The 56526-nt window shown below is 75.3% G+C and carries 51 protein-coding genes (2 of these 51 running past the window's edge); 31 read left to right on the top strand and 20 right to left on the bottom strand.

Translation table 11 applies throughout. The features are described from left to right. Together LPA42_RS08180 and LPA42_RS08175 are read right to left on the bottom strand one after the other, a co-directional pair. Positions 1–351: the start of an aldo/keto reductase gene (locus tag LPA42_RS08180; protein WP_077936463.1), read on the bottom strand. It extends 501 nt beyond the left edge of the window; the window shows 351 of its 852 coding nt (coding positions 1–351); it begins with the start codon at positions 349–351; its stop codon lies beyond the left edge, outside the window. A 146-nt stretch (positions 352–497) separates the two neighbouring features. Continuing rightward, positions 498–1700 (bottom strand): endonuclease, encoded by a 1203-nt coding sequence (locus LPA42_RS08175; protein WP_077936464.1) that lies wholly within the window; start codon positions 1698–1700, stop codon positions 498–500. Positions 1701–1968: 268 nt separating this feature from the next. Here LPA42_RS08175 and LPA42_RS08170 point away from each other — a divergent pair, with 268 nt between their 5' ends. The 4 genes from LPA42_RS08170 to LPA42_RS08155 all read left to right on the top strand — a co-directional run bounded on the left by LPA42_RS08170 (position 1969) and on the right by LPA42_RS08155 (position 5537). After that, entirely contained in the window at positions 1969–3393 is a 1425-nt protein-coding gene (locus LPA42_RS08170) for a DUF234 domain-containing protein (RefSeq protein ID WP_144082566.1), read from the top strand. Between the two features lie 87 nt (positions 3394–3480). Further along, positions 3481–4143, top strand: a complete 663-nt coding sequence (locus LPA42_RS08165; RefSeq protein WP_043962149.1) for a hypothetical protein — start codon at positions 3481–3483, stop codon at positions 4141–4143. Between the two features lie 264 nt (positions 4144–4407). Next, positions 4408–5049, top strand: a complete 642-nt coding sequence (locus LPA42_RS08160; protein ID WP_043962150.1) for a hypothetical protein — start codon at positions 4408–4410, stop codon at positions 5047–5049. A 23-nt stretch (positions 5050–5072) separates the two neighbouring features. Then, positions 5073–5537, top strand: a complete 465-nt coding sequence (locus LPA42_RS08155; RefSeq protein WP_077936465.1) for a PPOX class F420-dependent oxidoreductase — start codon at positions 5073–5075, stop codon at positions 5535–5537. A 106-nt stretch (positions 5538–5643) separates the two neighbouring features. On the opposite strand, the gene LPA42_RS08150 is transcribed toward LPA42_RS08155, so the two are convergent. Continuing rightward, positions 5644–6288, bottom strand: coding sequence for an NAD(P)-dependent oxidoreductase (locus LPA42_RS08150; RefSeq protein WP_077936466.1), 645 nt, complete (start codon positions 6286–6288; stop codon positions 5644–5646). Between the two features lie 106 nt (positions 6289–6394). Further along, complete coding sequence (locus LPA42_RS08145) at positions 6395–7627, bottom strand: serine hydrolase (protein WP_077936467.1); 1233 nt, start codon at positions 7625–7627, stop codon at positions 6395–6397. Positions 7628–7693: 66 nt separating this feature from the next. Between LPA42_RS08145 and LPA42_RS08140 the strand changes: the two genes are divergently transcribed. The 3 genes from LPA42_RS08140 to LPA42_RS08130 all read left to right on the top strand — a co-directional run bounded on the left by LPA42_RS08140 (position 7694) and on the right by LPA42_RS08130 (position 10077). After that, positions 7694–8287 carry a pentapeptide repeat-containing protein gene (locus LPA42_RS08140; RefSeq protein WP_077936468.1) on the top strand — a complete coding sequence of 198 codons (594 nt, stop codon included), beginning with the start codon at positions 7694–7696 and terminating at the stop codon, positions 8285–8287. A 388-nt stretch (positions 8288–8675) separates the two neighbouring features. Then, positions 8676–9617: a hypothetical protein gene (locus LPA42_RS08135; RefSeq protein WP_228986454.1), complete on the top strand. Its 942-nt coding sequence runs from the start codon at positions 8676–8678 to the stop codon at positions 9615–9617. Positions 9618–9738: 121 nt separating this feature from the next. Beyond that, positions 9739–10077 carry a hypothetical protein gene (locus LPA42_RS08130; protein WP_077936469.1) on the top strand — a complete coding sequence of 113 codons (339 nt, stop codon included), beginning with the start codon at positions 9739–9741 and terminating at the stop codon, positions 10075–10077. Positions 10078–10333: 256 nt separating this feature from the next. Here LPA42_RS08130 and LPA42_RS08125 read toward each other — a convergent pair whose 3' ends face one another. Next, entirely contained in the window at positions 10334–11059 is a 726-nt protein-coding gene (locus LPA42_RS08125; RefSeq protein ID WP_077936470.1) for an MIP/aquaporin family protein, read from the bottom strand. Positions 11060–11297: 238 nt separating this feature from the next. On the opposite strand from LPA42_RS08125, the gene LPA42_RS08120 reads away from it, so the two are divergent. Then, positions 11298–11576: an iron-sulfur cluster biosynthesis family protein gene (locus tag LPA42_RS08120; RefSeq protein WP_077936471.1), complete on the top strand. Its 279-nt coding sequence runs from the start codon at positions 11298–11300 to the stop codon at positions 11574–11576. Here the strand turns inward: LPA42_RS08120 and LPA42_RS08115 are convergent. Continuing rightward, a complete protein-coding gene (locus tag LPA42_RS08115; protein ID WP_198956471.1) occupies positions 11563–12636 on the bottom strand; it encodes a beta family protein in 1074 nt (357 codons plus the stop codon). The two genes, LPA42_RS08120 and LPA42_RS08115, sit on opposite strands and share 14 nt — an antisense overlap. An 87-nt stretch (positions 12637–12723) precedes the next feature. On the opposite strand from LPA42_RS08115, the gene LPA42_RS08110 reads away from it, so the two are divergent. The 3 genes from LPA42_RS08110 to LPA42_RS08100 all read left to right on the top strand — a co-directional run bounded on the left by LPA42_RS08110 (position 12724) and on the right by LPA42_RS08100 (position 16272). Then, entirely contained in the window at positions 12724–13617 is an 894-nt protein-coding gene (locus tag LPA42_RS08110; protein WP_077936472.1) for a sulfotransferase domain-containing protein, read from the top strand. A 302-nt stretch (positions 13618–13919) separates the two neighbouring features. Beyond that, positions 13920–14312: a cupin domain-containing protein gene (locus tag LPA42_RS08105; RefSeq protein WP_077936473.1), complete on the top strand. Its 393-nt coding sequence runs from the start codon at positions 13920–13922 to the stop codon at positions 14310–14312. 175 nt (positions 14313–14487) lie between these two features. Continuing rightward, on the top strand, positions 14488–16272 hold the full coding sequence (locus LPA42_RS08100) for a glycoside hydrolase family 15 protein (protein ID WP_077936474.1): 1785 nt from the start codon (positions 14488–14490) through the stop codon (positions 16270–16272). 25 nt (positions 16273–16297) lie between these two features. On the opposite strand, the gene LPA42_RS08095 is transcribed toward LPA42_RS08100, so the two are convergent. Beyond that, positions 16298–17488: a threonine synthase gene (locus tag LPA42_RS08095; RefSeq protein WP_077936484.1), complete on the bottom strand. Its 1191-nt coding sequence runs from the start codon at positions 17486–17488 to the stop codon at positions 16298–16300. A gap of 161 nt (positions 17489–17649) precedes the next feature. On the opposite strand from LPA42_RS08095, the gene LPA42_RS08090 reads away from it, so the two are divergent. Further along, positions 17650–18435, top strand: coding sequence for an aldo/keto reductase (locus tag LPA42_RS08090; protein ID WP_077936475.1), 786 nt, complete (start codon positions 17650–17652; stop codon positions 18433–18435). Positions 18436–18511: 76 nt separating this feature from the next. Here the strand turns inward: LPA42_RS08090 and LPA42_RS08085 are convergent, their stop codons facing one another. After that, a complete protein-coding gene (locus LPA42_RS08085) occupies positions 18512–19630 on the bottom strand; it encodes a cellulose binding domain-containing protein (protein ID WP_077936476.1) in 1119 nt (372 codons plus the stop codon). 130 nt (positions 19631–19760) lie between these two features. Further along, positions 19761–20582, bottom strand: coding sequence for an IclR family transcriptional regulator (locus tag LPA42_RS08080; RefSeq protein WP_228986453.1), 822 nt, complete (start codon positions 20580–20582; stop codon positions 19761–19763). Between the two features lie 229 nt (positions 20583–20811). On the opposite strand from LPA42_RS08080, the gene LPA42_RS08075 reads away from it, so the two are divergent. Next, positions 20812–21918: an FAD-dependent monooxygenase gene (locus tag LPA42_RS08075; protein ID WP_077936478.1), complete on the top strand. Its 1107-nt coding sequence runs from the start codon at positions 20812–20814 to the stop codon at positions 21916–21918. 203 nt (positions 21919–22121) lie between these two features. Next, on the top strand, positions 22122–23879 hold the full coding sequence (gene ctaD / locus LPA42_RS08070; RefSeq protein WP_077936479.1) for a cytochrome c oxidase subunit I: 1758 nt from the start codon (positions 22122–22124) through the stop codon (positions 23877–23879). Between the two features lie 282 nt (positions 23880–24161). Here the strand turns inward: ctaD and LPA42_RS08065 are convergent, their stop codons facing one another. The 4 genes from LPA42_RS08065 to LPA42_RS08050 all read right to left on the bottom strand — a co-directional run bounded on the left by LPA42_RS08065 (position 24162) and on the right by LPA42_RS08050 (position 30233). After that, complete coding sequence (locus LPA42_RS08065) at positions 24162–25475, bottom strand: MFS transporter (RefSeq protein ID WP_228986469.1); 1314 nt, start codon at positions 25473–25475, stop codon at positions 24162–24164. A 72-nt stretch (positions 25476–25547) separates the two neighbouring features. Next, on the bottom strand, positions 25548–26129 hold the full coding sequence (locus LPA42_RS08060; RefSeq protein ID WP_077936486.1) for an isochorismatase family protein: 582 nt from the start codon (positions 26127–26129) through the stop codon (positions 25548–25550). A gap of 44 nt (positions 26130–26173) precedes the next feature. Beyond that, a complete protein-coding gene (locus tag LPA42_RS08055; RefSeq protein ID WP_043962169.1) occupies positions 26174–27460 on the bottom strand; it encodes a nicotinate phosphoribosyltransferase in 1287 nt (428 codons plus the stop codon). Positions 27461–27476: 16 nt separating this feature from the next. Further along, positions 27477–30233, bottom strand: coding sequence for a LuxR C-terminal-related transcriptional regulator (locus tag LPA42_RS08050; RefSeq protein WP_077936487.1), 2757 nt, complete (start codon positions 30231–30233; stop codon positions 27477–27479). 198 nt (positions 30234–30431) lie between these two features. On the opposite strand from LPA42_RS08050, the gene LPA42_RS08045 reads away from it, so the two are divergent. The 11 genes from LPA42_RS08045 (at position 30432) to LPA42_RS07995 (ending at position 39600) form a co-directional block, all read left to right on the top strand. Further along, the gene (locus LPA42_RS08045; RefSeq protein WP_077936498.1) at positions 30432–31991 is read left to right on the top strand and encodes a hypothetical protein; all 1560 of its coding nucleotides are present in this window, start codon (positions 30432–30434) and stop codon (positions 31989–31991) included. 127 nt (positions 31992–32118) lie between these two features. Next, a complete protein-coding gene (gene clpS / locus LPA42_RS08040; RefSeq protein ID WP_043962170.1) occupies positions 32119–32409 on the top strand; it encodes an ATP-dependent Clp protease adapter ClpS in 291 nt (96 codons plus the stop codon). Positions 32410–32411: 2 nt separating this feature from the next. After that, complete coding sequence (locus LPA42_RS08035; RefSeq protein WP_198956472.1) at positions 32412–32906, top strand: DUF2017 domain-containing protein; 495 nt, start codon at positions 32412–32414, stop codon at positions 32904–32906. A gap of 54 nt (positions 32907–32960) precedes the next feature. Then, positions 32961–33449, top strand: coding sequence for a Mov34/MPN/PAD-1 family protein (locus LPA42_RS08030; protein WP_074473645.1), 489 nt, complete (start codon positions 32961–32963; stop codon positions 33447–33449). A 76-nt stretch (positions 33450–33525) separates the two neighbouring features. Next, positions 33526–33894: a MoaD family protein gene (locus LPA42_RS08025; RefSeq protein ID WP_077936488.1), complete on the top strand. Its 369-nt coding sequence runs from the start codon at positions 33526–33528 to the stop codon at positions 33892–33894. Positions 33895–33905: 11 nt separating this feature from the next. Further along, positions 33906–34871, top strand: coding sequence for a PLP-dependent cysteine synthase family protein (locus LPA42_RS08020; RefSeq protein ID WP_043962174.1), 966 nt, complete (start codon positions 33906–33908; stop codon positions 34869–34871). 265 nt (positions 34872–35136) lie between these two features. Further along, complete coding sequence (locus LPA42_RS08015; RefSeq protein ID WP_077936489.1) at positions 35137–35883, top strand: MBL fold metallo-hydrolase; 747 nt, start codon at positions 35137–35139, stop codon at positions 35881–35883. 98 nt (positions 35884–35981) lie between these two features. Continuing rightward, positions 35982–37130 (top strand): glycosyltransferase family 1 protein, encoded by a 1149-nt coding sequence (locus tag LPA42_RS08010; RefSeq protein ID WP_077936490.1) that lies wholly within the window; start codon positions 35982–35984, stop codon positions 37128–37130. Positions 37131–37305: 175 nt separating this feature from the next. Continuing rightward, complete coding sequence (rph, locus tag LPA42_RS08005; protein ID WP_077936491.1) at positions 37306–38031, top strand: ribonuclease PH; 726 nt, start codon at positions 37306–37308, stop codon at positions 38029–38031. After that, positions 38028–38645, top strand: coding sequence for an RdgB/HAM1 family non-canonical purine NTP pyrophosphatase (rdgB, locus tag LPA42_RS08000; protein ID WP_043962179.1), 618 nt, complete (start codon positions 38028–38030; stop codon positions 38643–38645). Before rph ends, rdgB begins: the two co-directional genes overlap by 4 nt. Positions 38646–38679: 34 nt before the next feature. Next, positions 38680–39600: an AEC family transporter gene (locus tag LPA42_RS07995; protein WP_077936492.1), complete on the top strand. Its 921-nt coding sequence runs from the start codon at positions 38680–38682 to the stop codon at positions 39598–39600. Positions 39601–39695: 95 nt separating this feature from the next. Here LPA42_RS07995 and hutH read toward each other — a convergent pair whose 3' ends face one another. From hutH to LPA42_RS07965, 6 genes are read right to left on the bottom strand one after another with little or no spacing between them, the layout of a single operon-like run. Then, positions 39696–41234: a histidine ammonia-lyase gene (gene hutH / locus LPA42_RS07990; protein WP_077936493.1), complete on the bottom strand. Its 1539-nt coding sequence runs from the start codon at positions 41232–41234 to the stop codon at positions 39696–39698. Beyond that, a complete protein-coding gene (gene hutI, locus LPA42_RS07985; RefSeq protein ID WP_077936499.1) occupies positions 41222–42400 on the bottom strand; it encodes an imidazolonepropionase in 1179 nt (392 codons plus the stop codon). The genes hutH and hutI overlap by 13 nt, the downstream gene beginning before the upstream one ends. Further along, positions 42400–43779, bottom strand: coding sequence for a formimidoylglutamate deiminase (locus LPA42_RS07980; RefSeq protein ID WP_077936494.1), 1380 nt, complete (start codon positions 43777–43779; stop codon positions 42400–42402). The genes hutI and LPA42_RS07980 overlap by 1 nt, the downstream gene beginning before the upstream one ends. A gap of 16 nt (positions 43780–43795) precedes the next feature. Then, on the bottom strand, positions 43796–45037 hold the full coding sequence (locus LPA42_RS07975; protein WP_077936495.1) for an allantoate amidohydrolase: 1242 nt from the start codon (positions 45035–45037) through the stop codon (positions 43796–43798). Further along, positions 45031–46728 (bottom strand): urocanate hydratase, encoded by a 1698-nt coding sequence (hutU, locus tag LPA42_RS07970; protein ID WP_077936496.1) that lies wholly within the window; start codon positions 46726–46728, stop codon positions 45031–45033. The genes LPA42_RS07975 and hutU overlap by 7 nt, the downstream gene beginning before the upstream one ends. 13 nt (positions 46729–46741) lie before the next feature. Further along, positions 46742–47599 (bottom strand): MurR/RpiR family transcriptional regulator, encoded by an 858-nt coding sequence (locus LPA42_RS07965; RefSeq protein ID WP_077936497.1) that lies wholly within the window; start codon positions 47597–47599, stop codon positions 46742–46744. 105 nt (positions 47600–47704) lie between these two features. On the opposite strand from LPA42_RS07965, the gene LPA42_RS07960 reads away from it, so the two are divergent. Continuing rightward, complete coding sequence (locus tag LPA42_RS07960; RefSeq protein ID WP_228986452.1) at positions 47705–49816, top strand: trypsin-like peptidase domain-containing protein; 2112 nt, start codon at positions 47705–47707, stop codon at positions 49814–49816. A gap of 78 nt (positions 49817–49894) precedes the next feature. Here the strand turns inward: LPA42_RS07960 and LPA42_RS07955 are convergent, their stop codons facing one another. Next, entirely contained in the window at positions 49895–50752 is an 858-nt protein-coding gene (locus tag LPA42_RS07955; protein WP_228986451.1) for a glycosyltransferase, read from the bottom strand. Positions 50753–50899: 147 nt separating this feature from the next. Here LPA42_RS07955 and LPA42_RS07950 point away from each other — a divergent pair, with 147 nt between their 5' ends. The 5 genes from LPA42_RS07950 to LPA42_RS07930 form a co-directional block, all read left to right on the top strand. Continuing rightward, complete coding sequence (locus LPA42_RS07950) at positions 50900–52387, top strand: hypothetical protein (RefSeq protein ID WP_158229384.1); 1488 nt, start codon at positions 50900–50902, stop codon at positions 52385–52387. Then, a complete protein-coding gene (locus tag LPA42_RS07945) occupies positions 52353–53213 on the top strand; it encodes a glycosyltransferase (RefSeq protein WP_158229385.1) in 861 nt (286 codons plus the stop codon). The genes LPA42_RS07950 and LPA42_RS07945 overlap by 35 nt, the downstream gene beginning before the upstream one ends. Positions 53214–53304: 91 nt before the next feature. After that, positions 53305–54705 carry a lipopolysaccharide biosynthesis protein gene (locus LPA42_RS07940; protein WP_228986450.1) on the top strand — a complete coding sequence of 467 codons (1401 nt, stop codon included), beginning with the start codon at positions 53305–53307 and terminating at the stop codon, positions 54703–54705. Further along, a complete protein-coding gene (locus tag LPA42_RS07935; protein WP_144082568.1) occupies positions 54695–55864 on the top strand; it encodes a polysaccharide pyruvyl transferase family protein in 1170 nt (389 codons plus the stop codon). Before LPA42_RS07940 ends, LPA42_RS07935 begins: the two co-directional genes overlap by 11 nt. Continuing rightward, a protein-coding gene (locus tag LPA42_RS07930) for an endo-1,4-beta-xylanase (protein WP_198956473.1) crosses the window boundary here: on the top strand, positions 55857–56526 show its 5' portion. The gene runs 566 nt beyond the window's last position; 670 of the gene's 1236 nt are visible here — the first part of the coding sequence; its start codon is at positions 55857–55859; its stop codon lies off the right edge, out of view. The genes LPA42_RS07935 and LPA42_RS07930 overlap by 8 nt, the downstream gene beginning before the upstream one ends.

The raw sequence follows: 56526 nt of genomic DNA, 5'->3' as shown, positions 1-56526 counted from the left end.
GTAGAGGGTCGGCAGCGGCCAGTGGATCAGGAACAGGTCGATGTGGTCCATCTTCAGCGCGGCGAGGGTGGAGTCGAACGCGCGGCGGGCGTCGTCGGGGCGGTGGAAGCCGTTGTTCAGCTTGCTGGTGACGAAGACCTCGTCCCGGTCCAGGCCGGAGGCGCGCACCGCCTGGCCCACCTCGGCCTCGTTGCCGTACATCTCGGCGGTGTCGATGTGCCGGTAGCCGATCTCCAGGGCCCGCCCGACGGCCTCGGCGGTGTCCTCCGGCGCGATCTGGTAGACCCCGAAGCCGAGCTGGGGGATGGTGTTGCCGTCGTTGAGCGCGATGTCGGGAACCGTGTTCGCCATGTCGGCCGTCTCTCCCATCGTCAGGGGCCCGGGGCGCGCGGAGGTCGCGCGGCCGGGCCGTGCCACCCGGTTGTCCTACCCCGCCCCGGCCGCCATCTCACGACCGGGCGGGGTGATCCGCGACAACCGGGTGGCCCCGGGCGGGGTCAGCCCCAGATGGCGGTGGCCCACTCCGGGTGGTCGACGAACGGGTTGCGGTTGCCCTGCCAGCGATCGTAGATGACCTGGTTGCGGCGCTTCTCGAAGGCGTCCGGCGGGTCGGCCAGGTTCCAGGCGAGCAGCACCGACAGCTTCCCGTGGTACGGGGACGTGCCGTTGGACACCGAGTTGTTGATCTCCAGGTTCGGCCAGCCGTCGTCGCCCTCGTACCGGATCGCCATATACATGATCATCCGGGCGACGTCGCCCTTGACCGCGTTGCGCGGCTCGAACGAGTCGGCGTCGGAGTAGCAGCCGGTGCACTCGGACACCCCGCTGCCCCCGGCGTCGAAGTCCTTGTTGCCGCGCGTCGAGTTGACCGAGACGTCCTCGGGGCGCAGGTGGTGCACGTCGGTGCCGGGGCCGGTGGCGGTGCCGAAGTCGCCGTGCGACTTGGCCCAGACGTGCTCGCGGTTCCAGTCGTTGGCGTCGCCGCCGTTGCTGGTCTTGCTCTGCGAGCGGCCGCTGTAGAGCAGCAGCACGTTGTTGGCGTTGGCCGGGTCCTGGTCGGTGTCCTTCAACGCCTCCCACACCTGGTCGTAGTTGAGCTTCGTCTGCGTCCTGATGATGGCGTGCAGGGAGCTGCGCAGCGCGGTGCCGGTCTTGCCGATCGCGCTGGCGTAGTACGTCGAGTCGTACGGGCCACCGCCGCCGGTGGGGCTGGGCGACGGGTTGGGCGACGCGGTGGGCGTCGGCGTCGGGCCCGGGGTGGCGCCGCCGAGGCTCATCGCGGTCGGGTTCTTCAGCCCGCCGTGGCTGAAGTACGCGGTCAGCGTCCCGGTGGCGGTGACCTGCCGGCCGCGCAGCCCCGGGTTGGTCAGCAGCCCGAAGGCGCTGCGGTAGGCGGCCGTCACCTGGACGTAGAGCATCCTGCCCGTGCCGGTCTCGGCGGCGCTGTCGGCGAGGGCGATCGCCGTGTCCGCCGTGTAGCCGGAGGTGATCACCGTGGTCGTGGCCGTCGGCTGCCCGACGACGTACCCGGTGACGGTGGCCGTGCGGCCGTCCTGAGCGGCCAGCGCCTGTGCCACGGTCAGCGTGGTCGCTGCCGACGCGGAGGTGCTCGCCACGACGGGTGTCAGCACCGTGACGGCCAGTGCGAACGCCGTGATCAGCCGCCCGGATCGCGAGCGGGTGACGCTCCTTGTATTCATGGTCAGCGATGCTATCGGCGTCGGCGTGAACAGCGGGAGAGCGCCGGGAAACTTTTACGGGGGTGAAACCGCTGCCCACGGCCGCGTGCCTGGGGCCCGCCCTCCGCGCCCCGCTCTGGCGCCGCCGCGCGCCCTTGATCGACTCCATGTCGACGACATCGCGTGATCATCCGCCCCGGATGCCGCCACCTGACCGTCATGGCCTTGGTATCGCCCCTGATACCCTCAAACTTGGTTGTTTCACAGATGAGGGTCTTGGGGGTGCGGGGTGCACGGATTCGTCGGCAGGCAGCGGGAGCTCACCGCGCTCGACGGGATGTTGGGACGGGTCAGCCGAGGTGGTCGCGCGGGTCGGCCCGGCCGGGCACTGCTGATGCGGGGGCGTCGCCGGGTCGGCAAGTCGCGCTTGGTGGAGGAGTTCGTCGAACGTGCCGGCGTCCCTCACCTGTTCTTCACCGCCTCGGCTCAACCCACTGTCGCCGCAGACCTGGCCCTGTTCGTCGAGGCCGCCCGAGCCTCTTCCCTGCCCGGCGCAGGTCTGTTCACCGCGCAACAACCCGCCACCTGGGACGCCGCTCTCACCCTCCTGGCCGCAGCTCTGCCCGCCGACCGACCCGCTGTGGTCGTCCTGGACGAGATGCCCTACCTGATCGGGACGGACCCGGGCTTCGAGGGGACGTTGCAGAAGGTGTTCGACCGGGAGCTTTCCCGGCGGCCGGTCCTGCTGATCTGCGTCGGCTCCGACCTCGCGATGATGGAGGCGCTCAACGACTACGGCCGGCCGTTCCACCAGCGGGCCACCGAGATGGTCGTGCCACCGCTGAACCCGGCGGACGTCGCCGAGATGCTCGATCTGCCGGCGCCGGAGGCGTTCGACGCCTATCTCGTCTCCGGTGGCCTGCCGCTGATCCTGGACGAATGGCCCGCCGGGGCCTCTCCGACGGAGTACCTCGCCGACGCGGTCGTCGACCCGACGTCCGCGTTGCTGGTGAGCGCGGAACGAGCCCTGGCCGCCGAGTTTCCGCCCCAGTCCCAGGCGAATCTGGTGCTCCGGGCGATCGGTTCCGGTGAGCGGACCTTCTCGTTGATCGCCCGGGCGTCGGGTGACCTTCCGCAGGCCTCCCTGACCCGCGCGCTCCGGCTGCTCACGGGCAAGCGGATCGTCGAGGCACTCGTTCCGCTGTCGACCCAGCCGTCGCGGGAGACCCGGTACGTCGTCGCCGAACCGTACCTGCGGTTCTGGCTGTCCTTCCTCGGGCCCTACCTGCCCGAGATCGAACGGGGGCGGGGCGACCTGACGCTGGCCCGGATCACCACCTCCTGGACGACCTGGCGGGGGCGGGCGATCGAACCCGCCGTCCGGGAGGCGTTGCGCCGGCTGCCCGCCGACCGGTTGCCGGCGGGAACATCGGCCGTCGGCGGGTTCTGGACCCGGACGAACAACCCCGAGATCGACCTCGTCGGCGCGGACCGGGAGCCGGTGGCCCGGCGGGTGACCTTCGTGGGCTCGATCAAGTGGCTGGAGCGGCGTGCGTTCGACGGTCACGACCTCGGGCGGCTGCTGCTGCATCGGTCGCTGCTGCCCGGCGCGGACGAGCGGACGGAACTGGTCGCGGTGTCGCGCGCCGGGGTCGACGTGGACGGGGTGCGGGCGCTGTCGGCGGAGGATCTGCTGACCGCCTACCGCGATTGAACTCCTCGCCCCCGCGCGCCGTACCACTGCGCGAGGATGTGGTGCGGCGGGTCGGCCGCACCGCTGCCGAGCTGCGGGAGGCCTGCCGTGCGAGTTGGTGAGCAGTCGACGGATCCCATCGACCAAGTGCTGGGTGAGGTGCCGGTCCCGGCGTCCCTGACACCCGAGGACGTCCGGCTCGCGGTCCGGGCGGTGGTGGTGCACACCGCGGAGGAGTGGCCGTCGGGGGCGTTGTGCCGCAACGACGGAGCGTCGTACCCCTGCCGGTTGCACCGGTGGGGCCGGCGGGTGCTGGAGGCCCACGGCCTCAACGGGCGTCAGATCGACGCCCTGATCCGGCACGGGAACCCGTTCGTGCACGTGCCGTTCCCGTTCACGGCGACCGGTCCGTCGCGCGCCGACCGGCCCGCCGCCCACCCGGCGGCCACGCAGTCCGGGCGGGGCGCGACGCCCCCGGGCCGCGCCGCCAACCCGGGCGGTCGTACGCCCATGCCGCCGGGCCGGGTCTCCGCGTCCGGCGGACGGATGCCGACACCGCCGGGGCGGATGCCGACGCCCCCGGGACGCATGCCGACACCGCCCGGGCGGGTGCCCACTCCGCCGGGGCGGGTGCCGACACCCCCTGGACGGGTGCCCCCTGCGCCTGGGCGGGTCTCCGTGCCCACCGGGCGGCCCGTGGTCCGGCCCGGCCTGCCCAGCCGGCCGGTGCCCCCCAACGCCGCCGCGCCGCGCTGGCCTCGGGCGAGCTGACGGCGAACGCGTCGCGTCGGCCCGGTCGTGGGTGCACCCCGCGACCGGCCCGACGCCGTGCGGGCAGGGGCCTGCTCGATCACGGATCGAGTGGCCTCCTGCGCCCCGCGAGGCCACTCGTTCCCCGATCGAGCGCGATCTTGGGCTGCGACGACGCGACGACGCGACGGGGGGCGGCGAGCTCGCAGCCGACTCCTACGGAGGGTGATCCCCGAGGTGGCGGCGGCTGGCGGTAACGTCAGCGGGGGCTCGGGGAGGTGGCTGGTGGCGCGCGGTGGTGTCTTCTGTGTCGAGGGGCAGTGGCACCGTGACCTCAACGAGCGCGGTTCGGTCCTGCCGACCCTGGAACTCCTCGAACGGCTGGGCAAGATCCGCTTCATCCACAAGGACGCGGCGACCCGCGACGAGCTGTTCTACTTCCTCGACCGCTGGCTGCTCAAGCAGTATGCCGACTACCGGGTGGGCTTCTTCGCCATGCACGGCGAGCCGAGCCGCCTCTGCCTCACCGACTGGGACTCGGTCGACCTCTCCGACGTCGCCGAGCGGATGGCCGGCCGCTGCGACGGCCGTCGGCTTTACTTCGGCAGCTGCTCGGTGCTGCGGGCGTCCGACGCCGCGCTGCGCGACTTCCTCGACGAGACCGGCGCGGCGCTGATCTGCGGGTTCACCCGGGAGGTCGACTGGGTGGAGTCGGCGGCGTTCGAGACCGTGCTGCTCGACGTGCTGGCCAACGGGCAGCGGCACAACGCCGCCGAGCTGCGGATGGGCTCGGCGCACTGGGCGCCGCTGGCGGCGTACCTGGGCTTCCGGGTGATCTACGCCAACGGCCGGGCCTGGCGGCCCACGGTGCGTCCCCGGGTGCCCGCCCAGCCGGCGGCCGGGCGGAGCACCGCCCGGCCCAGCTGACGGCGCTGCTGGTAGAAACGGGTATGGCACGCAGCATCGCGAGCAACACCCGGGTCGACCGGGCCGCCCTGATCGACTTCATCCGTCCCCGGCACCGGGTCCTGCTGATGACCACCCGGTCCGACGGCCGGCCCCAGTCCTCCCCGGTGGCGTGCGGGGTGGACCCCGAGGGCCGGCTGGTGATCTCGACCTACCCCGAGCGGGCGAAGGCCCGCAACGTCCGGCGGGACCCGCGCGTCTCGGCCTGCGTGCTCTCCGACGACTGGGACGGGCCGTGGGTGCAGGTGGACGGCACCGCCGAGGTGCTCGACCTGCCCGAGGCGTTGGAGCCGCTGGTCGCGTACTTCCGCAGCATCTCCGGCGAGCACCCCGACTGGGACGAGTACCGGGCGGCGATGGTCCGGCAGGGCAAGTCGCTGATCCGGGTCACCATCGACGGCTGGGGCCCGATCGCCACCGGCGGCTTCCCGGCCCGCCTCGCCGACTGAACGCCGGCCGGCCGGACGCGAGGCTGCCCGACGTGAGGCCGGCCGGACGCGAGGCTGCCCGAAATGAGGTCGACCGACCCGCGGCCGGCCCGACGCGCGGTCCGGCTCAGTAGCCGGCGGTGAAGCGCATGTTCTCGAAGCGCGGGTTCTCGATCTCGTCCACGACGGCGACGGCCAGGTCCTCGTAGCTCAGGGCCGCGCGGCCCCGCTCGTCGGTCACCGGCTCGTCGAGGCCGGTGCGGTAGTGGCCGGTGCGCTCACCGGGGTGGAACTCCAGCGGCGGCGGGGAGACGTACGTCCAGGTGACCCCGTCGGCAGCCGAGCGGTACCAGGCCAGGGCGTCGGCCTGGCCCAGGGCGGGCTCCCGGTACTCCTCCGGGAAGTCCGGTTCCTCCAGGTACGGGGTGCCGCGGGGCGTCAGCAGGGTCGCCCCGCCGCCGACGTGGATGATCCGGGGCGGGTTCGGCACCTCCCGCAGCACGGTGACGAGGTTCTCGGCCGCGTCCCGCCACAGCGCCCGGCCCTCGTCGCCGCCCACGGCGACCACCATCACGTCGGCGGCCGGGGCCAGCTCCCGCACGCTGTGCGCCGAGGTGACGTCCCCGGTCACCAGGTCGACCCCGGCCGGCAGGTAGCTGGTCGCCTCGGGGCGGCGTACGGCTGCGGTCACCCGGTGGCCCCGGGCGACCGCCTCGGCGGTGATCCGCGACCCCGCCGTGCCCCCGGCGCCGAACACCACGACGTTGCTCATGGCCCCAGGCTAGGAGCCGGCCGGGCCCGGCGGTGCCGTTCCGGCGATCCCGGCCGCGCTTCCCCGGCGCCGGCGACGGGGCGGGCGGCGGGCCCACCGGCCCGGCTCAGTCGACCAGGGCGGAGTAGACGAGCTGGCGCAGCTGGGGCCGCAGCGGATGGGTGCTCGACGGCATGAGCTGGGTGAACAGCATGGCGGTGACCTCCTCCGCCGGGTCGACCCAGAACGCGGTGCTGGCCATCCCGCCCCAGTAGTATTCGCCGGCGCTGCTCGGCACCCGGGACGGGACCGGGTCCTGCACCACGGCGAAGCCGAGGCCGAAGCCGATGCCGTCGAGGACCGTCTCGGCGAAGCCGGTCGGCGAGTATGAGGCCAGGTCGCGGCCGTCGGGCAGGTGGTTGCGGGTCATGAAGCGCACCGTGCGGGGCCCGAGCAGGCGTACGCCGTCCAGTTCCCCGCCGCGCAGCAGGAACTGGGTGAACCGGTGGTAGTCGGCGGCGGTGGAGACCAGCCCGCCGCCACCGGAGAGGAAGTCGGGCGCGGTCAGCGCGAGCCGGCCGAGCGCGTCGGCGCGGATGGCCTGCCCGGTGGCGGGGTGCGGGAAGTAGAGCGCGGCGAGCCGCTTGGCGTCGGCCTCGTCGACCCACCAGCCGGTGTCGGTCATGCCCAGCGGCCGGAAGATGCGTGCGGCGAGGAACTCGTCGAGGCGCTGCCCGGAGACGACCTCGATCAGCCGGCCGAGCACGTCGGTGGAGACCCCGTAGTTCCAGCCGGTGGCGGGCTGGAACAGCAGCGGCAGCCGGGCCAGCCCCTGGCTGGCGGCGGCCAGGTCGGCCCCGACGGGCACGCCGAGGTCGAAGCCGGCCGCCCGGTAGAGGCCGTCGACGACGGAGACCTGGGCGAAGCCGTACGTCAGGCCGGACATGTGGGTCAGCAGGTGCCAGATCCGGATCGGCTCGACCGCCGGCACCGTGTGCGGCTTGGTCACCGGCCCCTTGTCGTAGACCCGGACGTCGGCGAACTCGGGCAGCCAGCGGCCGATCGGGTCGGTGAGCTCGAAGCGGCCCTCCTCCCACAGCATCATCGCCGCGACGGAGGTGATCGGCTTGGTCATCGAGTAGATGCGCCAGATGGTGTCCGGTTCGACCGGCAGCCCGGCCTCCCGGTCGCGCATGCCGTAGGTGGCGGAGTGGGCGATCTCGCCCCGGCGGGTGACGACGATCTGCCAGCCGGCGAGCCGGCCGTCGTCGACGTACCTGCCGAAGTGTTCGTCGATCCGCGCCAGCCGGGCGGGGTCGAAGCCGATGCGGTCGGGGTCGGTGCGCAGGGCCAGGCTCACCCACCGAACCTACTAGCCGGTACGCGCCGCGCGGAAGACGTCGGTGGCCGCCGTTAGGCTGGCCGGGTGCCGGAGCCCACCGAGGACGCGACCTTCCGCCACGACGACTGGTACGCCGAGGATCTGGCCGACCGGCACTTCGTGCGCTGCGAGTTCTTCCACGTCGACCTGACCGAGGCGGTCAGCCGGGGTGCGGTCTTCACCGAGTGCGTCTTCGGCAACGTGGCGTTCAACGCCTCCCGCCACGTCGACTCGGCCTTCACCCGCTGCGTGTTCAAGCGGTGCAACCTGTTCGAGGCCGAGTTCACGGGCTGCAAGCTGGTCGGCAGCAGCTTCGAGCAGTGTGACCTGCGGCCGTTGCGGGTCGACGGCGGCGACTGGTCGTTCGTGGCGCTGCCCGGCGCCGACCTGCGCGGGGTGCGCCTGACCGACGTCCGGATGCGCGAGGCGGACCTGGCCGGCGCCGATCTGACCGACGCCACGGTGACCGGCGTCGACCTCTCCGGCGCCCAGTTGCACGGCTCCCGCCTGCTGCGCGCCGACCTGCGGGGCAGCGACCTGTCGGCGCTGGATCCGACGACGGTGCAGCGGGCCGGCGCGCTGATCGACGCCGAGCAGGCGGTGCTGCTGGCGCGGGCCCTCGGCTTCCAGGTGGGCTGACCGGCGGCTCAACCGGGGCCCGCCCCGGTTCGTGGACTTCGCCGCTTTCGCGCTTAACGTGACCTCCAGTACGCTCAGCGCAGCCGGCGGCGCCACCACCGCCTCGGCGCGTCGCGGTGCGCCCTGCCTGTCTCGCCGCGACGTCGGCGCCTGTCCGGCTGACCCCCGCCGACGTTCCCGCGCCCGTCCGGTGAACCGGCACCGTGGCGCAGTCCGCCCGGTCGCCGGTGACCCGGTCGTGCGCCGGTCCCTACCGGACGGTAACGAAGTGGAAACGCCCGGCGGGACACCCCTGGCGTCCGGGCGGGGGTGGTGCCAACGTGATACGGCTCACGCCGGTGTGCGGCGGTCGCCGGGACCGGGACACCGGGTGGGGAGTGGAGGCCAGGTGGCGCAGGAAGACCTCACGCGGGGCGTCGGCCCTGGTGGGCGCGGGGTGACCGACCCGCCGCACCGGGTCGGGGAGCTGGCCGACGGCCGGACGCGCTCGGAGCAGCGCCGGCTGGCCCGGGCCCGGCAGCGCCGACGGTGGGCGGTCGAGGGCCTGGTGGTGCTCGCCTGTCTCGTCGCCCTCGGGGTGTACGCCGCCGCGCCGGGCGGCCCCGCCACCGGGCCGGACGACGAGGCCGTGCTGCCGGCCCCCGCGGGTCGGCCCAGCGGCGGGTTCCCGGTGGTGGACCGCCCGGGCTCGCCGGCCGATGCGGCCACGCCCGGCCTGCGTCCCCGGCAGCGGACCCCGACCGCCCCGCCGCCGTCGCCGTCGAGCCCGGTGGCGCCGCAGCCGGCGGCGGTCCACCTCGACGTCGCCCAGGCCGACGTGCCGGCCGACGTCGACCTGACCGCGGCGGGCACCCGGGACTGGGTCCACTGGGGACTGCGGGGGGCCGACTCGACGGTCCGCAAACGCGACGGCTCGGGGGAGATCGCCGACGAGGGCGGCCGTGGTGACCGGGTCGGCCACGACGTCAGCCCGGAGACGTTCAGCTGGCGCGACGGTTCGCCGGTGACGTCGTCCACGGCGACCACGACCGGCGTCTCCGCCTGCGGCGTCGGCAGCGGCTTCGCGCTCGCCGTGGACGGCGGGGGCGAGGCCCGCACCGTGCGCCTCTACGCCGGCCTGTGGATGGCGCGCGGCCGGCTGGAGGCGCGGCTGTCCAGCGGCGGCGAAACGACCGTCCGCCGGCTGGAGGATCCGCACACCACGCACACCGCCGAGTTCACCGTGCGGTTCCGGGCCCCGAAGGGGGCGAAGCTGCTGCTCACCTGGACCGTCGAGGCCACCTTCGGCGGTTGCGGCAACGTCAACCTGCAGGCGGTGGCGCTGCGCTGAGCCGGTTCCGGGTGGTCGGCGCCTACCCGGCGGTCGGGACAGTTTGTCCGTCATGCCGCCTCTGGACGGTCGTAGGTTTTCCGCTGACCTGGTCCGTCCGTCCTCTGTGGAGGCTTGCCCGATGAGCAGCACCGCCACCCCCACCCGTGCCGTCCGTTCCGCCGCCGTCCCCGGCGCCCGCGAGGAGTCGGGGGAGGGGCTGTGGGACATTCCGCTGCCGCCGTACGTGACGGGGGAGGACGCCCAGTTCGCGGTGCGGGCGGTCGTGGTGCACGCCCCCCGGCGCTGGTCCGGCGGGACGGTCTGCCGCAACGACGCCAGCCCGCACCCCTGCCGGCTGCACCGCTGGGGCCGGCGGGTGCTCGCCCTGCGCGGCCTGCGGGCCGCCGAGATAGACCTGCTGATCGAGCGGGGCGACCCGGCCGCCACGGTGCGCCCGCCGGACCGCCCCGGCGCCTGACGCGCCCGTCGATCCGTGGGACGCCCGTGGGCCCGGGCCCCTTCCTCCGCACCCGGAAGGGGCCCGGGCCGGTCTGACAGGTGACGCCTGCACGCGTTCGGGCCTGCGGCGTAACGCTGCATGCGCTGATGCTGCCATGGAGAATTCTGCCGGCCAACCCCATCGGGCGAAGGTTAGTGCCGAATCGGGAGGTGCCGGGGGTTCCCGGCGGCGCAGGCGGGCGTCTTTCGTCCCGGTCCTGCACCCGTCGGCCGGGTCAGGCGGTCCTCGGTGCGGGGCCGGTGGGCTCCTCCGGGTCGGCGCGGTAGTGCGGGTTGCGCCGCACCACGAGCGGCGCCGCGAGGGCGGCCAGCGCGCCGCCGAGCAGCGGGAAGACGACGAACACCCAGAGCTGCCGCAGGGCCGTGCCACCCTCGAACACCGCCGGGCCGAACGACCGGGCCGGGTTGACCGAGGCGCCGTCGAGGGTCAGGCCGACGGCGATGCAGGCCGCGAGGGCCAGCCCGATCGCCAGCCCCGCGAACCCGGCATGCTCGGCCCGACTGGTCACCACCAGCACGACGAGGACGAACAGGAAGCTCAGCACCGTCTCCAGCACCGCCGTGCCGCCCAGGTTGATGTGCGCGCCGTAGCCGTTGGTGCCGAGCGCGCCGGTCTGGTCCACCACGCCGCCCCACCGGGTCAGCCCCCAGATGATCAGGCCGGACACCGTGGCACCGGCGAACTGCGTGATCCAGTACGCCACCGCGCCGACCGGGGAGATCTTTCCCGACAGCAGCACCCCCAGGGTCACCGCCGGGTTGACGTGGCAGCCCGAGAGCGGGCCGATGGTGTAGACCAGCGCCAGCACGATGAAGCCGAAGGTCAGGGCGACCACCACCACGCCGCCCTGGACCTGGGCGAAGACCGCGCTGCCCACGCCGAAGAAGACCAGCAACAGGGTGCCGACGAACTCGGCCGCGTACCGCCTCGCGTCGTCCATGGCTTCAGCGTAGGGAGCATCCGGGCAGCTCGGAGCCGGTTCCGCCGCAAGGGGTGATTGAACTCGTTCCATTTGACGGATGCGGCCGCAGCGGGCACGGTGGGTGCAGGGGCGCGCTCCGAGCAGCCCCGTTCCGCCCGGTGACGGCACTGCCGTCACCCGAGCTCCCCCGTGTGATCGTCCGCGGGCTGAGCCCGGTCTGCACCGACCGCGACCGAGAATCCACGAGGAGTGCCCCATGCTGACCATGACCGACAACGCCGTGCTGGTGATCCGCGACCTGACCGCTCAGGAGGACGTCGCCGAGGGCGGCGGCCTGCGCATCGCCGCCGACACCGACGCGGGCTCGCTCACCATCGAACTGGTGCCCGAGCCCGTCCAGGGCGACCAGGTGGTCGACCACCAGGGCGCCCGGATCTTCCTCGACTCCGACGCCGCCGACCTGCTCACCGACACCTCGGTCGACGCCACCGTCGACGACGAGGGGGTCGTGCAGTTCGGCTTCACCGAGAAATAGCCGGCCCCTCGCCGCGCCGGCCCGCCGCGCGCGCGGGTCGTACGGTGGGGCGGCGTTCGCCGCCGTCCCGGAGCTGGTGCAGCACGTGGGCTAGGTGGTGCGAGGTGCTCCAGGCCGCCCAGTTCGTCGTCGAGCCGGCCCCGGCCACCCGCCGGGCCCGACGCAGGATCTCGTGGTCACCCCACGAGAAGGCCGCCCCGGCCGCCGGCCAGTGCGCCGCCGACACCAGCGTCCGGCACAGGTCGGCCACCCGCTCGTCGCCCCGGCCGCCCCGCCGCGACCAGCGGTAGAGCCACCACTCCCGGTCGGTGGTGTAGCGGACGGTCGGCAGCCGGTCGGACAGCGGCTCGCCGCCGGGCACCGCGCAGCCGACCGCGTAGTCGCCGTACCGGACGCCGAGGTCGGCCAGCCGACGCCAGAGCAGCCAGTCCCAGCGTTCCAGGCGGACCGGCTCGTCGGTGGGAAACCCGGACCCGGTCGGCGGCAGCCCACCGGCCGCCACCGTCACCGACCGCCAGGCGTGCCGCCGTGCCCAGTCCACCAGCCGCCGGACGCGCGGCTCGGCCAGCCGGACGTCCGCCGGGCAGCAGACGTCCCCGGAGTCGACGAGGAGTTCGCACTGCTCGGGCACGAGCCGGGTGAGCCGCCAGATCCGTTCCACCGAGGCCGTCGCGGCGTCCGGACCGTGCCGGTCGCTGCGGGCCCGCAGCCGCACCACCAACCGCCCGGCGTACGCCCGGGCCGCCACGCCGTGCGCGGCCAGCCGCGCGTCGCTGTCCGCGAGCCCGGCCACCGGCACCAGCGGTACGTTCCACCGGGCCAGCTCGGCGTCGGGCCCGTCGGGCAGGGCGGTGACGTCGACCGCCGGCAGCAGCCCGGCCGGGAGCCGGGTGAACGCCTCCGCGAGGGCGCGGTCCAGGATGGACACGTCGAGGACCGGGGCGATCAGGGCGGCCGTGGCGCTGTCGAGGTGGCGGAGCGCCTCCAGTTCGCCGCGGTGGCAGGCGAGGATGGGATGGTAGACCGGTTCCGCCGCCCGGCTCCCGTGGGCGGGCACCATACTTCAATGTAGCGACACATCGGCGCTCGTCACAGGGTCAACGGCAAATGCCGGGCGTCCGGCCAGGGGCGATCGTACGATCCCCGGATGCCCGACCAGCCCTTTCGTTACCGATCGTCCGAAGAAGACAGCGCCCGCTGGGCCGGATTCCCGTTCCGCGACGGCGACATCGTCATCAGCACTCGGTCCAAGAGCGGCACCACCTGGATGCAGATGATCTGCGCCCTGCTGGTGTTCGGCACGCCCGACCTGCCGGCCCCGCTGTCGCAGCTCTCGCCCTGGCTGGACTGGCTGGCCGAACCCCGCGACGAGGTGTACGCCCGGCTCGCCGCCCAGCGGCACCGCCGGTTCGTCAAGACCCACACCCCGCTCGACGGGGTGCCCCTGGACGACCGGGCGCACTACGTGGTGGTGGCCCGGCACCCGCTGGACATGGCGGTCTCGCTCTGGCACCAGAGCGGCAACCTCGACCGGGCGCGGCTGGCGGAGCTGACCGGCCGGCCCGCCCCGGCGGGGCCGTCCGCCCCGCGTACCCCGTTGGTGGAGTCGTTGCGACGGTGGGTGGACCGCGAGGTCGACCCGCGCGCGGAGCTGGACTCGCTCCAGGGGGTGTTGTGGCACCTGGGCGACGCCTGGGGCCGTCGCGACCGGCCCAACGTGACCCTCGTGCACTACGACGACCTGGTGGCCGACCTGGCGGGGCAGATGCGCGCCCTGGCCGGGCGGCTCGGCGTCGAGGTGGCGCAGCCGCGCTGGCCGGAGCTGGTCGAGGCGGCCACCTTCGACCGGATGCGCGAGCGGGCGGACCTGCTGGTCCCGGATCCGGCGGGGGTGCTGAAGGACCGGAACGCCTTCTTCCGGCGCGGCCGTTCGGGGCAGGGCCGGGAACTGCTGGACGCGGCGACGCTGGCCCGCTACCGGGCGCGGACCGCCACTCTCGCCCCACCGGACCTGCTGGCCTGGCTGCACCGCGACCGCTGAAGCGCGCCGGGTGGCCGCGCGGGCGGCCCGAGTCCGTGATCGGCGGGCGCTCGGTGGCCGGCTCCGGACAGGAGCGCACGGCGCCGCCGCGACCCGGGGGTCGTAACGTCGCCGCGCTCCGGCCGTCTCCCACCACCGCAGCCGTACGGCGGTACGCCGGCGGGGACCTGGCTCGACCGAACGGGTGCGTCGGTCGAGACGTCGATGCCCGGTCCGGGCGGGTCCAAACCTCGGATCAGTGGGAAATTCCACCATCCGTCGTTCCCGGCGTGACGCGGGGCGGGACGGGGTATGTGCGGACCATGGAGCATTTCACGATCGCGACCGTCGCCGAGAAGAGCCCGGACTTCCGGCGGGTGCTGTGGACCGGCGACCACACCCAACTGGTGATCATGACGATCCCGCCGGGCGGCGAGATCGGCGAGGAGGTCCACGAGGGCATCGACCAGATCCTCACCTTCGTCAGCGGCACCGGCGAGGCCCGGGTCGCCGGGGAGAAGAAGGAGGTCGCTCAGGGCGACCTCGTGGTGGTGCCGGCCGGCACGAAGCACAACTTCGTCAACACCGGCCCCAACCCGCTGGTGCTCTACACCGTCTACGGGCCGCCCGAGCACGCCGACCAGGCCGTCCACCACACCAAGGAGGAGGCCGACGCGGCGGAGGCGGCCGGCGAGGACGAGCCGCCCACCTCCTGAGCCGACGGCCGGAGCCGGCCCGCCCGCCCGCGCGCCGGGCCGGCCCCGCCGCCGGTCCGCGCCGTGCTGCCTGACCGGTGCGCCGCCCGGGTCGCGGGTCCCGCTGCCTGATCGGTGCGCCGCCGGGTTGCGGGTCCCGCTGCCTGATCCGGGCCGGCGCGGGTACCCCGGCCGGGTGGAACAGCCGCCCATCTCCGACTACGCGTTCCTGTCCGACTGCCGCTCCGGCGCACTGGTGGGCCGGGACGGCTCGGTCGACTGGTGGTGCCCGGACCGGTTCGACGGGTCCGCCGTCCTCGCCCGGGTGCTGGACCCGGCGGCCGGGCACTGGCGGCTCGCCCCGCTCGCACCGTCGCGCGTCGAGCGGGCGTACCGGCCGGACACGCTGGTGCTGCGCACCGTCCACCACACCCCCTCCGGCAGCGTCGCGGTCACCGACGCGCTTGCCGCCGAGGCCGGCGCGCGCGGCCACGAGCTGGGCATGAACTCCCCGGCCGTGCTGCTGCGGGTCGTCGAGGGGCTCACCGGCCGGGTCCGGATGGGCCTGGACCTCGCGCCCCGGCCGGAGCACGGTCTGCTCACGCCGTACCTGCACGAGCAGGCCGACGGCAGCGTGCTGGCCGCCGCCGGCCCGGCGGTGCTGGTGCTGGCCGGGACCGGGCCCGCCCTGCGCGCGGACCGCGACCGGGTCCGGCAGGAGTTCGCGGTCGCGGCCGGTGAGACCGTCGGCTTCACCCTCGCGTACGCCCCGGCGTACGGCGACCCGCCGGTGCGCCTCGACCCGGTCGCCGCGCTCACCGACACGACCCGGGCGTGGCAGGCGTTCCGCGAGTCCCACCACTACGAGGGCGAGTACGTCCCGCAGGTGCGGCACAGCGCGGTGGTGCTCACCGGCCTCACGTACGCCCGCAGCGGCGCGGTCGCCGCGGCCCTGACCACGTCGCTGCCGGAACGCCTCGGCGGCGACCGCAACTACGACTACCGGTTCTCCTGGCTGCGCGACTTCGCGGCGACGATGCGCGCCCTGTGGGTGGCGGCCTGCCCGGAGGAGGCGTCGCGCCTGTTCGCCTGGGCGGCCCGCTCGATCGGCCGCATCGGCGACGCGCCGGTGCCCGTGCTGTTCGGGCTGGAGGGGGAGCGGGACCTCTCCGAGCACGACTGCCTCCACCTGCGGGGATACGCCGACAGCCGGCCCGTCCGCCTCGGCAACGACGCCTGGCGGCAGCGGCAGCTCGACGTGCCGGGCGAGGTCATCTCGGCGGTCTGGCGGCTGCACGAGCAGCTCGGCGACACGCTCGCCGACGAGCTGGCGGAGATGGTGGTCGGCCTCGCCGACCAGGTGGCCGCGACGTGGCGGCTGCCGGACCGGGGGATGTGGGAGACCCGGGACGCCGACCGGCACTACCTGTCGTCCAAGGTGCTCTGCTGGGTGGCGCTGAACCGGGCGGTGGCGCTGGCCCCGCAGCTCGGCGGGCGGGCCGACCCGCGCCGCTGGGCGGCGACCCGCGACGAGATCCGCGCGACCGTGCTCCGGGAGGGCTGGAACGAGCGGGTCGGCGCGTACACGGGGGCCTTCGGCTCGCCGGAGCTGGACGCCTCGGCGCTGCTGCTGCCCCTGGTGCGCTTCGCCGACGCGACCGATCCCCGGATGCGCGCCACCATCGAGGCGGTCGAGCGCGAGCTGGGCGCCGGCAACGGCCTGGTGCGGCGCTGGTCCACCGACCCCGCCGGCTTCCTGCTGTGCTCGTTCTGGCTGGTGGAGTGCCTGGTGCTGACCGGCGAACGGGACCGGGCCCGGCGGCTGTTCGAGCAGCTCCTCGGGCACGCCAACGACGTGGGGCTGCTGCCCGAGCAGATCGACCCGGGCACCGGCGCCCACCTGGGCAACACGCCGCAGGCGCTGTCGCACATCGGGCTGGTCAACGCCGCGTGGCGACTGACCGACCCGACCACGAGCTGACCCGGCCCGCCCTGCGGGTCGGCCGTCAGGCCACGACCGGGGCCGCCGAGACGTCCACCGTCTCCGGATACTTCAGCCCGGCGCCGGTGTTGAGCACCACCACCCGCTCGCCGGCCCGGATCCAGCCGCCCTCGCGCAGGTGCCGGGCGGCGGTCAGGCAGGCCGCACCCTCCGGGCAGAGCAGCAGCCCCTCGTCCGCGCCGAAGTGCCGCAGGTCGGCCAGGAGTTCCGCGTCGTCCACCGCGATCGCGGTTCCGGCGCTGGCCCGCAGCGCGGCCAGGATCAGCTCGTCGCCGAGGGGCGCCGGCACGGTGATCCCGTACGCGACGGTGCGCGCGTCGGCCCACGGCCGCGCCCGGTCCTCCCCGGCGGCGAAGGCGCGCACGATCGGCGCGCAGCCGGTCGACTGCACGGCGACCAGCCGGGGCGGCCGGTCGGTGATCCAGCCCAGCCCGTGCAGCTCCTGCATCGCCTTGTGGATGCCGATCAGCCCCACCCCGCCGCCCGTCGGGTAGACGATCACGTCGGGCACCTGCCAGCCGAGCTGCTCGACGATCTCGTACCCCATGGTCTTCTTGCCCTCCAGCCGGTAGGGCTCGCGCAGCGTGCCGGCGTCGAAGACCGCGCCGCCGGCCGACGCCACGAGCGCGGCCACGTGCCGGCCGGCGTCGCTGATCAGCCCGTCGACCAGGCGCAGGTCACCCCCGGCGGCCAGCACCTCCCGCCGGCAGATGGCCGGCGCGTCCAGCGGCATCACGATGGTCGACGCGAGGCCGGCGCGGGCCGCGTACGTCGCCCAGGCCGCGCCCGCGTTGCCGTTGGTCGGCATGGCGATCCGCCGTACGCCCAGCTCCCGGGCCCGGCTCACGCCGACCGCGGCGCCCCGCGCCTTGAACGACCCCGTCGGGGTGAGCCCCTCGTCCTTGACGATCAGGTCGGGAATGCCGATCCGGGCCCCGTACGCCGGGGCGCGCAGCAGCGGCGTCCAGCCCTCGCCCAGCGTGGTGACGTGCCGGGGGTCGGCCACGGGCAGCAGCTCCCGGTAGCGCCACAGGTCGGCCGGGCGCAGCGCGAACCGCTCCGGGGTGACCGCGGCGGCCACGGCCGCGAGGTCGTAGCGGGCCAGCAGGGGCGACCCGCAGGCGCACAGGTTCTGCGGCTCCGTGGCCGGGTACGCCCGCCCGCAGCGCGGGCACTCCAGGTGCGTCAGGTACACGGTGCGCTCTCCCGCTGTCGGCTCGCGGCGCGAGCGGTAGTCCTCCAGGCGGTCGGCCACCCCCGCATTCTCCGCCGAACCGGGCGGTCGCGCAGCCGGTGCGCCGCGCCGCGCGGGCCGCGGCGGGCATGGGCGGCGCGATCAGGGGTAGGACAGCGGCCATGGACACCCTCGACCAGCCCACCGTTCTGCTTTCCGGCGACGTGCGGATGCCGCTGCTCGGCTTCGGCACCTGGCAGGCCACCGGCGAGGCCGGGCACGCGGCGGTGCTCGCGGCCCTCGACGCCGGCTACCGGCACGTCGACACCGCCACCATGTACGGCAACGAGGCGGAGGTGGGCCGGGCGGTCCGCGACAGCGGCCTGCGCCGGGAGGACGTCTTCGTCACCACGAAGCTGCCGCCCGACCGGGTGGGTCGGGAGCGCGAGACGATCGAGGCCAGCCTGCGCGCCCTGGGCCTCGACCACGTCGACCTCTGGCTGATCCACTGGCCGCCGTCGGCGGCGTCGGACAGCATCCCGGTGTGGCGGGAACTGCTCGCCGCGCGGGACGAGGGCCTGACCCGCGCCGTCGGGGTGAGCAACTACGGCACCGCGCAGCTCGACGAGCTGATCCAGGCCACCGGGGAGGTCCCGGCGGTCAACCAGATCCGCTGGGGTCCCGCGCTGTACGACCGGCGGCGGCACGCCGAGCACCGGGACCGGGGCGTGGTGCTGGAGGGGTACAGCCCGTTCAAGACCACCGACCTGTCCGACCCGGTGCTGACCCGGATCGCCGCCGCGCACGACGTGTCGCCGGCCCAGGTGGTGCTGCGCTGGCACGTCGACCACGGGATCGTGGTGATCCCGAAGTCGGTCACCCCGGAGCGGATCCGCACCAACGCCGACATCTGGGGCTTCTCGCTGACCGCCGAGGAGATGCGCGACATCGACGCCCTCGGCGGCTGACGTCCACCGGGGGTGGGGGCGGCACACGGCGCGGGGGCGGCCCGAGACCGGGCCGCCCCCGTCGTGCGGTGGCTGGTCAGGAGCGGGTGCAGGTCATGCCGTTGAGGGTGAAGCTGCTCGGCGACGAGTACGCGCCGCTCAGCGTGCCCTGGTAGCCGAAGGTGGCCGTGCCGCCCGGGGCGAGCGTGCCGTTGTGGCTGATGTTGCGGGCCGTCACGGCCGAGCCGCTCTGGGACACGGTGGCGTTCCACGAGCCGGTGATCTGCTGCCCGCCCGGCAGGTTGTAGTTGAGCGTCCAGCCGTTGAGCGTCGCCGTGCCCGTGTTGGTGATCTGCACGTCGGCGGTGAAGCCGTTGTTCCACGAGTTGGCCGTGTACTTCACCGCGCAGGCGCCGGTGCCCGGGGGAGGCGTCGGGTTGGTGGTGGGCGGGGTGCCGCCGGTGTTGACGCTCTGCGAGAAGTTCGTCACGGCCAGTCCGGCGCCGCCCTGCCAGGGCTCGAAGCCGGCCTGGATGCTGGTCAGATACCAGGAGTTGGTGATCGCGCCGCGGTTGCGGGTGTCGTTGATGAAGTGCAGCACGTCGAAGCTCAGGCTGGGGATCGCCGACGACGCGACGTAGGAGATCACGTTGTTGCCGCCGTTGTTGCCGCGCCAGACCTCCCAGTTGCGGCCGGCGATGTTGGCGTTGCCCACCGGGGAGCCGATCGGCTGGATCGGGCCCTGCCGGTTGAGCCAGATCATGATCTCCATCTGGTTCACCCCGTCCCGCTTGGGGCTCGGGTCCAGCCAGATGTCGTACGAGGCGTTGTAGATGGCCCCGCTGACGTAGCGGTAGTTGATGCTGCCGGGGGCGCTGCTGATCTGGCTGACCTGCACCGGCAGGTTGGTCCCCGGCGAGCAGTTCGTGTAGTGGCAGCCGACGAAGATCGACGGGTACGCGGTCGGCGCGCCGTTGGTCGGGCTGCTGCCGTTGAGGGTGGTGATCTCGAAGCCCGTGCTGGTGGCGTTGATGCACTGCTGGGCGGTGGTGCCCCAGCGGTTGTTCTGCACGACGTACTTGCCGCCGATGACCGTCGAGCCGAACTGCTCGCAGATCTGGGTGTCGGCGGAGGCGGTGCCGCCGACGGCGACGGCGACGATCGAGGCGGCCGCGAGGAGGCCGGCGGCCGCGAGTGCGCGGAGTGGACGCTTCATGATGCTCCTTGCTGCGACGGCGAAAGGCTCGGGACAGGTCGGGACGGGACGGGTCGGTGTGCGGTGCGGGAGCGCTCCCACGCTCCGCCGACACATTTACATGTTTGAAACCGTTGCGCAAATGAAACGGTTAAGCTAGCGGAGGATCGCCGTTCGGCCCGTCGAACGGCGGCCACGAATCCCCGGCCAGCAGGGGTCGCCCCGCGCCCACCCGCGCGGCCGCCTCGACCAGCGCGGCGGCCATCCGCGCCCGGGTCTGCGGCCCCAGCCGCGCGACCGGCGCGCAGAGCGCGATCGCCTCCGTCGCCGGCTGCCGCAGCGGCACCGCCACCGCGACGGCCGCCAGCCCCGGGTCGCACTCCTGCGCCTCCGCCGCCCAGCCCCGCTCGCGCACCGCCGCCAGCTCGGCGCGCAGCCACGCCGGCCCCGTCGCCGTGCTCGCCGTCCGGGCCGGCAGCGGCCAGCTCAGCAGCCGGTCCACCGCGTCGTCCGGCCGCTGCGCGAGCAGCGCCCGGCCCGCCGCCGTGGCGTGCGCCGGCAGCCGGCAGCCGATCGGGTGGTACGCGCGCAGCGCGTGCGGCGACTCCCGCCGGGCCAGCAGCACCACCGACCCGCCGTCGAGCCGGAACAGCTGCGCGGTCTCGCCGAACCGGGCCGTCAGCCGGTCGAGCACGCCGCCCAGCAGGCCCGTCGCGCCGTCGCGCCCCAGGTACGCCGCGCCGACCTCCAGGGCCCGCAGGCCGAGCGCGAACCGGCCGCCGCCGTCGTCGGTCTCCACCCAGCCCCGCGACAGCAGGGTGCGCAGGAGCGCGTGCAGGCTGCTCTTGGGGATGCCGAGCGTCCGGCTCAGCTCGCTCAGCGGGCGCGGGCCGCCGGCCGCCGCCAGCGCCTCCAGCACGTCCAGCGTGCGACCGGCCGACTTCACCGCCCGGTGCGCGTCGTCCGCCGTCACCCTCGACACTTTAGTGGTCGTCGATGGATCGGCGCACCGACGGAACAGCGTTCACCTCGCGGAACAACTTTTTCGCCCAGCCGGCCGGTCCGTGGGCCGTCCCCCGGCAATCGACGCAACCCGTCGAGGGTCGACCCGCCCGAGACGAACGGCCCTGGCGTGCGTCGATCGCACCGAGTAGTGTCTTGCCTCCAACGCGTGCCGCTACCCCCCGGAGGCGTACACCACGATGGGTGGCTCCCCCCTGCGCATCCTCGTCGTCGGTGCGGGCATCGCCGGTCTGGCCGTGGCCCGGGCACTGCGGAGGGTGGGCCTCCGGCCCGACGTCACCGAGCGCCTGCCGGCCTCGGCCCTCGTCGACACCGGTCTCTACCTGCCCGGCAACGCGGCCCGCGCCCTGCGCGGGCTCGACCTCGACGGCCCCGTGCGTCCCCTCGGGCAGGTCATCCGCCGGCAGTGCTTCCTCGACGCCGCCGGCGACCCGCTCTGCGAGGTCGACCTGGGCTCGCTCTGGGCGGACGTCGGCGAATGCCGCGCCCTGCCCTGGTCGGAGCTGCACCGGGTGCTGCTCACCGGGGCCGGCGGCGAGGTCCGCCACGGCGTCGAGGTGCGGGAGGTCGAGCCGCTGCCGGCCGCCGTCGGTATCACCTTCGCCGACGGCACCACCGCCGAGTACGACCTGGTGATCGGCGCCGACGGCCCCCGCTCGGCCGTGCGCGCCCTCGCCGCGCTCGGCGGGCCGCCCCGCCCGGCCGGGCACGTCGTCTACCGCGGCGTCGTCCGGGGCGGCCCGCGCGTCGACGAGTGGACCGCCCTGCTCGGCCAACAGGCCGGCTTCCTCGTCGTGCCGCTCGGGGCCGGCCGGCTCTACTGCTACGCCGACGAGGTGGGCACCGCCGCCCCCGCCGACCCCATCACGCGGCTGACCGAGCTGTTCGGCGCGTACGCCGGCCCGGTGCCCGAGGTGCTCGACGCCCTGGAGCAGGTGCACGTCGGCATCACCGAGGAGGTCGAGCTGGGCCGGTGGTCCCGGGGGCGGGTGCTGCTCGTCGGCGACGCCGCGCACGCCACCGCGCCCACCCTGTCGCAGGGCACCGCCATGGCCCTGGAGGACGCCGTCGTGCTGGCCGAGTCGCTGACCACCACCGACACGGTCGAGGAGGCGCTGGTCGCGTACGAGAGCCGCCGTCGGCCGCGTACCCAGTGGGTGCGGGACCGGACCCGGGACCGCAACCGCACCCGCGACGTGCCGCCGGCCCTGCGCGACCCGTTCCTGCGCCGGCGCGGGGCGGAGATCTTCGGCGCGCACTACGGGTTGCTGGTCAAGCCGGTGTGAGCGGGGCCGTGGGTCGCCCCGGCGCGCGGGGGCGGTCGGTCGCGCCTCGGTCGCGCCGGCGCGAGCGCGCGCGAACGGGGCGTGATCGTAGCCGGCCACCCCACGCGGCACCCCCACCTGCCGGGGACTATCCTCCTTGCGGATGACGGCTCGCAGATAACCAGGGCGTGCCGAGCGGGACAACCCAGAACCGGAGGCCACTCGTGACCACCGTCGCACCCAAGCCGGTCGTGACCCGGCCCTGGCCGGTCCGAGAGCCGGTCAAGGGGTCGGCAATCGCGCGGCTGCTGCGCACCACGGACGCGAAGCAGATCGGGATCATGTACATGGTCACCGCGTTCGCGTTCTTCATGATCGGCGGCCTGATGGCGCTGATCATGCGGGCCGAGCTGGCCCGCCCGGGGCTGCAGTTCCTGTCGCCGGAGCAGTACAACCAGCTGTTCACGATGCACGGCACGATCATGCTGCTGTTCTTCGCGACGCCGATCGTGTTCGCCTTCGCGAACTACGTGGTGCCGCTGCAGATCGGCGCCCCGGACGTGTCGTTCCCGCGGCTGAACTCCTTCGCGTACTGGCTCTACCTGTTCGGCGGCACGATGGCGACCGCCGGCTTCCTCACCCCGGGTGGCGCGGCCGACTTCGGCTGGACCGCGTACACCCCGCTGAGCACGGCCGAGCACTCGCCGGGCGTCGGCGCGAACATGTGGGTCGTCGGCCTGGCCATCTCCGGTCTGGGCACCATCCTCGGCGCGGTCAACCTGATCACCACGATCCTGACCCTGCGCGCCCCCGGCATGACGATGTTCCGGATGCCGATCTTCACCTGGAACATGCTGGTCACCAGCCTGCTGGCGATCCTGATCTTCCCGCTGCTGGCCGCCGCGCTCTTCGCGCTCGCCGCCGACCGGCTGCTCGGCGCGCACGTCTACGACCCGGCCACCGGCGGCCCGATGCTGTGGCAGCACCTCTTCTGGTTCTTCGGCCACCCCGAGGTGTACATCATCGCGCTGCCGTTCTTCGGCATCATCACCGAGGTCATCCCGGTCTTCTCCCGCAAGCCGATCTTCGGCTACAAGGGGCTGGTCGCCGCGACCATCGCCATCGCCGCCCTGTCGATGAGCGTCTGGGCGCACCACATGTTCTCCACCGGCCAGGTGCTGCTGCCGTTCTTCAGCTTCCTGAGCTACCTGATCGCCGTGCCGACCGGCATGAAGTTCTTCAACTGGATCGGCACCATGTGGCGGGGCCAGATCACCTTCGAGACGCCGATGCTCTTCGCCATCGGCTTCCTGGTGACCTTCCTCTTCGGCGGCCTCACCGGCGTGATCCTGGCCAGCCCGCCGCTGGACTTCCACGTGCACGACTCGTACTTCGTGGTGGCGCACTTCCACTACGTGCTCTTCGGCACGATCGTGTTCGCAGTCTTCGCCGGCATCTACTTCTGGTTCCCGAAGATGTTCGGCCGGATGCTCGACGAGCGCCTGGGTAAGATCCACTTCTGGCTGACCATGATCGGCTTCCACACCACGTTCCTGGTGCAGCACTGGCTGGGCAACGAGGGCATGCCCCGGCGGTACGTCGACTACGCGCCCCAGGACGGCTTCACCACGCTCAACATGATCTCCACGATCGGGGCGTTCATCACCGGCATCTCGACCCTGCCGTTCATCTGGAACTGCTGGAAGTCGTACAAGACCGGCCCGGTGGTCGAGGTCGACGACCCGTGGGGCCACGGCAACTCGCTGGAGTGGGCGACCACCTCGCCGCCCCCGCTGCGCAACTTCGACCGGATGCCCCGGATCCGCTCCGAGCGCCCCGCGTTCGACGCGAAGTTCCCCGAGCTGGCCGCCGGCCAGAGCCTCGCCGGCCCGCCGGAGGGCGGCTCCAAGCCGCTGACCAGCGAATCCGACAACGGGGCCAGCTACCAGGAGGACAAGGCGGGCAACCTCGACCAGCGCTGACCCGCCCGGTCAACCCGTACGACGGGCGCTACCCCGAACGGGCTGCCCCACCGCGCTGCCCCACGCCCTGCCCCGCCGAGTGCCCTGCGGGCTGCGCGCCACCACCCGCCACCCGCCTCCCACCACCCGCCTCCCGACGAGGGGCGAGCACCGGGCGCCCCCACTCCGGTGATCAAGAGGAAAGCGTCAGAGTTGATCACCGGGACGACTGAGCGGCGCGCGACGGGTGGGGGTCGCTTGCCATGTCGGCGACATGGCGGGGTTGGAGGGGGTGGGATACCGCTATGTCGCCGACATGGCGGGGCGATCAGGAGCCGGTGACGCGGGGACCGGTTCGGCCGGAAGCGGCGGGATCGGGTCCGACGCGGGAGCCGGGGCGGCCACCGTCGGAGTGGTCACGGCCGGAGTAGCCACGGTCGGAGTGGCCATCGTCCGGGTGGTGCGGCGGCGTAGTTCGGCGGGGAGCACGGCGGCGGCGACCAGCAGCCCGATCGCGCCGGTGACCACGAAGCCCCACGGCGGGGCGGAAGCGTCGATGACCGCGCCGGCCAGCGGCGCACCGAGGGCGATGCCGACCGTCACCGCCGAACCGTGCAGGCCCATCGCCTCGCCCCGCACGTCGGCGGGGACGAGCCGGCTGACCGTGTCGGCCGTCGCGGCGAGCGTCGGCGCGCAGAGCATCCCGGCCGGGACGAGGGCGAGGCAGAGCAGCCACCAGTGCGCCCCGCCGAGCCCGACGGGGATGGTGCACAGGCTGAGCACCGCGACCAGGGCCAGGGGCGAGACCGGGCGGCTGACCGCGCCGTACGCGAAGCCGCCGACCAGCGACGCGACCGCCCACGCGGCGAGCACCACCCCGGTCCAGCCGACCTCGCCGCCGGCACGCAGCACGGCGACCACCGCGACGTCGGTGCCCCCGAGCACCAGGGTCGTGGCGAGGCTCACGGCGAGGACGGCGACCAGCCTGCCGGTCAGCCACTCCCGGCGGGGCACCCGTCGCCGCTGCGTGGCGGGCTCGTCGGCGGCGCGGGTGGGCGGGTCGAGCAGCCAGAGGGTGACGCCGGCGGCGACGATGCCCGCGCCGACCGCGTAGAGGGTGACCCGGGCGGACACGGCGGTGGACATCGCCACGGCGAGGGCCGGGCCGACCATGAACGACAGCTCCACCGACATCGAGTCCAGCGCGTACGCCGGGCGGCGGTGCTCGGGCGGCGCGAGCGCGGCGATGGACTGCCGGATCACCGAGAAGATCGGCAGGGCGAGCAGGCCGGCGACGAACGCGGCCGGCAGCAGCACCGGGTACGGCAGCGTCGGCGCGGTGGACCAGAAGATCGCCTCGGCGACGGTGGTCAGCACGAGCACCGGCCGCAGGCCGCGCCGGTCGACGAGCCGGCCGAGCAGCGGGCCGCCGAGCGCCGCGCCGACGGTCATCGCCGCACCGACCAGGCCGGCCGCGCCGTAGCCCCGGCCGAGGTCGAGCACCACGTGGAAGGTGATGGTCACTCCGGTCGCGGTGAGCGGGACGCGGGCGAGCACGGACACCAGCAGCAGCGACCGGAGGCCGGGCAGGGCGAGCGCCTGCCGGTAGGGCGACATGTTCACGACGGTGGGACACCTCCGCCCGACATCCTCGACCGGGGGTGTGACACCCGCCAGCGGTTTACCCGCTCAGGTGGCCGTGATCACCGGCGTGCCGGTCATCGCCACCCCGGCGCCGTCCATCGCCCGGAGGGCGACGTCCAGGGTCGCGGGCGCCACGGCGGCGGTGAGGTCGAGCAGCACGGTGGTGGCGAACCCCTCCCGGGCGGCGTCCAGGGCGGTGGCCCGGACGCAGTGGTCGGTGGCGACGCCGACCACGTCGACCCGGTCGACCCCGCGGGCGCGCAGCCAGTCGGCGAGGCGCTCGCCGTCTGCGGCGTGCCCCTCGAAGCCGGAGTATGCCGCCGCGTGCTCGCCCTTGTGGAAGATCGCCTCGATCCGGTCGGTGGCCAGCTCGGGGTGGAACTCCGAGCCGGGCGTGCCGACGACGCAGTGCGCGGGCCAGGAGTCGACGTAGTCGGGCGGGTTGCCGAAGTGCGCGCCCGGGTCCACGTGGTAGTCCTTCGTCGCCACCACGTGGTCCCAGCGGTCGGGCTCGGTGGCCAGCAGCCGGGAGATCCCCGCCGCGACGCCGGCGCCGCCGGCCACCGCGAGGAAGCCGCCCTCGCAGAAGTCGTTCTGCACGTCGACGATGATCAGCGCGTTCGCCATGCCAGGGGTGCTCCTTCGCGGTAGGTCGGTGGCGGGCGGGGCGGTCAGCCGGCGGGGACGACGGTCACCGGGACCGCCGGGTCGCCGGCGGAGAGCTTGAGGCCCTCCCAGGGGATCGAGATGAGGCACTGCCGCAGGTGTTCCCGCGACTCGTCCAGCGTGGGCGGCTCGACCGGCTCGCCGCCGGCCACGTACGTCCGCTGCAGGAGCCGGTCGTGCGGCTGCCGGTCGGGCACGCCCTGCGGCACGATGACCTCCTCGGTCGCCGTGCCGGTGGGCTTGTGCCGGCGTACCGCGACCTTCCGGCCGCCGATGGTGGCCTTGTGCTCGGAGCGCTTGACCACCGGCCGCCCGGCCACCTCGACCAGCTTGTAGACCAGCCCGGCGGTGGGCGCGCCGGAGCCGGTGACGACGGCCGTGCCCGCCCCGTACATGTCGACGGGCTCGGCGGCGAGCGCGGCGATGGCGTACTCGTCGAGGTCGCCGGAGACGATGATCTTCGTCTCGGTGGCGCCGAGCGAGTCGAGCAGCTCGCGGGACTGCTGGGCGATCACCGCGAGGTCGCCGGAGTCGATCCGGACGGCCCGCAGCTCGGGCCCGGCCACGGCGATGGCGTTGCGGATGCCCTGGCTGATGTCGTACGTGTCGACCAGCAGCGTGGTGTCCTTGCCCAGCGTGGCGACCTGCGAGGCGAACGCGGCCCGCTCGTCGTCGTGCAGCAGGGTGAACGCGTGCGCGGCGGTGCCGGCGGTCGGGATGCCGTAGCGCTGGCCGGCGGCCAGGTTGGAGGTGAACCGGAACCCGGCGAGGTACGCGGCCCGCGCCGCGGCGACGGCCGCCTCCTCGTGGGCCCGCCGGGAGCCCATCTCGATCAGCGCGCGGCCCCGCGCGGCGGTGACCATCCGGGCGGCGGCCGCGGCGACCGCGCAGTCGTAGTTGAGCACCGACAGCACCAGCGTCTCCAGCACGACGCACTCGGCGAAGCCGCCGGAGACGGTGAGGATCGGCGAGCCGGGGAAGAACAGCTCGCCCTCGGCGTATCCGTCGATGTCGCCGGTGAAGCGGTAACGGGCCAGCCAGTCGGCGCCGGTGTCGTCGACGACGCCGGTGCGGCGCAGGAAGTCGACCTCGTCGGCGGAGAAGCGGAAGTCGCGGATCATGTCGATCAGCCGGGCGGTGCCTGCCACCACCCCGTAGCGGCGGCCGGTGGGCAGCCGACGGCTGAAGACCTCGAAGACGCACGGGCGGTCGGCGGTGCCGTCGGCCAGGGCGGCGCTGACCATGGTCAGCTCGTAGTGGTCGGTCAGCAGCGCGGGGCGAAAGGTGCTCACCTGCCCAGCCTAGAGTTCACCTCCCCGGCTCGCCCTCCTGGCCCGGGAAGGGCCGCCCACCGGCGGGGCCGGGGAGGGGCCGGCCGCCGGCGGAGCCCGGGGAGAGCCGCCCGCTGGCGGAGCCGGGCAGCCAGCGCAGGGCGGCACGCAGCTCGGCCCGGCCGGTCACGCCGAGCTTGTGGTAGATCCGGTGCAGGTGGTTGTCGACCGTGCGGCTGGACAGGAAGAGCCGCTCCCCGATGGCGCGGCTGGTGACCCCCTCGGCGGCGAGCCGGGCGACCTCCCACTCCCGGTCGGTCAGGGCGGGTTCCCCGAGCCGCAGCGCGGGGGTGTCGACCTGGTCACACAGCCCGAGCAGCTCGCCGAGGCGCTCGTGCGCGGCGAGCGCCGCGCCGGAGCGGCCCGCGCGCAGCCGGTGCACCGCGGTCGCGGCCGCCTCGGCGGCCCAGACCCGCAGGTCCAGCGCGGCGAGGCCGTCGGCGACCGCGAGCAGGTCGTCGGCCGGGCCGGCGACGGCGGCCCGGGCGTACCGGGCCAGCAGCGGCGGCAGCGGGCCGTCGACCCGTTCGCTGAGCTCGGCGAGCCGCTGGGCGACCGTCCGCCGGCCGCCGTCGGTGCAGGTCGGTCCCACGGGCGTGGCGGCGGCGTCCAGCCGCACCAGGTCGTGCAGGACGAGCAGCTCGTGGCCGGTGAGCCCGTCGTCGCGGAGCCGGTCGGCGAGGGCGGCGAGGTGCTTGGTCGCGCCGGCCGGGTCGCCGCACACGGCGAGCACCGCGCCCCGGGCCTGCTCCAGCCAGGGGTAGAGCACCGCCATCCCGGGGGCGTGGGTGCGGTCCGCCTCGGCCATCGCCTCGGCGGCGTGCGCGGCGTCGCCCCGCAGCGCCGCCGCCTGCGCCCGCTCGGCGTGTGCCAGGCCCGCGTACACCCGGCTGGTGGCGAGCACCGCGCACGCCTCCAGGGCCGTCTTCAGCGCCGTGCCGCTGCTGCCGCGCAGCCGTGCCGCGTACGCCCGGAGGATGGCCAGGTAGCCGGTGCCGAGCCGGAAGTCACCCGCCCCGGCCAGGTCGGCGAACTCGTCGGCCACGATGGCGTCGATGCCGGCCAGGTCGCCGGCGAGCGCGAGCCGGGTGCCCCGGGCCAGCTCCAGCGCGAGCTGGAGGTAGGGCATGTCGCCGCGCCAGCGGGCAGCCTCGGCCTGCACCTGCTCGATGGCCGCGCCGCTGCGGGCGAACTGCCCCTGCGCGGCCTGGAGGTGGGCGAGGGTGCAGCGGGCCAGCTCGCGGGCGGCCACGCCGGCGGCCGGGCGGTCCAGCACCGCCTGGGCCAGCCGCACCGCCCGCGCCGTGTCCAGCCGGTGCAGCCGCATGATCGCCTCGAAGGCGTGCACCCGGGCCCGGTCGGTGGCGTCGGTCAGCTCCGCCCCGCGCGCCGCGATCTCGTCGACGGTGGACTCCCGGCTGAGCCCCCAGTAGCTGACCATCCCGCGGACGGTCAGCCACCGCACGCACCTCGCCTGCTCCGTCGCGTCCGGCGCAACGGAGTCGAGCATCGCGATCGCCTCCTCCGGCCGGTCGGCGAACATCAGGAGGGTGGCCAGCAGCTCCGCGGCGTCGAAGCCGCCGTCGGCGTCCAGCGCCGCCCGGGCCAGCCGGGTCGCCAGGGGTACGTCGTACCGGGCGAACGCCTGCGCGGCCGCGCCGAGCAGCAGCGCCGGGTCCTGTGCGGTGCCGGAGTCGAGCCGCCAGACCGCCACCCGCAGCAGATCGTCGCGGCGGCGGGCCCCCACCGCCTCCAGCAGCGCGGCCAGGCGGGCCTGCAGACGGCGGGTGCGGCTGACCGGGCAGCGGCGGCGCATCATCTCCCCGTAGAGCGGGTGCGCCAGCCGCACGTCGATCCGGCGGTCGTTGTGCTCCACCGCGATCAGCCCGCGTTCCTCGGCGGTCTCCACGTCGGCCGGCTCCACCGCCTGGTCGAGCAGGTGCAGACCGAGCGGCTCGCCGAAGGCGACCAGCTCCAGCACCGCCCGAACCCCCGGCGTGAGCCGCCCGATGCGGGTGTCGATGAGGTCGGTGAGGCTGGGGGCCAGCGCCGGCCGCCCGGTCCACCGCCAGACGCCGTACGTGCGGGTCAGCTCGTCGGCCGGCGCGGCCATGACCAGCTCGCGCAGCAGCAGCGGGTTGCCGCCGGAGAGCCGCCACAGCCGGTCGGCGGAGCCCGCGTCGACGGGGCCGCCGAGGATGGCGGCGAGCAGCCCGACGGTGTCGGAGCGCCCCAGCGGGGCCAGCTCCACGTGGTCGACCAGGCCGTCGGTCCACAGTGCCCGGATGGGCAGCGGCAGTTGCTCGCCGTCGCGCAGCGTCCCGATCACCGTGGTGTTCTCGGCGCGCGCGACCAGGTGCACCAGCGCGGCCGAGGGCGGGTCGAGCAGGTGCGCGTCGTCGACGGCCAGGACGATGCGCCGCCCGGCGGCCTGCTGTTGCAGCTGGCCGACCGCCCAGCGCAGCACGCCGGCGGGGGAGAGCCCCTGCGGCGGCTCGGCGGGAAGCACCTGGACCATGCCGCCGAAGGGCAGGGCGGCGGTGGTGGCGCTGGCCGAGACCGACCAGACGGCGTGCCCGTCGGCGGGGACGGCGGCGAGCGCCTCGCGCAGCAGCCGGCTCTTGCCGACCCCGGCGGAGCCGCTGAGGAAGAGCCCGCGTTCGGCCGCGCCGGTCGCCGCGACCAGCAGGTGGTCGAGCTCGGCGCGGCGGCCGACGAAGTCCCACCGACTCATCCGGGCAGCATATCGACCGTCATCCGTCCGTGCGGGCACCGTCACGCGGAGAAGTTGAGTAACCTGTCGATTACCGGTGAGTATCCGACGGGTGCGAACAAGCTGTCCGGAAAGCGTAGCCTTTCTGCATCCGGGTGCCACCGCCGGATGATCCACGCGGCCGGGTCCCCCGCGGCCGCCCGCACCGGGAGGCCGCTGATGAAGCCGGGCCCTCTCCCCGGGGTCGACGTGCCCGACGAGCCGGGCGGTCCCGCCGCCCCGCCCCGTCGCGCCCCGCTGCCCACCCGGCTCGGGGTCACCGAGCCGCCGGCGGGCGAGCCCATCGCCGTGGTCGCCGCCGGCCCGGCCGGTGCCGCGCGCCGGGACGTGCTCGCCGCCCTGCTGGGGCTCGCCCCGGAGCGGCTCGCCGTGCCGCCCGGGAGCTGGCTGCTGGTCGACCACGCCCGGGTGCCGACGCGGGCCGCGTACGTGCCGGGCTACCGGCAGCCGCACGCGTACGCGCCGGACGGCTCGGCGGCGGGCCCGGCGCTGGCCCGACCGCCGCGCCGGGTCGAGCTGACCGTCGCCGAGCCGCTGCTGCGGCGCTTCGCCGTGGTCGACACGCCCGACACCGGGACCCTCGGCCTCGCCGGCGGGCGGCTGCTGCTCGACGCGGTCGGCCGGGCCGGGGCGTTGCTCTTCGTGATCGCCGCCGACCAGGCGTTCACCGCCGCCGAGCGGCACCTGTTGGCCGAGGTCGCCGGCTCGTCGGCAGAGGTCTTCGTCGTCGTCACCCCGGGGCTGTCGGGCTGGGCCGCGCCGCCCGCGCCAGCTGACTCGCCCGCGCCGGCTGACTCGCCCGAGTCGACCGGGCCGCCGTCCGAGCTGGCCGGGGCGGTGGATCCGGCCGGGGCGGTGGTCGCCGCGCACCGCGCCGCGCTGCTCGCCGCCGTGCCCGGGCTGGCCCGCGCGCGGTGGTACCCGGCCCGCCCGGACGACACCGAGGCGCTGCGCCGGGCAATCGTGGGGTGGGCCGCCGACGAGGGGCTGCGCCGGGGCAGCGCCCAGCCGCCGGAGCCGCCCGGCGCGCACGACCGGGTGCCGGTGCTGCCCGGCGCGGAGGCGACCGACTGGGCCGGGCAGCTCGAGCGGCAGGCCCGGTCCTGCGCCCAGCGGATCCGGCAGGACGTCGCCCTGGAGTTGGCCGACATGCACCTGCGGGTGGTGCAGGAGATCGTCTTCGGGGTCGGATGCGCAGGGCTGCCGCAACTGCTCGACCGGGAGCTGGAGGCGCTCTCCCTGCTCGCCACCGCCCTGTGCGACCAGGCCGTGCGGGGCATCTGCGACGATGCCGCCGAGCGGGTCCTCGGCGGCCCGGTCTCCGACGGCGTACGGCGGCGGATCGTCGAGGCCGTGCGGTTCGGGCTCGACGACCATCCGGCGGGCCGGGGCCTCGACCGGGTGCTGCTGGTCACCAGCACCGCCGGGGTGGCGGAGCTGGCCGGCCCCGGCGCGGCCGACGCGCTGCGCGGCTACCCGGGCGCGGAGCGCGCCGAGGTGCTCCCGCCGGTCGCCGTGGCGCTCTCCGGCCCGTGCTGGCAGCGCTGGCGCGGCCCCGGCAACGACGACCCGGGCGGTGCCCGGGCCTGGGCGCAGCGGGCGCTGCGCGAGGTCGAGCTGGAGCTGACCCGGGAGGTGTCCCGGCGGTTCGAGGCGGTCCGCCTCTCGCTCGGCACGGTGCTGGCCGATGCCCTCGACCACGGCATCCTGCTCGCCTGACGGCGGGCCCGCCGCGCGGCGGCGGTGCCCGGCCGGGCCGGCCCGGTGTGCCGGCGCGGCGGCGGATCCGGGCCCGTCCGGCGTTCCGGTTCATCGCTTCCCCGCGACCGGTGGCACGATGGGGGGCATGGCGGCTCCGCAGGTTGCGCCGGTCGAGACCCCGGACACCGAAGAGGTGCCGGTCTCCGACCGGCCATGGGTGACGATCGTGTGGGACGACCCGGTCAACCTGATGTCGTACGTGACCTGGGTCTTCCAGAAGCTGTTCGGCTACAGCCGGGAGAGGGCCGAGAAGCTCATGCTGGACGTGCACCACAAGGGGCGGGCGGTGGTCTCCAGCGGGGCCCGGGAGCGGATGGAGCACGACGCGGCGCAGCTGCACGCGTACGGGCTGTGGGCCACGGTGGAGAGGTCGTGAGCATGTTCCGTCGCCGGGGCGAGCGGTATGTCGCCACGCTGGCCGTGGACGAGGTCCGGGTGCTGCGCAAGGTGGCCTCCGAGGTGGTGGGGCTGCTCACCGAGGGCTTCGACCACACCGACCCGGTGGTCGGCCGGCTCTTCCCCGAGGTCTACCCGGACGACTCGGCGGGCACGGCCGAGTTCCGCAAGTACACCGAGGGCGATCTGAAGACCGGCAAGATCGACCAGGCCGGGGCGATCCTCGCCGCGCTGCCCGACTCCGCCGGTGGCGAGGTGCAGCTCGACGCCGAGGCGGCCGAGGCGTGGCTGCGGGCCCTCAACGACGCCCGCCTCGCGATGGGCGTCCGGCTGGAGATCAAGGACGGCACGGACCTGGGCGCGGAGCTGGACGAGGCGGTGGCCGCCGACCCGTCGTCGAGCCGGGTGTTCCAGCTTTCGGTCTACGCCTATCTCGGCTATCTCCAGGAATCCCTGCTCAACGCCATGATCGACTGACCGTGACCCGCGCCACCTCGCTGCGGGCGTCGGCGAGGGGCTACGCTGGGCGGCGTGCTGAGCATCGACCGGTCGATCATCGACGCGATCGTCGCCCACGCGCGTCGGGACCACCCGGACGAGGCGTGCGGCGTGGTCGCCGGCCCCGCCGGCAGTGACACCCCGACCCGGCACATCCCCATGGAGAACGCCGCCCGCTCCATGACGTTCTACGAGTTCGACTCGATGGAGCACCTGCGGGTGTGGCGGGAGATGGACGACCGTGACGAGGAGCCGGTGGTGATCTACCACTCGCACACCGCCACGGAGGCCTACCCCTCCCGCACCGACGTCTCCTTCGCCGGCGAGCCGGGGGCGCACTACCTGCTCGTCTCCACCCGCGAGCCCGACACCGAGGAGATCCGCTCCTTCCGGATCGTCGACGGCGTGGTGACCGAGGAGCCGGTGGAGATCGTGGACGCCGCCGTGGACCCGCACGCCGTCCAGTCCTACATGTTCGGGCAGAGCCCGGCGACGGTCGACTACGAGTGTTCCGACCGCTGACCCAGCGGCCCCGCGACATTCCCTCTCTTCCCGTCACCGTGCAGACCGCACACCCGAACAAGGAGTACGAGACACCATGGCCATCGAGGTTCGCATCCCCACCATCCTGCGCACGTACACCGGCGGCGCGAAGGTCGTCGAGGGCGCCGGCGACACCCTGGGCGACCTGCTGACCGACCTGGACTCCCGGCACGGCGGCCTGCGGGCCCGCCTGGTCACCGACGCCGGCGTGCTGCACCGGTTCGTCAACGTCTACGTCAACGACGAGGACGTCCGCTTCCTCGGCGCGCTCGACGCCAAGCTCAACGACGGCGACAGCGTCACCATCCTGCCGGCCGTGGCCGGCGGCGCGTTCGGCTTCGCGGCGGCGGCGGCGATCGCCTCGCACAGCGCCGCGGCGGCGGTCGTTCCGCCTTCGGTGACCCCGCGCGCCGTCGTCCGCTGAGGCGGCCGGCGATGGCGCGCTACGACAGCCTGCTGGACGCCTGCGGCGGCACGCCCCTGGTGGGGCTGCCGCGGCTGTCGCCGGTGGTGCCCGAGGGGGCACCGCCGGTGCGGCTGTGGGCGAAGCTGGAGGACCGGAACCCGACCGGCAGCATCAAGGACCGGGCGGCCCTGTTCATGGTCCGCCGGGCGGAGTCCGACGGCAGACTGCGCCCCGGCGACACGATCCTGGAGCCGACCAGCGGCAACACCGGCATCTCCCTGGCCATGGTGGCCAAGCTGCGAGGCTACCGGCTGGTCTGCGTCATGCCGGAGAACGTCTCGACCGAGCGCGTCCAGCTGCTCCGGATGTACGGCGCGGAGATCATCTTCTCGCCGGCCGCCGGCGGCTCGAACCAGGCCGTCGCCACCGCCAAGCAGATCTCCGCCGAGCACCCCGACTGGGTGATGCTCTACCAGTACGGCAACGAGGCGAACGCCCGGGCGCACTTCGAGACCACCGGCCCCGAGCTGCTCCAGGACCTGCCCACGATCACCCACTTCGTGGCGGGGCTGGGCACCACCGGCACGCTCATGGGCACCGGCCGCTACCTGCGGGAGAAGGTCGACGGCATCCAGATCGTCGCCGCCGAGCCGCGCTACGGCGAGCTGGTCTACGGGCTGCGCAACATCGACGAGGGCTACGTCCCGGAGCTCTACGACGCCACGGTGCTGACCCGGCGGTTCTCCGTCGGCACCCGGGACGCCGTGCTGCGCACACGGCAGCTCGTCGAGGTGGAGGGGATCTTCGCGGGCTTCTCCACCGGGGCGATCCTGCACGCCGCCCTCGCGGTGGCGCACGAGGCGGTCCGCGACGGCCGCCGCGCCGACGTCGCGTTCGTGGTCTGCGACGGCGGCTGGAAATACCTGAGCACCGGCGCGTACGGCGGCACCCTCGCCGACGCCGAGGAGGCCCTGGAAGGGCAGCTCTGGGCGTGACGACGGGCCAGTCGACGGGCCCTGCGGGCCGCTGACGGGCGGGTCGACGCTGACGGGCCGTGACCGGGTGACCGGCGCGGCCCGTTCGTCGTCACTGACCCGGAGACGGGCCGGGGGTGTCACGTTCGTGACAACTTCCAGCAGATGATTCTTGCGCCGGGGTGCGTCAGCGTAGGCTGCGCAGCGTGTCGTACGCGTCGGTAAAGATCATCGACGGAGCGGCGGCCGACGTGACGACTACGGTATGTGACAGCGGGACGACTCCATGAGACTGACCGTCCTGGGCTGTGCCGGGAGCTTTCCCGGACCAGACTCCCCGTGCTCGGCCTACCTGGTCGAGGCCGAGGGTTTCCGGCTGCTGGTCGACTTCGGCTCCGGCGCGCTCTCCACCCTCCAGCGCTACGCCGGGCTGCACGCCCCGGACGCCATCATCCTCACCCACCTGCACTGCGACCACATGCTCGACGCCGCCTCGTACGTGGTGGTGCGGCGGTACGCTCCGGACGGCCCGTACCCGGCCCTGCCCGTCTACGCCCCCTCCGGCGCACCGGACCGGCTCGCCCTGGCCTACGGCCAGGAGGACAGCACCGTCGAGGACGTCTACCAGTTCTACGGCCTCCAGCCCGGCACCTTCCCGATCGGCCCGTTCACCGTCACCGTCGACCGGATGAACCACCCGATCGAGACGTACGGCGTGCGGCTGGAACACGACGGCCGGGTGCTCTGCTACTCCTCCGACACCGCGCCCTGCGAGGCGCTGCTGCGGCTGGCCCAGGACGCCGACCTCTTCCTCTGCGAGGCCAGCTACCTCGACGGGGTGGAGAACCCGCCGGACCTGCACCTGACCGGTCGGGAGGCCGGCGAGGCGGCCACCAAGGCCGGCGTGGGGCGGCTGCTGCTGACCCACCTGGTCGCCGCGTGGGGCAGCGAGGCGCTCACCGTCGAGGCGGCCGGCACGGCGTACGACGGGCCGCTGGAAGTGGTCCGCGCCGGCGCCTGCTACGACGTCTGACCCGCCGGGCGGCACCGCCGCCGGGTTGTGCCGTACTGTTCGCCGGGCCGTCAGCGGCCCGTCGCCTGGCGCATCCGTGCCGCCCGCACGGTGAGGCCATGCGGATCGCCCTCGTGACCGAGTCGTTTCCCCCGGACGTCAACGGCGTGGCGCACTCCGTCGTGCGCAGCGCCGAGCACCTGCTGCACCGGGGGCACCAGCCGCTGGTCATCGCGCCCGCCCCGCCGGCCGCGCGCCGGGCGGCGGCCGACCGCCAGCCGTACCCCGTGGTGCGCATCCCGAGCGTGCCGCTGCCCCGCTACCGGGGGTTCCGGGTCGGGGTGCCCGGCGGGCGGCTCGCGGAGGCGCTGCTGGCCCATCGGCCGGACGTGGTGCACCTCGCCAGCCCGTTCGTGCTGGGGGCCCGCGCCGCCACCCTGGCCGCCCGGCACGGGCTGCCCACCGTCGCCGTCTACCAGACAGACGTCGCCGCGTACGCCCGCGCGTACCGGGTCGGCTGGGGTGAGGCGGCGGCCTGGCGTCGGCTCCGGGAGATCCACAACGCGGCCGGGCGGACCCTCGCCCCGTCCACCCGGGCCGCCGCCGACCTCATCGCCAACGGCGTCGAGCGGATCTGGCTGTGGCGGCGCGGCGTCGACGCGGAGCGCTTCCGGCCGGACCACCGCTGCCCGGCGCTGCGCCGGTCGCTCGCCCCGGACGGCCGGGTCCTCGTCGGGTACGTCGGCCGGCTGGCCCCGGAGAAGCGGGTCGACCTGCTCGCGGCCACCGCGCGGCTGCCCGGCGTACGGGTGGTGGTGGCCGGCGACGGCCCGGCCCGCCGGCACCTCGAACGGGCCCTGCCCGGGGTGACCTTCCTCGGCGTGCAGCAGGGCGCGGCGCTGGCCCGCCTCTACGCCAGCCTCGACGTGTTCGTGCACACCGGGCCGCACGAGACCTTCGGCCAGACGATCCAGGAGGCGGCGGCCAGCGGGGTGCCGGTCGTCGCACCCGCCAGCGGTGGCCCGGTGGACCTCGTCCAGCCCGGCGTCACCGGCCTGCTGGTGTCGCCCGGCGACCCGGTGGCGCTGGCCGACGCCGTCGCGGAGCTGGCCGCGGACCCCGCCCGCCGGGCCGCGTACGGGGCCGCCGCGCGGGCCCTCGTCGCGCGGCGGAGCTGGTCGGCCGTCGGCGACGAGCTGATCGGCCACTACCGGGCGGTGCGGTCCGCCGGGGAGCCGGCCGACGTCCTGCCGGCCGCCTGGATGTAAGGAGGGGCCCCCTGTTAACGCATTCTGTTGTACAGGGGTCCCTTCCTAACCGCTGGGCCGGCGGGTGCGCCGATCGCGCTGGGCCGGCGGGTGCGCCGATCCGGCGTGCGCCGACGCGAGCGCGCAGGGCGGGACCCGCGGCGGCCCCGTCCGCCGCACCGCATAGGGTGCAGGGATGGCGCGACCTGACGGGCGGCGGCCCGACCAACTCCGACCGGTGACCCTGAGCCGGGGCTGGAGCACCCACCCGGAGGGCTCCGTGCTCGTCGAGTTCGGCGGGACGCGGGTGCTCTGCACCGCCAGCGTCACCGAGGGGGTGCCCCGCTGGCGCAAGGGCTCCGGGCTCGGCTGGGTGACCGCCGAGTACGCGATGCTGCCCCGCGCCACGAACACCCGCTCCGACCGGGAGAGCGTCCGGGGCAAGGTCGGCGGGCGCACCCACGAGATCTCCCGGCTGATCGGCCGCAGCCTGCGGGCCGCCATCGACCTCAAGGCCCTCGGCGAGAACTCCGTCGTCCTCGACTGCGACGTGCTCCAGGCTGACGGCGGCACCCGCACCGCGGCCATCACCGGGGCGTACGTGGCGCTGCACGACGCGGTGACCTGGCTGGCCGCCCGCAAGGCGCTGGCCGGTAAGCCGGAGAAGGTGATGCACCGCTCCGTCGCCGCCGTCAGCGTCGGCGTGATCGCCGGCGAGGCCCGGCTGGACCTCTGCTACGAAGAGGACGTGGCCGCCGAGGTCGACATGAACGTCGTCTGCACCGGGACCGGCGAGTTCGTCGAGGTGCAGGGCACGGGCGAGTCCGGCGTCTTCGCCCGCGACCAGCTCGACGCCCTGCTCGACCTGGCCGTCGCCGGCTGCGCGGAGTTGGCCGACGCCCAGCGGAAGGCACTCTCATGACGAAGGTCCTGCTCGCCACCCGTAACCGCAAGAAGCTCGTCGAGCTGCAGCGGATCCTCGACGGCGCGCTCGGCGCGCACCGGGTCGCCCTGCTCGGCCTCGACGACGTCGAGGAATACCCGGAGCTGCCCGAGACCGGCCTGACCTTCGGCGAGAACGCGCTGATCAAGGCGCGGGAGGGCTGCCGGCGCACGGGCCTGCCGACCATCGCCGACGACTCCGGCCTCGCCGTGGACGCGCTCAACGGCATGCCGGGGGTGTTCAGCGCCCGCTGGTCCGGCAAGCACGGCGACGACCGGGCCAACCTGGAGCTGGTGCTGGACCAGATCGCCGACCTGCCCGACGAGCACCGGGGCGCGTCCTTCGTCTGCACCGTGGCCCTGGTGCTGCCCGGCGGCAAGGAGCACCTGGTCGACGGCCGCCAGGCCGGTCGGCTGCTGCGCGCGCCGCGCGGCGAGGGCGGCTTCGGGTACGACCCGATCTTCCTCGGCGACGGCCAGGACCGCACCAACGCGGAGTTGACCCCGCAGGAGAAGGACGCGATCAGCCACCGGGGCAAGGCGCTGCGCGAGCTGGCGAAGCTGGTCGCGAAGGTGCTGCCGCCGGCGGCCTGACGGCGGGGCGGGCGGCGGTCGGCCGGGGAGCGACGTGCCTGGTGTGCTGACGGGCTTCGCCGTCATCGGCGCCGTCATCGGCGTCGGCTACCTGGTGGGCCGCCTCGGCGTGCTCGGGCCGGGGGCGTCCACCGTGTTGTCCCGGGTGGCGTTCTTCGTCGCGACCCCGGCGCTGCTGTTCGACACGGTCGCCCACGCCGACCTGCGCGAGGTCTTCTCGGCCGCCCTGGTCGTGACGGTCGCGGGCACCACCGTCGTGGCGACGGTGTTCGTGCTGGTCGCGCGGCTGCTGTGGCGGCGTCCGGCGGCGGAGGCCACGATCGGGGCGCTCACGTCGTCGTACGTGAACGCGGCGAACATCGGCATCCCCGTCGCGGTCTACGTCCTCGGCGACGCGTCGTTCATCGCGCCGGTCATCATGTTCCAGCTCGTCGTGATGGCACCGGTCGCCTTCGTCGTGCTGGACACGGCGGTCGGCGGTCGGCGGTCGGTGGCCCGGTCGGTGGTCGCGCCGCTGGCCAATCCGGTCACGGTGGGCTGCGCCCTGGGCCTGGCCGTCAACCTGACCGGCTGGCTGCCGCCGGAGCCCGTGCTGCGGCCGGTGGAGCTGGTGGCGGCGATGGCCGTGCCCGCCGCCCTGCTGTCGTACGGGCTGTCGCTGCACGGCGCGCCCCGGCCCGGCTCCGGGGACACCGGGCGGGACGTGTGGCTGGCCGTCGCGCTGAAGACCCTGGCCCAGCCCGTCGTCGCGTACCTCGTGGCGCGGTACGCGCTGGGGCTGCCGCAGCCGACGGTGCTGGCCTGCACGGTCACGGCCGCGCTGCCGACCGCGCAGAACGTCTTCGTCTACGCGGTCCGCTACGACCGGGGCGTCGTGCTGGCCCGGGACGCGGTGCTGCTGTCCACCGTGGCGGCGGTGCCGGTCCTGATCGGTGTGGCGATCCTCGGGAGCTGAGGCGGCGCGGGCGAGGCGGCGCGGGGCGGGGCGGCCGGGCAAGGCGCGGGCCGGCGCGGCCAGGCGGGACGGGCGGCCGGGCGGGACGGCGACGCTCAGCCCAGCGGGCCGACCTGCCGCTCGATCGCCGCCCGCAGCTCCGGCCCGGCCACCACGGCGCGGGCGGCCTCCATCAGCGGGGCGAGGAAGACGTCCGGCCCCGGCTCACCGGCGGCCCCGCCGAGCGCCGCGAGGGCCGCCCGCCCGGCCGGGGACGGCGTGAGCGGGGCGCGCAGCTGGAGGCCCCGCACGGCGGCCAGCAGCTCCACGGCGAGCAGGCTGGTCAGGTTGTCCAGCACGGTGCGCAGCTTCTTGGTCGCCGCCCAGCCCATCGACACGTGGTCCTCCTGCATGCCGCTGGTCGGCAGCGAGTCCACCGAGGCGGGCGCGGCGAGCCGGCGGTTCTCCGCGACGATCCCGGCGGCCGTGTACTGGGCGATCATCAGCCCGGAGTTGACCCCGGCGTCGGGGGAGAGGAACGCCGGCAGGTCCCGGTTGCGGGTGACGTCGAGCAGCCGGTCGACCCGCCGCTCGGCGATGGCCCCGACCTCGGCGGCGGCGATGGCCAGGAAGTCGGCGGCGAAGCCGAGCGGCGCGCCGTGGAAGTTGCCGGTCGACTCGACCCGGCCGTCGGGCAGCACGACCGGGTTGTCCACCACGGACACCAGCTCCCGGTCGGCGACCGCGCGGACGAAGTCCAGCGTGTCGCGGGCCGCCCCGGCCACCTGCGGCGCGCAGCGCATCGAGTACGCGTCCTGCACGGCGTGCGCCAGGTCGTCGCGGTGCGAGTCCATCACGGCGGAGTCCTGGAGCAGCCGGTGGATGTTCGCGGCCGACACGGACTGGCCGGGGTGCGGCCGGATCGCGTGCAGTTCCGGCAGGAACGGCCGCTCCGAGCCGAGCATCGCCTCGATGGCCAGCGCGGCCGTCACGTCGGCCATGGTGAACAGGTGGGCCGCGTCGCGGATCGCCAGCAGCAGCATGCCGAGCATGCCGTCGGTGCCGTTGATCAGCGCGAGCCCCTCCTTCGCGGCCAGCTCGACCGGGGCCAGCCCGGCCGCGGCCAGCGCGTCGGCGGCGGGCAGGCGCTCGCCGGCCGGGCCGAGCACCCAGCCCTCGCCGAGCAGCACCAGCGCGCAGTGCGCGAGCGGGGCCAGGTCGCCGGACGCGCCGAGTGAGCCGTGCTCCGGCACCCACGGGGTGACGTCGGCGTTGAGCAGGTCCACCAGGGCCTGCGCGACCAGCGGGCGGACCCCGGAGCGGCCCAGCGCCAGCGAGCGGACCCGCAGCAGCATCATCGCCCGGACCACCTCGCGGGGCATCGGCGCGCCCACCCCGGCGGCGTGCGAGCGGATCAGCGCGTGCTGCAGCTCGGCCCGCCGATCGGGCGCGACGAACGTGTTGGCCAGGGCCCCGAACCCGGTGGAGACGCCGTACACGGGGCGGCCGGCGGCCTCGATGCCGTCCACGATGGACCGGCTGGTGGCCATCGCCGCCACGGTGGACGGGTCGAGGACGACCTTCGCGGCGCCGCGCGCCACGGCGAGCACGTCGGCGGGGGAGACCCCGGTGGGCTGGACGGTCACGATCGACATTGCGGCACTCCGTTGTGCAGGACCTGGCGGATCAGGGGAACACCGGGCCGGTAGGCCAGGTGCAGGTGGGACGGGGCGTCGAGGACGATCAGGTCGGCCCGCGCGCCGGGCCGCAGCACCCCGACGTCGTCGCGGCGCAGCGCCCGCGCGCCCCCGGCGGTCGCGGCCCACACGGCCTCCGCCGGGGTCATCCGCATCTCGCGTACGGCGAGCGCGACGCAGAACGGCATCGACGAGGTGTACGACGACCCGGGGTTGCAGTCGGTGGCCAGCGCCACGGTCGCGCCCGCGTCGAGCAGCCGCCGCGCGTCCGGGTACGGCGACCGGGTGGAGAACTCCGCTCCCGGCAGCAGGGTGGCCACGGTCGGCGAGCCGGCGAGCGCGTCGACGTCGGCGTCGGACAGATGGGTGCAGTGGTCGACGCTGGCCGCGCCCAGCTCGACGCCGAGCTGCACCCCCGGGCCGGGGCCGAGCTGGTTGGCGTGCAGCCGCACCCCGAGCCCGGCGGCCTGCCCGACGGTGAGGATCGCCCGCGCGTGGTCGGCGTCGAACGCGCCCCGCTCGCAGAACACGTCGACCCAGCGGGCGTACGGCGCGGCGGCGGCGAGCATCGGCCCGCAGACCAGGCCCACGTAGTCGTCGGGGCGGCCCGCGTACTCGGCGGGGACGACGTGCGCGCCGAGGAAGGTGGTCTCGCCGGTCACCTCGGCGGCGATCCGCAGCGACCGGGCCTCGTCGGCGACGGTGAGGCCGTACCCGCTCTTGGTCTCGATCGTGGTGGTGCCCTGCCGCATCGCCTCGCCGACCAGCCGGCGCACGGTGGCCCGCAGTTGGCCGTCGGAGGCGGCGCGGGTCGCGCCGACCGTGGTGCGGATGCCCCCGCCCGTGTACGGCTCGCCGGCCATCCGGGCGGCGAACTCGGCGGCCCGGTCCCCGGCGAAGACCAGGTGGGCGTGGCTGTCCACGAAGCCCGGCAGGACCGCGCCGCCCTGCGCGTCGACGCGGCGGTCGGCGGCGGGCGCGTAGCGCGCCGGCCCGACCCAGGCGACCCGCCCGTCCTCGATCAGCACGGCGGCGTCGCGGCGCAGGCCCAGCGGGCCGCCGTCGCCGGTGCCGGCCACGTTGGTGACCAGCTCGCCGATGTCGTCGACCAGCAGGCTGCCGATCACCGGGTCACCGCCCCGATGGCGGCGCGCAGCGCGGCCGGCACGTCCACGGTCAGGTGCCGCCCGTCGGCGACGACCTGCCGGCCGTCGACGACCACCGAGGCGACGTCGGCGGCGGTCGCCGCGAAGAACGCCCCCACCGGTGGCACCCCGGCGGTGCGGGCGGTGTCCAGGCGCACGGTCACCAGGTCGGCGCGGGCCCCGACGGCGAGCCGGCCGGCGTCGGCCCAGCCCAGCGCGGCGTGCCCGGCCACGGTCGCGGCGGTCAGCAGCTCCGCCGGGGCGAAGTGCCCCCGGCGGCGGGTGCGCAGCCGCTCGTCCAGCTCCACCGCCCGGGCCTCCTCGAACGGGTCGACGACGGCGTGGCTGTCGCTGCCCAGGCTCAGGGCGACGCCCGCGTCGGCGAGCCGCCGCGCCGGCCCGATCCCGTCGGCCAGGTCCCGCTCGGTGGTCGGGCAGAGGCAGACGCCGGTGCCGGCGTCGCCGAGCAGCGTCACGTCGGCGCTGGTGAGGTGGGTGGCGTGCACGGCGGTCGTGGCCGGGGTGAGCGCCCCCCGGTCGGCCAGCAGCCGGGTCGGGGTGACCCCGTGCGTGGCCCGGCAGGCGTCGTTCTCGGCCGGCTGCTCGGACAGGTGCACGTGCAGCGGCACCCCCTCGTTGCGGGCGGCGAAGGTGGCGATCTGGTCGGCCGGCACCGCCCGCACCGAGTGCAGCGCCGCCCCGATCCGGGCGTGCGGCCGGCCCTGTTGCGCGGCGGTCAGCCGGTCGTGCCGGTCGGACCACCCGTCGACGTCGCCGTCGCCGAAGCGCCGCTGTGGGCCGGCGAGCGGCGCGCCGTCCACGGTGGCGGTCAGGTAGAGCGTGTCGAGCAGGGTGAGCCGGACGCCGGCCTGGGCGGCGGCCTCGATCAGGGCCGCGCCCATCGCGTTCGGGTCGGCGTAGCGGGTGCCGTCGGGGCCGTGGTGCAGGTAGTGGAACTCGCCGACGCAGGTGATCCCCGCGAGGGCCATCTCGGCGTACGCGGCGCGGGCCAGGGCCAGGTAGCTGTCCGGGTCGAGGCGGGCGGCCACCTCGTACATCCGGTCGCGCCAGCTCCAGAAGTCGCCCCGCCCGCCCGGCCCGCCGTCCGCGCCCTGGGTGCGCCCGCGCAGGGCGCGGTGGAACGCGTGCGAGTGGGCGTTGGCCAGGCCGGGCAGGGTCAGCCCGGGCAGCCGTACGGCGTCGGCCAGCACCTCGACCCCGGCGGTGGGCGCGCCGCCGGTGGACAGCGGGGTGACGGCGGTGATCCGGCCCCCGTCGGCCTCGATCAGCACGTCGGCGGTGGGCTCGGGCCGGTCGGGCAGCCACGCGTACTCGGCGAGCCAGCGGGTGGCGGTCATCGGCGCGGCTCCCCGGTCATCGGCACGTCAGCTCCGCCAGCACCCGGGCCAGGGCGGTCACCCCGGCGGCGCAGTCGGCGTCGGTGGCCGCCTCGGCGGGGGAGTGCGACACCCCGGTCGGGTTGCGCACGAACAGCATCGCCGTGGGCAGGTGCCCGGCGAGGACCCCGGCGTCGTGGCCCGCCCCGGTGGGCAGCACCGGCGCGTCGAGCAGCGCGGCGAGCCGCCCGCCGAGGTCGCCGTCGAAGCCGACCAGCGGCGTCGCCGACTCCTCGGTCACCGTCACCTCCGTGCCGTCGCGCCCGGCCCGCTCGGCGGCCTTCGCGTGGACCGCCTCGACCAGGCCGGCGACGGTCTCCGGGTCGGCGGCGCGGGCGTCCAGCCAGCCGGTCACCCGCGCCGGGATCGCGTTGGTGGCGTTCGGCTCGACCCGGACCCGGCCCACCGTGGCGTGCGCGCCGCGCAGCCGGGCTTCCTTGTTGGCCGCGAGCACCGTGAACGCGTACGTGAGCATGGGGTCGCGGCGGTCGGCCATCCGGGTCGTACCGGCGTGGTTGCCCTCGCCGTGGAAGTCGAAGCGCCAGCGGCCGTGCGGCCAGATGGCGCTGGCGACCGCGACGGGCGCGCCCTGGTCGACCAGCGCGCGGCCCTGCTCGACGTGCAGCTCCACGAAGCACGACCAGCCGGCGAGCAGGTCGGGGCGGGGGCCCGCCGGCCGGTCACCCAGCGCCTCGGCCAGGCTCACCCCGTCGGCGTCGCGCAGCCCGGCCGCGCGGTCGGCGTCGAGCGCGCCGGTGAGCAGCCTCGACCCCAGGCAGGGTACGCCGAACCGGGCCCCCTCCTCCTCGGCGAACGCGGCCACCACGAGGGGCCGGGACGGGGCGACGCCGGCGGCGCGCAGCTCGTCGACGGCGAGGAACGCGCTGACGATGCCGAGCGGCCCGTCGTACGCGCCGCCGTGCGGCACCGAGTCGAAGTGGCTGCCGGTCAGCACCGCCCCGGGCGCGGCGGGCTCGCCCCAGCGGGCGAAGAGGTTGCCGTTGCCGTCGACGGTCACCGGCATGCCCCGGCGGTCGGCCTGCGCCCGGAACCAGTCGCGCAGCGCCAGCTCGGGGGCCGTGAACGCGTACCGCAGGTAGCCGCCGCTGCCGGCGTCACGCCCGATCGGCGCGATCTCGTCCCACAGCTCCCGGAACCGCCGCTCGGTGCCGTGGTGGTGGTTAGGAAGGGGCCCTTCACCTGCAGAATGCGTTAACAAGGGGCCCCTCCTTGCGCCTCGGCCATCGGGACGCGGACGCCGGTGCGGTCGGCGACCTCGCGGGCGGCGTCGTAGCCGGCGTCGACGTGCCGGATGACGCCCATCGCCGGGTCGTTGGTGAGCACCCGTTCGATCTTCTGCCCGGCCAGGGCGGTGCCGTCGGCGACGCAGACCTGGCCGGCGTGGAGGGACCGGCCGATGCCGACCCCGCCGCCGTGGTGGATGGACACCCAGGACGCCCCGCTGGCCGTGTTGACCAGCGCGTTGAGCAGCGGCCAGTCGGCGATCGCGTCGGAGCCGTCGGCCATCGCCTCGGTCTCCCGGTAGGGGCTGGCGACGCTGCCGCAGTCGAGGTGGTCGCGGCCGATCACCACCGGTGCGGACAGCTCGCCGGAAGCGACCATCTCGTTGAACCGCACCCCGGCGCGGTCGCGCTCGCCGTAGCCGAGCCAGCAGATCCGCGCCGGCAGGCCCTGGAACGCGACCCGCTCGCCGGCCAGCCGGATCCACCGGGCCAGCGACTCGTTCTCGGGGAACAGGTCGAGGATCGCCCGGTCGGTGGCGGCGATGTCGGCCGGGTCACCGGAGAGCGCCGCCCAGCGGAACGGGCCCTTGCCCTCGCAGAACAGCGGCCGGATGTACGCCGGCACGAAGCCGGGGAAGTCGAACGCCCGCTCGTACCCGCCGAGGCGCGCCTCGCCCCGGATCGAGTTGCCGTAGTCGAAGACCTCCGCGCCGGCGTCGAGGAAGCCGACCATCGCCTCCACGTGTTTGGCCATCGACGCCCGTGCCCGGTCGGTGAACTCGGCCGGCTTCGCCTTCGCGTAGTCGGGCGCGTCGGCCAGCTCCACCCCCTCCGGCACGTACGACAGCGGGTCGTGCGCGCTGGTCTGGTCGGTGACGACATCGATCGCCACGCCCCGGCGCAGCAGCTCGGGGAAGACCGTGGCCGCATTGCCGACGACGCCGACCGACAGCGCCCGGCGGTCCCGCTTCGCGGCGAGCACCCGCTCGACGGCGTCGTCGAGGGAGTCGGCGACCTCGTCGAGGTAGCGGTCGCGCACCCGGCGGTCCAGCCGGGACCGGTCGACGTCGACGATCAGGCACGCGCCGCCGTTCATGGTGACCGCGAGGGGCTGCGCCCCGCCCATCCCGCCGCAGCCGGCGGTGAGGGTCAGCGTGCCGGCGAGGGTGCCGTCTCCGTGCTGCTGCCCGTCGCCGCGGGCACCGGCGAACTTCGCGGCGACGGCCGCGAACGTCTCGTAGGTGCCCTGGAGGATGCCCTGGGTGCCGATGTAGATCCACGAACCGGCCGTCATCTGCCCGTACATGGTCAGGCCGAGGGACTCCAGGCGGCGGAACTCCGGCCAGGTGGCCCAGTCGCCGACCAGGTTGGAGTTGGCCAGCAGCACCCGGGGGGCCCACTCGTGGGTGCGCAGGACCCCGACCGGTCGGCCGGACTGCACCAGCATCGTCTCGTCGTCGCGCAGGTCGGTGAGCGTGCGCACCAGCGCGTGGTACGACGGCCAGTCCCGCGCCGCCCGCCCGGTGCCGCCGTAGACGACCAGGTCGTCGGGGCGCTCGGCCACCTCCGGGTCGAGGTTGTTCATCAGCATCCGCAGGGCGGCCTCCTGCGGCCACCCCCGGGCGGTGAGCGCGGCCCCCCGGGCGGCGCGGACGGGCTGGGGCATCTCGTCTCTCCTCTCAGCCGAGGAACAACTGGCGGCGGGCGGCGGAGGACTCGAACGCCTCCAGCCGGCGCTGGGTCTCGGCGGGCGCGGCGTCGCAGATGGCCTGAAGGACCACCATCGCCAGGGTCATCGGTGCGGTGTGCAGGTCGAACACGAGGTCGGTGCCGACGGCGGCCGGGAGCACCACCTCGGCGTGCTCGGCCGCGGGGCTGACCGGCGAGTCGGTGATGGCCACCACCGTCAGCCCGGCGGCCCGCGCCTCGGCCAGCGCGTCGAGGGTCTCCCGGGGGTAGCGGGGCAGCACGAAGGCCAGCAGGGCGGTCGCGCCGGCCGCCGCGGCCTGCTCCAGGCGGTCGGCGAGCAGGCTGCCGCCGTCGTCGAGCACCCGCACGTCGGGGTGCACCTTCGCGGCGAAGAACGCGAAGTACGCCGCCAGCGGCGCGGCGGCCCGCAGCCCGAGCACCGGCAGGGGGCGGCTCGCGGCGAGCAGCTTGCCGACGGCGGCGATCCGGTCGGTGTCGGCCAGCTCGCCGGCCAGCCGCTCCAGGTTGGCCACCTCGGTGCCGACGGCGCGTTGCAGCTCGTTGCCGCCGCCGGAGGGCTCGCCGGCGCCGGCGGCGCCGGTCAGCTCCCGCAGCCGGCGGCGCAGCGCCGGGTAGCCGTCGTGGCCGAGCGCCACGGCGAACCGGGTCACCGACGGCTGGCTGACGCCGGCCAGCTCGGCCACCTCGGCCGCCGAGAGGTACGCCGCGGCGGCGGCGTGCTGCACCAGGCTGTGCGCGATGCGCCGCTGCGTCGGGGTGAGCCGGACGCCCTGGAAGAGGTCGAGCACCCGGTCGGCGGACGCCCCGACCGTGCCTCCTTCATTCATGTCCTGACCCTATGCATGAAAACTTTCAGGGGCAACCCCGCGACGGCCTCCCGCGTCGTGCCGCCTCGGTACTATCCGCACGGCGGGTGAACAGAGGAGTGGGGCATGCAGCCGGAAGGTCCGTACAGGTTCACCGAGGCGTCGGGCGTCTGCCAGGTCGGCAGCGCCTGGTGGGCGGTGGACAGTCAGGACCGGCTGCTGACCGTCGCCGTGCTGGAGGGCGCCGCCGCCGCCGACCAGCCCTGGCGGGAGGCGTTCACCAACGCGGCGGACACTCTCGCGCAGACCCCGGGCGGCCCCCGCTACGTCAACGCCGACTTCGCCGCCGCCCGCCCCTGGGTGGCCTATCCGGCCGAGGTGGAGAACGCCGCCGACAAGCTCTTCGGCCTGCTCGGCATGCCGCTGCGCTCGCCCCACCTGGAGCCCGTCGGCGACCTGGCCACCCGGGCGATGCCGGCGACCACCCCGGTCGCCCCGGCCACCCCGACCGCGGGCGTGCCCAGCTCGGCCGTGCCCGCCTCCGGCCAGCCCGCCTCGGGCGTCCCTGCCTCGGGTGTCCCGGCTTCCGGCGTCCCCGCCTCGGGCGTCCCCGCCTCGGGCGTCCCCGCCTCGGGCGTCCCCGCCTCGGGCGTCCCCGCCTCGGGCGTCCCCGCCTCGGGCGTCCCCGCCTCGGGCGTCCCCGCCTCGGGCGTCCCGATCTCGGGCCCGCCCGGCTCGGGGATCCCCAGCTCCGGGGTGCCCGTGTCCGGGGCGCCCAGCTCGGGGGCGCCGCCGGTCTGGGCGGCGCACGCCACCGGTTCGCCGGTCGTCGCGACCCCACCGGCGGACCCGCCGGCCGCCCACCCCGGGCCCGCCGACCCCGGGCCGCCGCACGACCCGTTCGCGTCGCCCGCCCGGCGCATCCAGCCGTCCCCGCCGCCCCGCCCGCGCACCGGGCTGCGGCTCGGCGTCGCGGCGCTGGCCCTGGCCGTGCTCGCCGCGGGCGGCGGGCTCGCCGTCTGGGCCGTCACCCGGAGCGCGGACGCGCCGCCGCCGGCCGGCCCCGCCGGGGCGTTCCCGACCGCCACCCCCGCCGCCGGCTTCCGCCCGTGGAGCCAGGCGGCCCCCTACAGCGCGCAGGAACGGGCGCTCGCCACCGCCGCGCCGGGGCTCGTCTTCGTCGAGGCCGTCTTCAACGGATACCTGCGCGACGGGCGGACCGGGGCGCTGCTCAACCCGACGCCCGTCACGTTCCAGCGGCGGTGCAGCGGCTTCGTGGTCGACCCCGCCGGGCACGTGCTCACCAACGGCCAGTGCGTCGCCCCCGACGAGCCGGTCGCCCGGGAGCGGGCCCTCTACACCCTCGGCCGCATCCTCGTCGCCGGGAAGAAGCTCACCCCGGGCGCGCTCGACGGCTGGGTCCGGTCGCGGACGGCCGGCACCCGGTTCACCGGCAAGGAGCCGGACCGCCCCCCGTCGAGCCAGGTCTTCGTGCAGCTCAACCAGGCCACCGGCGGGCTGACCGGCACCCCCGCGATCGCCGGCGAGGTGGTCCGCACCCGCGCCGCCGACGCCGGGGACCTCGCCCTGGTCAAGGTCGCCCGGCCCGACCTGCCCGGCGTCGAGCTGGGCGACGCCGCCGCGCTGACGCCGGGCGGCGTGGTGGTGGTCGCCGGCTACCACACCGTCGACGCCGACTTCCGCGACGCCACCTACACGCTGCGCTCGAAGACCGTGCAGGTCACCGCCACCGACACCGGCCAGGGCGCCGTGCCGCTGTTCCGGATCGGCGACGACATCGGCATCTACTCCCACGGCGGCGTCGCCCTCGACCCGGCCGGCCGGGTCGTCGGCGTGCTCACCAACGACCGGTCCGGGGCGGGCGGGGCCAACCGGGCCGTCGTGCCGGTCACCGCCGCCCGGGAGCTGCTCGCCGAGGCCGGGGTCGCGCCCACGCTCGGCGACGCCGACCGGCTCTACCGGCGCGGGCTCGACGCGTACTTCACCGGACGGGACGCCACGGCGGTGTCCCAACTGGACGCCGTCGCCCGGGGCGGCAACGGCAACGAGCTGGCCGAGGCGTACCGGCGGAGCGCGGCCGACCGGCAGCAGCTCACGGCGGCGGCACCGGAGCAGTCCAACCTGCCCACGGTGCTGTTCTCGGGGCTCGGCGGCGCCCTGCTCGCCGCGCTCGCGATCGGCGTGGTGCTGCTGGCGAGGCGCCGATCGCGCCGCTGATCCGCCGCCGCGCCGGGTGCGCTCCAGGCCCGCCGCGCCGCCGTGCCGGCCGCGCCCCGTGCCGTCGCGCCGGGGCGGTCAGCGGGTCGAGGCGTCCCGGCCCCACGCGCCGCGCGGGTGACGGCGGGCGCGCAGCGCGGCGGCGAGCGTGACGGCCACGTAGACCACCGCGGCCGGCGCGAGCCAGGGGCGGGGCAGCACCACGTCGCGCAGCCAGGACGACGGGACCGACGGCCGGATCCCGGCATGCGAGGCGCGCAGCATGGCGTTGCCGGCCCGCACCCGGGCCAGCGTGCGGACCAGGTCCCGCAGCGTCCGGGGGGTCTGCACGAGCGACGCCACCGACGACACCTCGCGCTTCTCGGCCGAGGCGAACCGGGAGTCCAGGAAGAGGTCGTCGGCGATCTCGGCCGGGAACCGGTCGAAGCGCTCCCGTCCCGCCGCCGACACGCCCAGCACGCCCCGGCCGAACAGTGCGTCCGCGAAGATCGGCAACCGGGTGTTGATCGCGTAGTAGGCGCGCACCAGCAGCGGCCGGCCGGTGGTGACCATCTCCCGGCGGGGCGTCACGGCCAGCGGCGGGTCCACCGGGGCGGTCAGCGCGGCGGCCATCGCCGGCAGCGCGCCGGGGCCGAGGACCACGTCGGCGTCCAGATAGAACCGGGGGAAGCCGCGCACCACCGCGTCCCCGGCGTTCAGCGCGTGCGCCTTGCCCGCCTCGGCCAGCTCCACCACGCGTACGCCGGGCCGCGCGGCGGCCACCCGCGCCGTGTCGTCGGTGCAGCCGTTGGCCACCACGACGACGTCCAGCTCGACGCCGGCGTCGGTGTCCGCGTCGGCGAGCAGCGCGTCCAGGCAGCCGCCGATGACGTTCGCCTCGTCGTGGGCGGCGATCACCACACCGATCGGGCCGGGGCGGGGTGGGGGGCTCGACACGGCTGACCAGCTTGCCGGACGGGACACCGCGCCGCAAGGCGGGGTCGCGCCGCCCGCGCGCCCCGCCGGGCGGCCGTGGGGTCAGCGGGCGGGGCCCCCGCGTTGGTATCGTCCTGGTGTTTTGCTCCTTACCGACGGTTGGACAAGGTGGACAGTCCCGCGCCGCTCACCGCCCCCGGCACCCGGCTCGGGGGCGGCGCTCCGGAGCGGCTCGACCGGGCCGCCGGCCACCTCGCCACCGCCGCGCTGGCGCTGATCGCGGTCAAGCCCCTGCTCGACATCGGCGAGCGGGACGCGGGCGGCGGCGTCGACCTGGGCGTCCTGCTCAGCGCCGTCGGGGCGGGCTGCATGCTGGCGGCCCTCACGGCGGCGGTCCTCGCGGCCCGCCGGCTGCCGCCGCGCCCCGTGCAGGCGATGCTGCTCGCCCTCGCCCTGCTGCTGGTCGTCTCCGGATTCAGCTACCTGGCGGCCGGGCCGCGCGCCGACCTGCTGGCCCTGTTCGACATCCGTCGCTACCCCATCTACGGCCCGCGGCTCGACCCCGCCACGGCGATCCCCGCCGAGGCGGTGCGCCTGCTGGTCAGCTTCGCCCCGGTGGCGCTGATCGGGATGGCGCTGATGCGCCCGGCCCGGTTCCCCGTCCGCCGCCTGGCCGTGGTGGCGGCCGTCGTGCTGGCCGGCGCGGTCGTCCACTGCGCGCTGGCCTGGCTCCAGGTCGCCGGCGTCGTGCCCTACTCGTTCTACTTCGAGCTGCCGGGCCAGAAGATCGGCCGGGCGTCGGGGGGCTACTACCACCCGATGTCGCTCGGGCGGCTGCTGATGTTCTCGGTCTTCCTCTGCTATGTGCTCGGCGACCGGCTGCGCCTGCTCGGCGACCGGCTGCGCCTGACCCCGCTGGGCCGGTACGCGCTGGTCGGCCTCTTCGTGGCCACCGGCGCGGTGTCGCTGCACCGGCTCACCATCGGCTGCCTGCTGGTGATCGTGGCCGCCTTCGAGGCGCGGCGGCTGGGGGCCCTGCGGGCCACGCTGCGCACCCGCGTCGGCCGGCGGCGGGTCGTGGCCGTGGCCGCCGGCCTGGTCGCGGCCGGCGGGGTCGCCGTCGCGCTCGCGGGCGACGCCGTCCGGGAGCGGGCCGGGGTGGCGCTGACGGAGGTCGGCTCGCTGGACGTGCGCTCCGACACGTTCATGCACGGCCGGGGTGCCATCTGGAACGACGTCGCCCGCGTCCTGCACCGGTCCACGCCGGACGTCTGGCTCTTCGGGTTCGGCTACGAGCCGTGGGACATGCACAACGACCTGCTGCGCGTCCTCGTCGTCTGGGGCGTCGTCGGCCTCGTCGCGGTCGTCGGGACCGTCGCCGGCCTCTACGTCGTCGTCCGGCGGCGGTGCGCCGATCCGGCGCAGCGCTGGGCGCTCGGCGTGCTCTACGCGGTCTTCGTGCTCTTCGGGCTCACGCAGAAGCCGATGGCGTACCCGTACTTCATGTGGCTGTTCCTCTTCGGGCAGCTGGTGATCCTGTCGCTGGGCGGCGCGATGGGCGCGTCGTCGGGCGACGACACGGTCACGGCCGATGTCGAACGGGGGGAGGAGGGGCGGCTCGATGAGGCATCCACTGCCGGCGTCCGTCCAGGGTGAGCGGGACGCGGACGGGGCACCGCACGCGGGCGACGACGCGGCCGTGGTGCCGACGTTCTCGGTCTGCATCGTGGTCCGCGACCGCGCCGAACTGCTGGTCGACGCCGTGCGCAGCGTGCTCGCCAACCATCACCGCGACTTCGAGCTGGTCGTCGTCGACGACGGCTCGGCCGTCCCGGTCACCCGGGTCCTGGCGGAGGCGGGCGTGTCCGCCGACCGGCGGGTCCGGGTGCTCAGCCTGCCGCCGAGCGGCATCGCCCGGGCCCGCAACGTCGCCCTGCGCGCCGCGACCGGCCGGTACATCACGGTGCTGGACTCCGACGACGAGCTCTCCGCCGACGCGCTGGGCCGGCTGCACGACCTGCTCACCGCCACCGGCGGCGGCTGGGTCTACGTCGACTACCACGAGGTGCGCGGCGACGCCTCCCGGCGCATCCGGCTGCCCGAATACACTTCGGCGCGCACCATGCTGCTGGGCGTGCTGACCCGCCCCCGGCTGCCGTTCAAGCACTCCGGCACCACCATCGACCGGCGGGTGCTGGAGCAGATCGGGGGGTACGACGAGAGCTTCCGCCTCTTCGAGGACGTGGAGCTGATGCTGCGGGCGCTGCGCGCCGGCGTGCACCCCCGGCACCTGCCCCACCCGGTGGTCCGGTTCCGCCGGCACGACGGCAACATCACCCGGGGCCGCCTCGGCGGGCTGGTCTTCTGGTTCCGGCTGATCGACATGTACCGCCCGTCGCGGGCACCCGGCGTGGCGCTGGGCATCAAGGCGCTGCGCACCCTCAGCGAGACGGGCAAGTGGCTTGTCAGCCTCGGCCGTTGACGCCGGGCGCGGCGGCGAACCGCGGCGCGGGCGGGAGCCGGACCCCGGCCCCGGGCCGTACCCGAAGCCCGGGCGCGGGCGGGCGGCCACCATGCTGGCCCAGGTCGGCCTGCTGGGGCTGAGCCAGGCCGGCGTCACCGTCGCCGCGTTCGGCAGCCAGGTGCTGCTCGCCCGCACGCTCACCCGGGAGGACTTCGGCTCGTTCACCGCCGTGCTGGCCGTGGTGTCGTTGACCGCTCCGGTGGCCGTCTTCGGCGTGTCCGAGCTGTGGTTGCAGGTGTTCGGGCAGGAGGGCGCGCGGGCGTACCGCTGGGTGGGGCCGTCGCTGCGGCTGGCCGGCGCGGCCTGCGCGGTGCTGCTGCTCGGCGTGCTGGCCTGGAGCGCCGCCGAGCTGCCCGACACCACGGCGGCGGGGGTGCGGGCCCTGCTCGCCACCGTCGTGGTGGCCCAGGCGGCGCTCGCCCTGGCCGGTTCGGTGCGGCAGCTGCGCGGCGACTACCGGGGGCTGTCCGCGCTCCAGCTGGCCCCCCACCTGGGCCGGGTGCTGGTCACCGGCGCGGTCTGGGCGGCCGGGCTGTCGGTCGTCGCCGCGGCGGCCGGGTACGCGGTCGTCGCCGTGGCGACGGTCGCCGCCTGCCTGCTGGCCTCCCGCGAGTTCCGGCGCGGCGCGATGCCGCTGGAGGGCCACCCGGCCCCCGCCGCCCGCGCCGCCCGCGCCACCGCCCCCGCCGCCCCCGCCGCCGCCCCCGCCGCCCGAGCCGCCGTCCCCGCCGTCCCCGCCGCCCCGGCGGACGTCGACACCGGCCCCCGGCCGCGCGAGCTGCTGGGGGCGGCCACCCCGTACGTGCTCGGCAACGTCTGCTACCTGCTCGGCATCCACTTCGGCACGGTGCTCGCCGCCGAGCTGCTCGGCGGGGCGGAGGCGGCCCTGCTCGCCGTGCCGATGGCCGTGCTCACCGCCGTCTACCTGGTGCCCCGGGTCGTCTACCAGCAGTACCTGCTGGGCAAGCTGCACCGCTGGGCCGGCTCGGACGCCGAGGCGGTGCTGCTGGCGTACCGCTGGGGCAGCGCCGGGATGGTCGCGCTCGGCGCGGTCGTCGCGGCGGCGGTGGCGCTCGGCGGCCTGGTGGCCCTGCCGCTGGTGTTCGGCCCGGCATACCGCGACGCCGCGCCGGTGCTGGCGGTGCTGGCGCTGGCGGTGCCGTTCCGGTTCGGCGGTGCCGCCGTGGCCGCGCTGCTGACCAGCGGCGGGCTGCTGCGCCGCAAGGTGGTGTACCAGGCCGTGGGCGCCGTGGTGCTGCTTGCGGCGCTGGCGGTGGCCGTCCCGGCGTGGGGCGTGCGCGGTGCCGCCGGGGCGACCGTGCTGGCGGAGGCGGTACTCTGCTGCCTGCTCTGGGTCGCCGCCCGGCGGGGCGTCGTGGGCGACGCCCCGCTGCCCACCTGGCGCGACCTGCGCAGGCGCCTGAGCAGGGAGGCTCCCCGTGCGTCCTGAACCGGCACCCACCCGTCCCGCGCCGGCCGCCGTGGCCCGCCGGCCCCTGGTCGTCGGCTACTACGGCATGGAGAACGTCGGCGACAACGCGTTCTGTGTCGTCATGGACTGGGCGACGCGGGTCTACTGGGGAGCCGAGGAGCCCGTCTTCGCCGCACCACCCATGGTGGACCTGCCGCCGGAGCGCACCGGCATGGACCCGCGCTGGTACCGCTCGCGCGGCACCGCCGACCGGGCCGGCTGGGTGCTCAACAAGGCCGCCCTGCTGCGCCGCTCCACCATGCTGGTCTTCGGCGGCGGCTCGGTGTTCCGCGAGATGGGGCCGCTGAGCGAGAAGAAGGTCTTCTCGCTGTTCTCCGGGGTGTCCGGGCACCCGATGGCCGCCGTCGGGGTCTCCGTCGGCCCGTTCGTCTCCGCCGCCTCCGAGCGCCGGTTGCTGCGCGTCCTGCGCCGGGTCGCCTTCATCGGCGTACGCGACATCGCCTCCGCCGAGGTCCTCGAACGGGCCGGCTACCCGGGCGTGCTGGTGCCCGCCGGTGACCTCGCCGGCCTGCTGCCCGAGGCGCTCGGCGAGCCGGTCCCGCCGCGCCGGCCGCGCCCCACCGGCCGGGCCCGCCTCGGCGTGACCCTGCTCGGCGTCGACCACGAGGCCGCCGACGCCGACGTGCGTCGCCGCGAGGACGCCCTGGTCGAGGGGGTACGCGCGCTGGTGCGCGCCGAGCCCGTCGACGTCACCGTGTTCGTGTTCAACACCCACCCGCTGCACGGCGACGAGCGGGTCAGCGAGCGGCTGCGGGCCGCCGTCGCGGGGCGCTGCGACGTGCGGGTCGTCACCGCCCGCGACGGCGTGCGGGCCTGCTGGGACGAGATGAAACGCTGCGACCTCGGGCTGCACATGCGGCTGCACGGGGCCGTCTTCGCCTACCTGGCGGGGGTACCGTTCACCCTCGTGCCGTACCAGCAGAAGTGCGACGACTTCCTCGACGAGATCGGGCAGCCGGCGGCGCTGCGCACGCCCCGGGTGCCCGGCGACGCGGCGGCGGTGGCCCGCACGCTGACCGGCCTGCTCACCACCGAGGAGGTGCCGGAGCTGCCCCGCGCGATCTACGCCGAGCGCGCCCGGCGCAACTTCACAGCCGCCCCATGGGCCCGTGGGTGACGGCGGCCGGATCCTCGATCGGGCGTCGCTGCCCCACCCTGACGACGCCGCCGCCGGGGCCGTGGCCGGCGCGCCCACCCGACCCCGGCCGGTTCCGGCGGTGACCCGGCCGCGCCCGCTCACCGCCGCCGGCCTGCTGGTGGCGGCGGCGCTGGTCGTCGCCACCGTGCTGCTCGCCGGCATGGCCGCCGTCGGCACCGGCCGCGCCGGGGACCCGGGCGGGGCCGGGGCCGCCCGGTCCGCCCCGGCCTACACCCCGTCGGCGGCCGGCACGCTGCGCGGCCTCGCCCCGGCCGGGACGCTGATCGGCACGGCCGTCGACCCGAGGGGCCTCAACCTCGACCCCGCCTACCCGGGGGTCCTCGCCGCCGAGTTCAACGCGGTCACCGCCGAGAACGCGATGAAGTGGCGCAACCTGGAGCCCTCGCCCGGCGTGTACGCGTGGGCCGGCGGCGACCAGATCGTCGACCTGGCCCACCGCAACGGCCAGGCCGTCTACGGCCACACCCTGGTCTGGCACAACGACGTGCCGGACTGGGTGTCCCCGGACTGGCCGGCGCAGCGGCTGCGGGAGGTGCTGCGCCGGCACGTGACCGCCGTCGTCGCGCACTACCGGGGCCGGGTGTGGGCCTGGGACGTGGTCAACGAGGTGCTCGCCGAGG

This window comes from Micromonospora sp. DH13 (genome assembly GCF_020873825.1).
GTDB lineage: Bacteria > Actinomycetota > Actinomycetes > Mycobacteriales > Micromonosporaceae > Micromonospora > Micromonospora haikouensis.
Note: the sequence above shows the minus strand (reverse complement) of the source record. Positions and strands in the feature narration are given on the sequence as shown.

What these genes read in the sequence shown, in the direction of transcription:
- LPA42_RS08010 (WP_077936490.1), top strand. Translation starts at nt 35,982, where the DNA reads ATGCGGATCGCCCTCGTGACCGAGTCGTTTCCCCCGGACGTCAACGGC.
- LPA42_RS07965 (WP_077936497.1), bottom strand. Translation starts at nt 47,599, where the DNA reads ATGAATGAAGGAGGCACGGTCGGGGCGTCCGCCGACCGGGTGCTCGAC.
- LPA42_RS07980 (WP_077936494.1), bottom strand. Translation starts at nt 43,779, where the DNA reads ATGACCGCCACCCGCTGGCTCGCCGAGTACGCGTGGCTGCCCGACCGG.
- LPA42_RS08110 (WP_077936472.1), top strand. Translation starts at nt 12,724, where the DNA reads ATGCCCGACCAGCCCTTTCGTTACCGATCGTCCGAAGAAGACAGCGCC.
- LPA42_RS08175 (WP_077936464.1), bottom strand. Translation starts at nt 1,700, where the DNA reads ATGAATACAAGGAGCGTCACCCGCTCGCGATCCGGGCGGCTGATCACG.
- LPA42_RS08060 (WP_077936486.1), bottom strand. Translation starts at nt 26,129, where the DNA reads ATGGCGAACGCGCTGATCATCGTCGACGTGCAGAACGACTTCTGCGAG.
- LPA42_RS08065 (WP_228986469.1), bottom strand. Translation starts at nt 25,475, where the DNA reads ATGTCGCCCTACCGGCAGGCGCTCGCCCTGCCCGGCCTCCGGTCGCTG.
- LPA42_RS08105 (WP_077936473.1), top strand. Translation starts at nt 13,920, where the DNA reads ATGGAGCATTTCACGATCGCGACCGTCGCCGAGAAGAGCCCGGACTTC.
- LPA42_RS08150 (WP_077936466.1), bottom strand. Translation starts at nt 6,288, where the DNA reads ATGAGCAACGTCGTGGTGTTCGGCGCCGGGGGCACGGCGGGGTCGCGG.
- LPA42_RS07940 (WP_228986450.1), top strand. Translation starts at nt 53,305, where the DNA reads ATGCTGGCCCAGGTCGGCCTGCTGGGGCTGAGCCAGGCCGGCGTCACC.
- LPA42_RS08045 (WP_077936498.1), top strand. Translation starts at nt 30,432, where the DNA reads ATGAAGCCGGGCCCTCTCCCCGGGGTCGACGTGCCCGACGAGCCGGGC.
- rdgB (WP_043962179.1), top strand. Translation starts at nt 38,028, where the DNA reads ATGACGAAGGTCCTGCTCGCCACCCGTAACCGCAAGAAGCTCGTCGAG.
- LPA42_RS08125 (WP_077936470.1), bottom strand. Translation starts at nt 11,059, where the DNA reads ATGGACGACGCGAGGCGGTACGCGGCCGAGTTCGTCGGCACCCTGTTG.
- LPA42_RS08155 (WP_077936465.1), top strand. Translation starts at nt 5,073, where the DNA reads ATGGCACGCAGCATCGCGAGCAACACCCGGGTCGACCGGGCCGCCCTG.
- LPA42_RS08120 (WP_077936471.1), top strand. Translation starts at nt 11,298, where the DNA reads ATGCTGACCATGACCGACAACGCCGTGCTGGTGATCCGCGACCTGACC.
- clpS (WP_043962170.1), top strand. Translation starts at nt 32,119, where the DNA reads ATGGCGGCTCCGCAGGTTGCGCCGGTCGAGACCCCGGACACCGAAGAG.
- LPA42_RS08020 (WP_043962174.1), top strand. Translation starts at nt 33,906, where the DNA reads ATGGCGCGCTACGACAGCCTGCTGGACGCCTGCGGCGGCACGCCCCTG.
- LPA42_RS07960 (WP_228986452.1), top strand. Translation starts at nt 47,705, where the DNA reads ATGCAGCCGGAAGGTCCGTACAGGTTCACCGAGGCGTCGGGCGTCTGC.
- LPA42_RS08085 (WP_077936476.1), bottom strand. Translation starts at nt 19,630, where the DNA reads ATGAAGCGTCCACTCCGCGCACTCGCGGCCGCCGGCCTCCTCGCGGCC.
- LPA42_RS07945 (WP_158229385.1), top strand. Translation starts at nt 52,353, where the DNA reads ATGAGGCATCCACTGCCGGCGTCCGTCCAGGGTGAGCGGGACGCGGAC.
- hutH (WP_077936493.1), bottom strand. Translation starts at nt 41,234, where the DNA reads ATGTCGATCGTGACCGTCCAGCCCACCGGGGTCTCCCCCGCCGACGTG.
- LPA42_RS08115 (WP_198956471.1), bottom strand. Translation starts at nt 12,636, where the DNA reads ATGGTGCCCGCCCACGGGAGCCGGGCGGCGGAACCGGTCTACCATCCC.
- LPA42_RS08025 (WP_077936488.1), top strand. Translation starts at nt 33,526, where the DNA reads ATGGCCATCGAGGTTCGCATCCCCACCATCCTGCGCACGTACACCGGC.
- LPA42_RS08050 (WP_077936487.1), bottom strand. Translation starts at nt 30,233, where the DNA reads ATGAGTCGGTGGGACTTCGTCGGCCGCCGCGCCGAGCTCGACCACCTG.
- LPA42_RS08130 (WP_077936469.1), top strand. Translation starts at nt 9,739, where the DNA reads ATGAGCAGCACCGCCACCCCCACCCGTGCCGTCCGTTCCGCCGCCGTC.
- rph (WP_077936491.1), top strand. Translation starts at nt 37,306, where the DNA reads ATGGCGCGACCTGACGGGCGGCGGCCCGACCAACTCCGACCGGTGACC.
- hutU (WP_077936496.1), bottom strand. Translation starts at nt 46,728, where the DNA reads ATGCCCCAGCCCGTCCGCGCCGCCCGGGGGGCCGCGCTCACCGCCCGG.
- LPA42_RS08015 (WP_077936489.1), top strand. Translation starts at nt 35,137, where the DNA reads ATGAGACTGACCGTCCTGGGCTGTGCCGGGAGCTTTCCCGGACCAGAC.
- LPA42_RS08090 (WP_077936475.1), top strand. Translation starts at nt 17,650, where the DNA reads ATGGACACCCTCGACCAGCCCACCGTTCTGCTTTCCGGCGACGTGCGG.
- LPA42_RS08035 (WP_198956472.1), top strand. Translation starts at nt 32,412, where the DNA reads ATGTTCCGTCGCCGGGGCGAGCGGTATGTCGCCACGCTGGCCGTGGAC.
- LPA42_RS08075 (WP_077936478.1), top strand. Translation starts at nt 20,812, where the DNA reads ATGGGTGGCTCCCCCCTGCGCATCCTCGTCGTCGGTGCGGGCATCGCC.